The following is a 55,838-nucleotide window of genomic DNA, read 5'->3' as shown; positions in this document are numbered from 1 at the left end:
GTGGCGCTGGTGCGGGGCATTCCGGCGATGCTGCACTGAGCGCGCCTCGCGTGGAGTTCTCCGAAGCCCAGCTGATGGCCTGGATGCAGCAGTACTTCTGGGTCTTCGTGCGCGTCGGCGGCGTCATGGCGATCGCTCCGGTCCTCGGCGCGCGGATGGTGTCGCCGCGGATCCGTGTGCTGCTCAGCGTGTTGCTGACTCTGATCATCGCCCCGCTGCTACCGGGTGCTGCGGCACAGGCCACCTTCGGCGGCGCCTGGCTACTGACGATGATGCAGCAACTGCTGATCGGCGTCTCCGCCGGTTTTGTGCTGCTGCTGGTGTTTGAAGCGGTGGTGCTCGGCGCGGAACTGGTGTCCTACAGCATGGGGCTGGGCTTTGCGCAGCTGGCCGATCCGCTGCGCGGTGTGACCACGCCGGTGCTGGGAACGTTTCTGACTTTGCTGACGACCCTGCTGTTCATTTCGCTGGGCGGCCACCTGATCCTGATTGAAATGCTGGCGCGGTCGTTCACGACGTTGCCGGTCGCGGCCGGGCTCGGTCGCGCGGATGTCGCCATGCTGCTGGGCTTCGGCGGTACCGTGTTCTCCGGCGGACTGCAGCTGGCGCTGCCGGTGGTGATTGCGCTGCTGGTGGTGAATCTGGCAATGGGCGTGATCAGCCGCAGCGCGCCGACCCTGAACCTGTTTGCGGTCGGCTTTCCGGTCACGCTGGCGGCCGGCCTGATGTTGATTCGTGCCGGCATGCCGGCGATCCAGGAGGGCACGATCGCGCTGTTTGATCATGCCTGGGAAGTTCTCGCCACCTTGCTGCGGATACGCTAGGTCACGCCGATGTCCGACAGCAGCAGCCAGGACAAAACCGAACGCGCCACACCCAAACGCATTCGTGAGGCGCGCGAACGTGGTGAGGTTCCGCGGTCGCGTGAACTGGCGTCGTTCGTGGTGGTTGCCAGTGGTCTGATGACCCTGATGACGATCTCCGCATCGCTGGCCGGCGGTGCTGCCGACTGGATGCAACAGGCGCTGACGGTGGACCCGTTGCTGCTGCGCAATCCCCGAAGCATGGTGGGCGCATTCGGCACGGAAGTCGGTCGTGCCTTTTCACTGGTCATGCCGTTGCTGGCGATGGGATTTCTTGCGGGCATCGCCGCGCCGTTGATGCTCGGCGGCTGGAATCTGTCCGGCAAGGCGCTGAATCCCGATTTCAAGCGACTCAATCCGATTACCGGCGTTGGCCGGATTTTTTCCAGCAACAGCCTGGTGGAACTGGGCAAGGCGCTGGCCAAGGCCACCCTTCTCGGCGCCGTCGCCGCGATCTATGTCACCGGGCACCTGCATCAGATCATGGCGCTGGGCCGCGAGCCGCTGGGTCCGGCCATGGCGCATGGTCTGCAGCTGGGCCTGAACTGCCTCAGCTGGATGTGCGGCGGCCTGCTGCTGCTGGCGCTGATCGATGCGCCGTACCAGCTGTGGTCGTACGCCAAGAAACTGCGCATGTCCAAGCAGGACCTGAAGCAGGAATACAAGGAAGCCGAGGGCAGCCCGGAAGTGAAGGGCCGCCTGCGGCGCCTTCAGCAGGAAATCGCGCAGCGCCGGATGATGGAAGACGTGCCCACCGCCGACGTGGTGGTGGTCAACCCGACGCATTACGCCGTCGCCCTGAAATACGACCGCAACATGCGCGCGCCGCGCGTCGTCGCCAAGGGACGTGACCTGATCGCCACGACCATTCGTGAGCTGGCGAGCCGCCACAAGATACCGCTGGTGTCGGCGCCGCCGCTGGCGCGCGCGCTGTATCGCAATACCCAGATCGGCGACGAGATTCCAGCCGCGCTGTACTCGGCGGTTGCCCAGGTCCTCAGCTACGTCTACCAGTTGCGCGACCTGCAGGCGGGGCTGCGTACGGGCGCAAAGCCGACCCCGCCCCGGATCGACGATGTCCCGGGCGGCGAACCTGATCCGGAAGTGCCCCCGGATACAGACGGGTGAGTTGTTGACGCGCACCGCGCTTGCGTAAACCACCGTAGGCCCTCTTGAGCGTCAGGCGCAGTAGTTGTTCCGGTCCTGCTGACGCGGGGCGGCCGTGTATCGGGCTTCGTGTCGTCGCGGCGCTGCCGTCGGGCCTCTGCGCTCACCGAGCCACGTTGACGCGACCGTTCGTCAGCGCCAAGCGTCAATCCTCGTGGAACACGGCTTGCAAAAGTCCCCGCAGTGGCAAGCCGGCGTCGGAGTTCTGGCGCCGCGGAAATCGACGGGAACGATCACGGTGATGAGCAGGCATGGCTGACTTTCTGGCACGACTGGAAACGATAAGACGCAGCGGCCTTGCCGCGCCGCTGCTGCTGATGTCGATTCTGGCGATGATGGTGATTCCGCTGGCGCCGGCCGTGCTCGACCTGATGTTCACGATGAATATCACGCTGTCGATCGTGATTCTGCTCAGCGTCATCTACGTGATGCGGCCACTGGAGTTCAGCGCCTTCCCCACGGTCATGCTGTTCGCCACGCTGCTGCGTCTGGCTCTGAACGTGGCGTCGACCCGCGTGGTGCTGCTCAACGGGCACGAGGGCGGCGCTGCGGCTGGGCGCGTGATCGAGGCTTTCGGCGCATTCGTCATCGGTGGCAACTATGCGGTCGGTCTGGTGGTCTTCGTCATCCTGACCATCGTCAACTTCATGGTGGTCACCAAGGGTGCCGAGCGCGTGTCGGAAGTTTCCGCGCGCTTTGTTCTTGACGCACTGCCCGGACGCCAGATGGCGATTGACGCCGATCTGAATGCCGGATTATTGACACGCGAGGAGGCCAAGATCCGCCGCGAGGACGTGCGCTCGGAGGCGGACTTCTACGGTTCGATGGACGGCGCCAGCAAGTTCGTCCGCGGTGACGCGCTGGCCGGCATCCTGATTCTGGTCATCAACATCGTCGGCGGCCTGCTGATCGGCACGATGCAGCACGGCCTTGCGATCGGCGAGGCCGCGAAGGTCTACACGCTGCTGACCATCGGTGACGGTCTGGTTGCGCAGGTTCCGGCGCTGCTGGTGTCGACCGCGGTTGCGGTGCTGGTTACGCGCATGTCGCGTCAGGCCGATATGTCCACACAGGTCGTCGCGCAGTTGTTCAGTTCGCCGCGCGTACTCGCGGTGACCGCCGGCGTGCTCGGCATCGTCGGCATGATTCCGGGTATGCCCAACGTGGTGTTTCTGCTGCTCGCGGCGGTTTGCGGTGTCAGCGCCTGGGTCATGGTGCGGCGCCGTCAGGTTGCAGCAGAGGCGCCGGAACCCGAAGCGCCGCCGGCCCCACCGGCCGAGCTGTCATGGGAGGACGTGCCGAATGACGACGTGCTGGGCCTGGAAGTCGGCTATCGCCTGATTCCGATGGTCGACACGCGTCAGGGTGGCGAGCTGATGGCGCGGATCAAGGGTGTGCGCAAGAAGCTGACGCAGGAGATGGGCTTCCTGATTCCGCCGGTCCACATCCGCGACAACCTGGAACTGCAACCGTCCGGATACCGCCTGCTGGTGCATGGCGTGCCGATTGCGGAAGGCCAGGTCTATCCGGAACGCGAGATGGCGCTGAATCCGGGTCGGGTGTTCGGCAAGGTCGATGGCATTGCGACGCGGGATCCCGCATTCGGCCTCGAAGCCGTCTGGATCGACAAGGGCGCGCGCGAACATGCGCAGTCGCTGGGCTACACCGTGGTCGATTGTTCCACTGTCATCGCCACGCATCTGTCGCACGTGATCAAGAGCTACGCGCATGAGCTGATGGGGCATGACGAGGCGCAGTCGCTGCTGACGCAGCTGGCCAAGAGTGCGCCGAAGCTGGCCGAAGACCTGGTGCCCAAGGTTCTGCCACTGGCGGTGTTCGTCAAGGTGCTGCAGAACCTGCTGGCCGAGCGGGTGCCGATCCGCAATATGCGCGTGATCGCCGAAAGCCTCGCCGAGCATGGTCCCAAGAGTCAGGATCCCGTCGTTCTGTCAGGCCTGGTTCGAATCGCACTCGGCCGGCAGATCGTTCAGGAAATCAACGGCTTGGCTCCTGAAATTCCGGTCATGACCTTGTCGCCGACGCTGGAACAGGTGTTGCAGGACAGCCTCAAGAGCGGTGGCTCGGCGATTGAACCAGGACTGGCGGAACGCATGCATCGATCACTCAGCGATCAGACACGCAAACAGGAGACCACGGGTCAGCCCGCGGTACTGCTGGTTCCGCCGCCGCTGCGGCCGCTGCTGGCGCGTTTCACGCGGCAAACCATTCCGGGACTGCATGTCCTGGCGTACGACGAGGTGCCGGACGACAAGCAGATTCGCATGGTCGGTGCGGTCAGTTAATCGGGTCGGCGAGGAGCATCAAGGGACATGAAGATCAAACGGTTTGTGGCAGGCAGCATGCGGGAAGCGATTCGCATGGTGCGTGAAGAGCAGGGCGCGGATGCGGTGATCCTGTCGAACCGGCGGGTCAGCGGCGGTATCGAAGTCGTCGCCGCCACCGATTACGACGCGGCACTGATGCAGGCCGCGATGCGTCGCGAAGAAGCCCCGGCCGCGCCGGCGCCAGCAGCGCCACCGCCGGCGCCGGCTGCCGACAAGTCCGGTGCGCCGGCGTCACGCATCCGTCGTTCGGTTGCGCCGACGCTGAAGCCGGCTCCCACGCCGCCGCCCAGTGCTGCTCCGCGGCCGATCCCGTCCTCAACGACGGCCGGCACCGCCGCGCTGCCGATGCCGGCTCCGGAGGTGCAGCAGCTGCGCCGCGAACTTGGCGGCATGCGCAAGATGCTCGAACAACAGATTGCCGGCATGGTCTGGCGCGATCTCAGTGAACGTCAGCCCGAGCGCATGGCGGCATTGCGGGTGATGACCAGTATCGGTCTGCATCCGAAACTGGCGCGAGAAATTGTCGATCAGCTGCCGGCGGACACCGATGCCGAGCGCGCTCGCTTTCTGCCGCTGGGCCTGCTGGCGCGTCGCATTCCGGTGCCGCAGGGCAAGGGAATCGAAGACGGTGGCGTGATCGCCCTGGTTGGTCCGACCGGTGTCGGCAAGACCACAACGATCGCCAAGCTGGCTGCGCGGTACGCCGCCAAGCACGGCACTCGCGACCTCGCGCTGGTGACCACCGATCACTATCGCGTCGGTGCGCAGGAACAACTTTTCACCTACGGCCGTCTGCTCGGCGTTCCCGTGCAGACCGCCGCCAACGACACGGAATTGCGCACGGTGCTGGCGCGGCTGGCGGATCGCCGCCTGGTGCTGATCGACACCGCCGGCATGGCGCCGCGTGACCGCAAGCTGGTCGCGCAGTTCGCCGAGCTCAAGGCCGCGCGCCGTCCGATTCGCACCTGGCTGGTCGCCGCGGCAACCGCGCAGGCCAGCGACATGGAGGATGTGCTGCATCACTTCGGCGTGGCGCGTCCTGAATGCTGTGTGCTGACCAAGGTCGACGAGGCCACCCGCATCGGGGGCGCACTGTCCGCAATGATCCGGCACAACCTGCCGATCCAGTACCTCTGCGATGGCCAGCGCGTGCCGGAAGACCTGCACGAAGCCAAACCCGACCAACTTGTGCTGCGCGCGATGCAGCTGGCGCGTCAGGCGCCGGCGACGATCGACGACAGCACCCTTGCCCTGCAATTCGGAGTCGCACATGCCGGCCTCTGAGATGTCCAGTCATAGCGGTCAGCAGGCCTCCGGTCTGCGCCGGCTGCGCGCCAACAAGCCGGTCCAGGTGATTGCGGTCACCAGCGGCAAGGGCGGCGTCGGCAAAACCACGACGTCGGTCAATCTCGCGATCTCGATGGCGCTGGACGGCCGCAAGGTGATGCTGCTCGACGGCGACCTCGGTCTGGCCAACGTCGATGTGATGCTGGGCCTGCAACCGACCTACAACCTGTCGCACGTGCTCGATGGTGTGTGCACGCTGGAAGACACACTGCTTGAGGGGCCTGCCGGAATCATGGTGGTGCCGGCCTCGAGCGGCAAACGCAACATGGCAGAGCTGTCGCCGGCCGAGCATGTCGGTCTGGTCCGCGCATTCTCCGATCTGCATCGTCCGCTGGACACGCTGATCGTCGATACCGCAGCCGGCATCGCCGACAGTGTCATCACCTTCAGCCAGGCGTCGCAGGAAGTCATCGTCGTGGTCACCAACGACCCGCAGTCGCTCACCGACGCTTATGCGCTGATCAAGGTGCTGAACCGCGACTACGGCATCAAGCGGGTCCACGTGCTGCCAAACCAGACGCACAACGCCGCCGAAGCACGGGAGATTTTCGAGAATCTGCGCCGCGTGTCGGAGCGTTTTCTCGATGTCACCCTGAGCAACATGGGCACCGTTCCGTACGACGAATGGCTCAAGCGCTCGGTACGGCGTCAGCGCTCGGTGGTAGATGCCTACCCGAGCTCACCCAGTGCCCAGGCCTACCGCGCCCTGGCCAAGCGTGCCGCAGGCTGGGCCTTGCCCGAAGGCGCGCGCGGCAATCTCGAATTCTTTGTCGAACGCCTGGTGCGCGACAACAGTAGCGCCGGCTCCGGCGGTGCGGCGATGGAGGCAACAGCATGAGCGGATATCCGCAATTCAGCGCTGCGGCAGCAGCGGCTGCACCCATGACCGAAACCGATCTGATCAAGCGTCACGCCGATCTGGTCAAGCGCATCGCGCATCATCTGGCCGCGCGCCTGCCCTCGAGCGTCGATGTCGACGACCTGATCCAGGCGGGTGTCATCGGACTGCTCGAAGCAGCGCGGCACTACTCGGGTGATCGCGGCGCATCGTTTGAGACCTACGCCGGCATCCGCATCCGCGGTGCGATGCTCGACGAGCTGCGCCAGACCGACTGGGCGCCGCGATCGGTGCACCGGCGTCTGCGCGAGGTGTCGGAGACGATCCGCAAGATCGAGCAGGAGACCGGGCGCGAGGCCCGCGAATCCGAAGTGGCCGAGCGCATGGAGATTTCGCTCGGCGAGTACCGCGAGATCGTGCAGGACGCTGCTCGCTGCCAGGTTCTGAGTCTGGATGCCGGTGGTGACAACGGCGACGAGACGCTGGATGCGCCCGACGATGCCGCGGGGCCGGTCGAACATCTGCAGCACGACGAGTTTCAGCAGGTACTGGCTTCCGAGATCGACACCTTGCCGGAGCGTGAGCGTCTGGTGCTGTCGATGTACTACGACGACGAGCTGAACCTGCGCGAGATCGGTGCGGTACTCAATGTCAGCGAAAGCCGTGTCTGCCAGATCCACGGCCAGGCGCTGACGCGGTTGCGCGCACGCCTGCAGGGTTGGAGTGAAGTCGGCGCGGCGGCCTGACCCGCTGTGACGCAATGATGATTTTCAACTGGAACAGTGGCGCTGACGCGCCCATGGAGGGCTGATGGACACGAACATGCGCATTCTCATCGTCGACGACTTCTCGACGATGCGGCGAATCGTCAAGAATCTTCTGACGGACCTTGGCTTCACCAACATGACCGAAGCCGACGACGGCAATACGGCGTGGCCGATGCTGCAGTCGGGCAATTTCGATTTTGTCGTGACCGACTGGAACATGCCGGGAATGACCGGTATCGATCTACTGCGCAATATTCGCGGCGATGCCCGTATCGCCAAGACGCCGGTGTTGATGGTCACGGCTGAAGCGCAGCGCGATCAGATCATTCAGGCCGCTCAGGCCGGGGTCAACGGCTACATCATCAAGCCGTTTACCGCGCAGACGCTGAAGGAGAAGATGGACAAGATCTTCCAGCGTGCGGCAGAAACCGCGTGAACGCGGATCTGCGTGCGCAGCTGTCAGCCCGGCTGCGCGATCTGCTCGAAGCCATCGATCGTGATGACGATGCCGCGGTTGACGCCGGCATGGTTGCGCTTGTGCGCAGTCACGACGAGTCGCTGTTTGCCCACGTCGCGCGACTGACCCGCGGCCTGCATCAGGCCGTGGTCAATCTTCGGCTGGATGAGCAGCTGGCGACGTTTGCCGGTGATGAGATCCCCGATGCGCGCAGTCGCCTCGACTACGTGATGAAGGTCACCGAAACCGCGGCGCACCGCACGCTGGATCTGGTCGATCAGGCGCGCACCGTTACCGTCGGATTGGAAGAGGCGGTGTCTCATCTGAGCGAAGCCGAGAACGTGCTTGCGGTCGCGCCCCCGGATGTGGCGAACGTCGGCGTGCTGATCGCCGAGGTCGGAGCGACGTTGAGGACGCATGGTGCCTACCTGCGCCAGACGCTGTCCGAGCTGGCCCAGGCTCAGGAGTATCAGGACATTTCGGGCCAGATCATCCGTCGCGTGATCACGCTTGTCCGGAATGTTGAGACCGCTCTTCTGGAATTGCTGCGTGCAGCTGGCGGTGGCCTTCAGTCAGCCCCGAGTCGGCCGATAAAGGCGCTGACCGGAGAGTTGCCGGGTCCTGCGGTTCCTGGCTCCGATCCATCGGCCAGTCAGCAGGATGCCGACGAACTGCTGGCAAGCCTGGGCTTCTAGAGCACTGCAAAATTCATGAGCCACGATGTCGACGACGAGATCCGCGCAGACTTTCTCACCGAAGCCGGTGAGTTGGTGCAGCGTCTGGGTGAACAGCTGATCGAGCTGGAGAGCCGGCCGCACGACGTCGCGCTGCTGAATGACATCTTTCGCGCTTTCCACACGGTCAAGGGCGGTGCCGGCTTTCTCGATCTGCCGGAACTGGTCGAGTTGTGTCATGTCGCCGAGGATGTGTTCAATCAGCTGCGCAGCGGCAAACGAGAGGTCGATGCCGAGTTGATGGACGCAATGCTGCAGGCACTGGATGCCGTGCAGTCCATGATGCATGCGGTGTCCGCGAGACAGCAGCTGGCACCGGCGGCGCCGGCACTGCTGCAGCGGCTGCGTGCCCTCAATGCCCCGACGCCACCGGCAGCCGCAGCACCCGCTGCGCCCGTGGAGGTGACCGACAACGTCGAATCCACCGCCGCCGCTCCGAAGAAGACGCGGCGCCGGTCCAGCAAGTCGAAAGCCGTGGAGGCTGAGCCTGCACCGGCGCCAGCCCCGGCTGCCAGCGACACCATCACTGATGACGAATTCGAGGCGCTGCTCGATCAGCTGCACGGCAAGGGCAGTGCGCCTGGCGTTGCAGTGACAGCGGTCGAGGCCCCGGCGCCCGTGCCTGCAGCTGCGCCCGCTGTCGCGGCGCCTGCAATCAGCCCTGAGCCGAAGCCGGCCGCTGCGTCATCCACACCCGTGGCGGCTCCATCGGCAGTCGCGGGCCCGCCGACCGAGACCACCGTGCGCGTTGACATCGCGCGCCTCGACAAGATGATGAATCTGGTCGGCGAGCTGGTTCTCGTGCGCAACCGACTGAAGGATCTGCGCGAGCGTCATGCGACCGCAGCGGATATTGCCCGTGCGGTCGGTGAGCTGGACTTCATTACTCGCGGTCTGCAGTCCGCGGTGATGCAGGTGCGCATGCAGCCGATCCGCAAAGTGTTCTCTCGCTTCCCGAAGATCGCACGCGACGTCGCGCGCGGTCTGGGCAAGCAGGTCGAGGTCGAGTTGCAGGGCGAGGACACCGATCTCGACAAGAACCTGGTCGAGGCGCTGGCCGATCCGCTGGTGCACATGGTGCGCAACAGCGTCGATCACGGCATTGAAATGCCGGAAGAGCGCATGCGTCGCGGTAAGCCGGCGGCAGGGCACCTGACCTTGTCGGCACAGCAGGAGGGTGACCATATCCTGATCACTGTGCGTGACGATGGTGCCGGCATTGACTCCGAGCGTGTCCGCAGCAAGGCCATTGAGAAGGGCTTGCTGGGCGCCGCCGAAGCCGCACAGCTGAGTCACGACGAATGTCTGCAGCTGGTATTCCTGCCCGGCTTTTCGACCAAGGAAGAAGTATCGGATCTGTCTGGTCGCGGTGTCGGCATGGATGTGGTGATGTCGCGGATCAAGTCGCTCAATGGCAGCGTCCGCATCGAGTCGCGGATCGGGTTCGGCAGTTCCGTCCATATTCGCGTGCCGCTGACGCTGGCAATCCTGTCGGCACTGATGGTGCGTGCGGAAGGGCGCAAGTTCGCCTTGCCGCTGGCACCGGTGCAGGACGTGTTCGAACTCCGACCGGATCAGATCAGCAAGCTGGACCGCTGGGATGTGGTGCTGACGCGGCGCGACACCCTGCGCCTGATTTATCTGGATCCGTGGCTGGCGACCGAGTCCACGCAGGAACCGCGGCACGTGGTCGTCGCGCAGGTCGGTGAGGATCGCTACGGATTTGTGGTGCGCGAAGTGGTGGGGCGCGAGGAAATCGTGATCAAACCCCTGGGCAGCACGCTGCGTGGTACGCCTGGCGTGGCCGCGGCGACGGTGTTGCCGGATGGACGCGTGGCGCTGATTCTTGAGTTCCCGGGGCTGGTCGATGCCTATCGGCGTGTGCTGATCCGCACAGGAATGACGCCGGTCAGCCGGCTGGAAGCAGCAAATGGATAAGCTGTCCGTCATCGGCGTGGTGCTTGCACTGTTCGCCATCGTCGGCGGCAGCATCCTCAAGGGCGCCGGTGTCGGCGGTCTGGTGAATCCGGCTGCGTTCGTCATCGTGCTGATCGGCACCCTGGCGGCGATCATGCTGCATACGCCGGTCAGCACCTTCAAGCACGCCATGAAAATCGTGCGCTGGACGTTCAAGCCACCGCAGCATGACGCGCAGGGTCTGATCGAACGCATCGTTGAATGGAGCGGCATCGCACGCAAGCAGGGGCTGCTGGCGCTTGAAGGAACGGTCGAGGCGGAATCCGACCCTTTCATCAAGAAGGGCCTGCAGATGCTGGTCGACGGCGCCGAGCCGGACGCGATCCGCAACATCCTCGAAGTCGAACTGCAGACGCGTGAACATTTTGATCAGCAGGGTGCCAAGGTCTTCGAAGGCATGGGCATCTATGCGCCGACCCTGGGCATCATCGGCGCCGTGCTCGGACTGATGGCAGTCATGAAGAATCTGGCCGATCCCAGCAAGCTCGGACACGGTATCGCTGCGGCCTTCACGGCGACGATCTACGGCATCGCTTCGGCGAATCTGTTCTTTTTGCCGATCGCGGCCAAGCTCAAATCGACGATTGCCGAGCAGACGCGCATCCGCGAAATGACCATCGAAGGTCTGATCTCGATTTCGCAGGGCGAAAACCCGCGCAACATTGAATCCAAGCTCAAAGGCTATCTGCACTAGACCGCTCGTCATGGCCCGAAAGCACAAACACGAAGATCACACCAACCATGAAGCCTGGGCGATTCCCTACGGCGACCTGATCACGCTGCTGCTGGCGTTCTTCGTGGTGATGTACGCAGTGTCGTCGGTCAACGAAGGCAAATATCGCGTGCTAGCGGATTCGCTGTCTTCGGCGCTGGGCGGTCCGCCGCGTTCGCTCAAGCCGATCCAGATCGGCGACAAGCCGGAAAAAGGCACGCAGACCGAATCGATGTTCAACACGGTGACGCTGCGCGGATTCGAGCAGGAACGGTCCGGTCTGGCCGCCGACACTCCGGGTGCGCGCATGGGCGGCAAGGAAGTCCAACCCGGAGGAGAAGCCAGCGCCGAGGACGGCAACGCGGCGAGTCTGCAGCAGATGGCCGACGAGGTTCAGAGCGCGATGGGTGACCTGATCGATCAGCAACTGGTGATCGTGCGGCGCAACGAGCAGTGGCTGGAAATCGAAATCAATACCGACATCCTGTTCCCCAGCGGCGTCGCCCAGATTTCACCGACGGCGCGTCCGGTGCTGGCGCGGCTGGCAAGTGTGCTGAAGCCTTTTCCTCACCCGCTGCGCATCGAAGGGCATACCGACAACATGCCGATTTCGACCGTGGCCTTTCCGTCGAACTGGGAGTTGTCGGCAGCTCGCGCCGCGACGGTGGTTCATCTGTTCATGCAGGAAGGTGTCGATGCGAAGCGCATGACGGTTGCCGGCATGGGGGAATTCCACCCGGTGGCCAGCAACGAAACGGCGCAGGGTCGCGACCGTAACCGGCGTGTGGTGATCGTGGTGCTGGCACCTGAAGCGGATGGTGCCCAGGTTATGTACGGCGCGCCGCAAACCACACCGCTGGAGCTGGCTCCGGGAGCCACAGCGACAACGGCTGAACTGGCTGCGCCGATCGGCGCTACTGCAGGAGAAACACCATGAGCGCGATCCCGTTGCGCCGCCGCGACGATGCGGTGTCCCGCTGGGTCTGTTTCCGGCTGGGCGCGCAACTGTATGGCCTGCCGATCCTGCAGGTGCAGGAACTGCTGGGCAATGCCGCGATCGAGCCGGTTCCGGGGACCACGAATCAGGTCTGCGGTGTCATCAATCTGCGTGGCAATGTCGTCACTGTGCTCGATCTGCGGGTGTGCCTGGGGCTGTCGCCAGGGCCGGATTCGGCGGAATCGCGCATTGTCGTGGTCGAACACGGCACTGAAAGCGTCGGCCTGCGTGTTGATGGCGTGGCCGAAGTGCGCAAGGTCATCGACGGCGCCATTCGTCCGTCACCAAACGTCGGTTCTGCGTCATCCGGTGGGACGGTGCGCGGGGTGTACCTGCGTGACGGCGAAATGCTGACGCTGCTCGATCCGGATGCCGTGGTCAACGGCGCTCAATGCCTCAGCGAGCGCTGAGCGCCGCTAACCGTTCACCAGGACGAACGCGTCCTTCCATCCCGGGCCTGATCAGTCCCGTTCCGCCGCTGCCGATATACAGGCAAGCGTTTGCCCTTGAAACCCAGGGGCAGCGTCCTGCAGGCCAGCCGGAGCGGGAACAGAAGTTGCTCCCATCGCCTGCATCAGCCCCGCATGACGGCGGGTCGACGGTCAGAACAGTGGCGGCAGGAGCGGCGATGAATACGACAGGTAAGGCGTCGGGCAAGGCAAAGGCCACGACACGACGCGCGGCGGTCAAACTTCCGGCGGACCTAGGCATCGAGTCCGCGCGAGAACTGCAGCAGCGTCTCTCCGCAACACTCGACGATTCGGCGCCGCTGATTCTGGACGCCCACGAGGTGACGCGCGTGCATACCGCAGCACTGCAGCTGCTCGGCATGTTCTTCCGCGATCGCCGTGCTGCCGGGTATCGCACGCAATGGCGCCGTCCATCCGCGGCCCTGTGCGACTCGGCCGGACTATTGGGTATGACGAACTTGTTGGAACTTTCCCGGGAATCCGAATGAACCGCATTCTTGCTGTTGACGACTCGACGTCCATGCGTCAGATGGTCGCGTTTACGCTCAAATCCGCCGGCTTCGATGTCGCTGAAGCCGAGGATGGTGTCGCGGCGCTGGAGCTGGCCAAAAAGGAACGCTTCAAGCTGGTGTTGTGCGACGTCAACATGCCGAACATGGACGGCATCACGCTGGTCAAGCAACTGCGCCAGCTGCCGGACTACAAGTTCACGCCGCTGCTGATGCTGACCACCGAATCCGGCCCGGAAAAGAAGCAGGAGGGCAAGCAGGCCGGCGCCACCGGCTGGCTGGTCAAACCGTTCAATCCGGAGCAGCTGATCGCGACGATCAACAAGGTCATCGGATGAGCACGCCGGCGTTCAAGGGAGAGCGGGCATGACCATCGACATCACACGTTTTCATCAGACCTTCTTTGACGAAAGCTTCGAAGGCCTCGACGCGATGGAAGCCGCGCTGCTGCGCTTGAGTCCGGACACGGCCGACGCCGAAACCATCAACGTCATATTTCGCGCCGCGCATTCCATCAAGGGTGGTTCAGCCACCTTTGGCTTTATGGCTGTCGCCGAATTCACGCACCTGCTCGAAACCCTGCTGGATCAGATGCGCTCGGGACAGCGCGTGACCGGTCCGGTGGAAATCGATGTGCTGTTGCGTTCGGTCGATATTCTGCGGGGCCTGCTCAATGCGGCGCGCGATGCGACCGACGTTGACACGCAGGCCGTCGCCGACCTCAGCGCTGAACTGCAGCGTGTGCTGATAGGCCCGGTTGACGGCGCGACTGCCGAAAACGCCGCTGCCGCTGAGCCGAACCCAGAGCAGAAGACGCGCGGGTGGCGTATCCGCTTTGCGCCGTATTCCGGTCTGTTCGCCAGTGGCAATGATCCGCTGAGGATTCTCGCGGAGCTGAGCCGGCTCGGCGAGATGACGGTTCAATGCAACGCAGAACAGCTCCCGGATCTTCCGGAAGCCAATCCTGAATGCAGCTACCTCAGCTGGACTATCGAACTGCTGGGGCAGGACATCAGCCAGGGCGATATCGCCGAGGTGTTCGCCTGGGTGGAAGACGAATGTGATCTGCAGGTCGAGGCGCTGGTGTCGGATGCCGCCGCGGCGGTGACTGAGTCGGCGGTGCCGGCCGCCATCAAGGTGGAACCAGCGTCGCGACCGGAACTGCAGCTGATCGAAGGCGGGCGCCCGTCCGAGGTGACCCCGACGGCCCGTCCGCCGCAGCCGGCTGCTGGCGCAGAAATCAAAGCAGCGCCGGTACGCGCCGAAGGTGGGTCGATTCGTGTTGCGACTGAGAAGATCGATGGCCTGATCAATCTGGTCGGCGAACTGGTCATTACGCAGGCGATGCTGCAGCAGCTCGCCGCTTCGCTGGATCCGGTACAGAACGAGAAGCTGCTGAATGGGCTCGCTCTGCTGGATCGCAACACTCGCAGCTTGCAGGAAGCCGTGATGTCGACCCGCATGCTGCCGGTCGATTTCGTCTTCAGCCGCTTCCCGCGTGTGGTGCGGGATCTTGCCGGCAAGCTCGGCAAGCAGGCGCGGTTGCTGATGTCCGGCGAACACACCGAACTCGACAAGAGCGTGATCGAGCGCATCGCCGATCCGCTGACCCACCTCGTGCGCAACTCACTGGATCACGGCATTGAACCGTCGGACCAGCGCGTCGCTGCCGGCAAGGATGCTGTGGGTACGATCCGCCTTTCGGCTTCGCATCAGGGCGGCAACATCGTGATCGAAGTGGCGGACGACGGCCGAGGCCTCGATCGCATGCGAATCATGGCCAAGGCGCGTGAGCGCGGGCTCAGCATCAGCGATACCGCTAGTGACGACGAAGTCTGGCGCCTGATTTTTGCACCCGGGTTTTCCACCGCTGAAGCGGTCACTGATGTGTCCGGTCGCGGTGTCGGCATGGACGTGGTCAAGAAGAATATCGAAGCGTTGTCCGGCAGCGTCGACATCACCTCTGAAACCGGGCGTGGCAGCCGTATCACCATCCGTCTACCGCTGACGCTGGCCATTCTGGATGGCATGTCGGTTCGCGTCGGCACTGAAATCTTCATCGTGCCGCTGAATGCGGTGGTGGAATCGCTGCAGCCGCAACGGGATCAGGTTCGCACCGTGGCCCACCAGGGGCAGGTTGTGCGGGTGCGTTCCGAGTATGTACCGCTGGTCGCCCTCGGCGAACTGTTCGGTATCCGCGCGGCTGTGACCGAGCCGGAGAAAGGCATTCTGGTTCTGCTCGAAGCCGATGGTCGAAAGATCGCTGTGTTGGTCGATGAGCTGGTTGGTCAGCAGCAGGTGGTCATCAAGTCGATCGAAGCCAATTACCGCCGGGTGTCCGGTGTCTCCGGTGCGACGATTCTCGGCGATGGCCGGGTCGCACTGATTGTCGATATAGGCGACGTGATCCGTCGCTGCAGCATGGCGGTCGCCGCATGAGAGCGCGCCGCGAACCGTCAACAGAATGCTCAGGAGTGAGTGTCCGATGAATCCACAGAATCAGACTGCGTCCGAAACCAAGGCCGGGGCGCCGCCGCCGGAAGGCATCGCCAGTGAATATCTGACTTTTACGCTCGGCAGCGAGGAATACGGCGTCGATATCCTGAAAGTTCAGGAGATCCGCGGCTATGACACGGTTACCCGCATTCCCGGTGCGCCGGACTTCATCAAGGGTGTGATCAACCTGCGCGGCACCATTGTGCCGGTGGTCGACCTGCGGCTGAAGTTCCAGCTGGCCGACGTTGCCTACAACGAATTCACTGTGATGATCGTGCTCAACGTACTTGATCGCGTGGTAGGCATCGTTGTCGACGGCGTCTCCGACGTGATCCAGCTGGCTGCCGAACAGATCCGGCCGGCACCCGAGTTCGGGTCCACCGTCAACGCGCACCACATCATCGGTCTGGGCACGATCGATGAACGCATGCTGATCCTCCTCGACATCGAGAAGCTGGTGTCGGACCGGGATCTACAGCTGTTCGAGGTTCACTGATGGCACACCGCTGCCACGGTCATTCATCCATCGTCCGGGTCTGCCCCGGCCAGAGTGTGGTCCAGAAAGTGAGGACGTCATGAGCAACAAAGAAACCGCCAACATCGCAGCGCAGAAGCGTCCTGGCTTACTGCAGCGTCTGAAAATTGCATTCGGTGAGGCTGAATGCTTGGATCCGCAGGTCGTTGCAGAGCTGCGTAGTCAGATTGAATCGATCAACAACGTACAGGCGATCGTCGAATTCTCGGTTGACGGGAAGATACTGAGTGCCAACGGAAAGTTTCTATCAGTCATGGGTTACTCCCTTGACGAGATCGCAGGTCAGCATCACTCATTGCTGTTCGATGTGATTGACCGCAGTGGTGATGCATATACGGCGTTTTGGGAGCAGCTACGTCGCGGGGACGAAGTTTCAGTTCAGCAGCGCCGAGTCAATAAGCAGGGCGAGGACGTTGTCGTTCAGGTTGTGTGCAGCCCGGTTCGCGACACCAACGGAAAGGTGCAGCGATTCATTGAGCTGTCCACCGATATCAGCGCCGACGCTCGCAAGATGGACGAGATCCGCAGCGAGCTCGAAGTGCGGACGCGCATCATGAACGAGACGAGCATCGTCTCGATGGCGGACAAGAAGGGCGACATCTTGTCCTTCAATCAGAAGTATCTGGATATTTCGAAGTATTCTCCTGAAGAGCTGCTTGGTAGTCCGCACAGCATTACCCGGCATCCGGACATGCCGAAGGAGACCTTCAAGAAGCTGTGGGCGACGATCGGCCGCGGAAACGTGTTCCGTGGAGTCATCAAGAACCGTGCTAAGGATGGGACGCCGTATTACGTTGACGCAGTGATCGCGCCATTCATGGGCAAGAATGGCAAGCCCGAAAAGTATCTGGGTGTGCGTTATGACATCACTGATGCTGAGATTGAACGCCAGAACATGCAGGGCATTGTCAACGCCCTGAACAAGTCGCAAGCGGTCGTTGAGTTTGATCTGAAAGGGAGCGTCACGCACGCAAACGACCTGTTTCTCAAGGCTGTGGGCTATTCAGAGGACGAAGTGGCGGGGCAACACCACAGCATGTTCGTCGATCCGGCGTACCGGAATTCAGCCGAGTACCGACAATTCTGGGAGAAACTCGGCAAGGGAGAATACGACGCCGGGCAGTACAAGCGCATACGCAAGGATGGCTCGGAACTCTGGATTCAGGCGAGCTACAACCCGATCTGTGACGAGATGGGAAGGCCGTTCAAGGTCGTGAAGTACGCGACGGACATCACTGAAAAGGTGCGCGCAGAACAGGCGCTGCGTCTTGCCGTCGAGCAGTCCCGTGCAGTGCTCAACTCTGCCGCGCAGGGAGATCTCAGCCAACGAGTTCCCATGGACGGTAAATCGGGCGAAATTGAGGCCTTGTGCAAGGGTATCAATACGATGCTGGATGGTATCGAGGAATCCACGGCACGCGAACAGAAGATCGCTTCCGAGAATCTTCGTATTCGTAATGCATTGGACAATGTTTCAGCTAACGTGATGATTGCTGACAATGATCGGAACATCATTTATCTGAACGCTGCTGTTCTGCAGATGATGACCACTGCAGAAGCGGATATCCGCAAGGCACTGCCGAATTTCGATGTGCGCAAGCTGCACAACCAGAAAATCGACGTATTCCACAAGAATCCAGAGCATCAGGCTCGTCTGCTGTCGACTTTCCGCGAGACTTATCGCGCTCAGATCAAGATTGCAAACCGCACGTTTGCATTGATTGCAGCACCTATCATCAATGACGCCGGCGAGCGACTGGGTTCAGTGGTTGAATGGAAGGACCGCACGGCTGAAGTCGCGGTCGAGGCAGAGGTGGGATCAATCGTTGAAGCGGCAGCCGACGGTGACTTCAGTCAGCGCGTCAAGACCGAGGACAAGGAGGGCTTCTTCCTGCAGCTGGCGGAGAACATCAACCGCTTGCTGGATACCAGTGACGTTGGCCTCAACGAGGTGGCGCGCATGCTGGGCGCCCTGGCCGCCGGTGATCTCACACAGCGCATGTCGGGCGACTTCAAGGGCACCTTCGGCAAGCTGCGCGACGATGCCAATCTGACCTCCGAGCAGCTGGCAACCATCGTGGCGCAGATCAAGCAGGCCAGTGACACTATCAACACGGCATCCCGCGAGATTGCTTCGGGCAACACCGACCTGTCCGCTCGTACCGAGCAGCAGGCTGCCAGCCTGGAGGAGACCGCGTCGAGCATGGAAGAGCTTACCTCGACGGTGAAGCAGAACGCCGAGAACGCCAAGCAGGCGAATCAGCTGGCCATCGGCGCTGCCGATGTTGCGGGGCGCGGTGGTCATGTCGTTTCCGAAGTGGTCACGACGATGGACGAGATCAATCAGTCGTCGAAGAAGATTGTCGACATCATCAGCGTCATCGACGGTATCGCGTTCCAGACCAACATCCTGGCGCTGAACGCAGCGGTCGAGGCGGCGCGTGCCGGCGAGCAGGGTCGAGGCTTCGCGGTGGTGGCTTCCGAAGTGCGCTCCCTGGCGCAGCGTTCGGCAGCGGCGGCCAAGGAGATCAAGACGCTGATCGGCGATTCGGTCGACAAGGTCGAGAACGGCAGCAAGCTGGTCGAACAGGCCGGCAAGACCATGGAAGAGATCGTCACCAGCGTCAAGCGCGTGACTGACATCATGTCCGAAATCACCGCGGCCTCGCTGGAACAGAGTCAGGGTATCGAGCAGGTCAACCAGGCCATCACTTCGATGGACGAAGTGACACAGCAAAACGCTGCGCTGGTCGAAGAGGCTTCGGCAGCAGCGCGCTCGATGGAGGAGCAGGCGGTCAGTCTGAGTCAGTCGGTCAGTGTGTTCCGGCTCGACACCGAGCAGGCACAGTCGATCCGGATGCCGGTTGCATCGAGCACGCCGCCGCCGGCAGCCCGCCCGCGCGCGGCCAGCACGGCCAAGCCCGCCCTTAAGGCCAAGCCCAAGTCGGCAGGAACAGCCGCTGCGCGTGGCAGCGGTAATGGTGATGCGTCACCGGCTACGGGTGGTAGCGGCGATGACCGCTGGACGGAATTCTGAGCATGCGCATGTTCCTGATGCAGTATCTGCACAGCTTCGGTGACTTCGGCCTGAGCATTGCCGGATTCGGTGGCAATGAGTACGACATTCTTGCGAATCCGGCGATCTAGGTGATCAATGGCCGCTGGGATGGAAGCTCTTGCAGCGAAGGACGGTGACCGCGAGTTTCATTTCACGCAGCGCGACTTCAATCGGGTCCGCAGCATGATCTACGACCGCGCCGGCATTTCGTTGTCGCCGGCGAAGCAGGACCTGGTTTACAGCCGGATCGCGCGCAGGTTGCGCGCGACCGGCGAGCGGGTCTTCTCGGCCTACCTTGATGCTCTTGAGCAGGACCGTGCAAGTCCGGAGTGGGAGGCGTTCGTCAATGCGCTCACCACCAACCTGACTTCGTTCTTCCGCGAGAGCCATCATTTCGACATGCTGCGGGAACATCTGCAGCGGCAGCCTCACGGCGAGACGCTGCGCATCTGGTGCAGCGCGGCGTCTACCGGTGAGGAGCCGTATTCGATTGCAATTGCAGCTGCCGAAGCTTTCGGCACGCTGCGTCCGCCGGTGGCGATTCTGGCGACCGACATCGATACCAATGTCCTGGCGGTGGCTCAACGCGGGGTATATCCGCTCGATCGCATCGAAAAAGTCTCGCTGGAACGGCGTCGGCGTTACTTTCGCCGCGGCGCCGGTGACAACCAGGGGCAATGCAAGGTCGTTGACGAGTTGCGGAATCTGGTGAGCTTTCGTCAGTTGAATTTGCTGGATTCAGCATGGGGTCTGAAGGGGCCGTTCACCGCGATTTTCTGTCGCAACGTGATGATCTATTTCGATAAACCGACGCAGCACAAGATACTGCAGCGTTTTGCGCCATTGTTGAGTCCGGACGGTCTGCTGTTCACGGGCCATTCCGAAAGCCTGTTCAATGTCGCCAGTCTCTACGGTTCGGTCGGGCGCACCGTGTACCGCCGGCTGGCACGCACGACGGCACCCGCGAGCAGATGAATGCACCGCTCAGACACGCGTGGAACGAGCGCATCAATCAGGGTATCGCCCCGCGATATCACGATCGACAGCTCGGTTGTGACGTCATCAAGGTCATGCCGGGTGAGTACGAAGTCACGGACTCCGAGGATGCTCTGGTGACTTTGCTCGGTTCCTGTGTTGCCGCGTGCATCCGCGATCCGCTGGCCGGGGTCGGTGGCATGAATCATTTCATGCTGCCGGATACGGAAGCGCTTGGCGGCGCGCGCAACGCTCGCTACGGAGCGTATGCGATGGAAGTGCTGATCAACGAATTGATCAAGCGCGGTGGCAACCGTCGGCGTCTCGAAGCCAAGGTATTCGGAGGCGCCAATGTGATCCGCGGCCTTTCGGCAAATCCTGTTGGCGATCGCAACGCCGCCTTCGTGCTCGATTATCTGAAAAATGAAGGTATCACTGTGGCCGCGCAGGATCTGGGCGGGACTGCGGCGCGCAAGGTGGCCTACTGGGTGAGCAGCGGTCGCGTGCTGGTGCGGCATCTGCCGACAGCAGCGACTGCGGCGGATCTGGCGGTCGAGCAGGCCTACAGCCGGCAGATTTCCAGTCAGCCGGTGGATGGCGACGTGGAGCTCTTCGACTGATGGTTACTCGAGTCCTCATCATTGACGATTCGGCCCTCGTGCGCGGCGTGCTCAGCGAAATCCTGTCCGAGGATCCGCAGATCGAGGTGGTTGGTACTGCAGCCGACCCGCTGATCGCGCGTGACAAGATCAAGCAACTGCAGCCCGATGTGCTGACGCTCGATGTCGAGATGCCGCGCATGGACGGACTGACCTTCCTCGAAAACCTGATGCGGCTGCGACCGATGCCGGTCTTGATGGTGTCGTCGCTGACGGCACAGGGTGCGGAAGTCACGTTGCAGGCACTCGAACTGGGCGCGGTGGATTTTGTCACCAAGCCGGCGCTGGACGTCAAAGCAGGCCTGGAAGAATACGCCGAGACCTTGCGCGAGAAGGTCAAGGCCGCGGCAATGGCGCGGCCCCGCGGATTGTCGGCGCTGAAGTCGCGACCCGCCGTTGAAGCACCGCCGCGGTCGCGTCCGCGCCGGTTCAGTACAACTGAAAAAATCATTGCCATTGGTGCGTCGACCGGCGGCACCGAGGCGATCAAGGACGTGTTGATGGGCATGCCGCCGGATGCGCCGGCGATCGTGATCACGCAACACATTCCGGCCATGTTCAGCGCGCCATTTGCCGCACGCATGAATCGTGTCAGCGCCATGTCGGTGTGCGAAGCCAGCGATCGCCTGCCGATCCTGCCGGGGCACGTCTACATCGCACCTGGCAGTCATCATCTGCTGATCGAACGCAGCGGCGCACGTTACCTGTGTCGGCTCTCCGACGCGCCGCCAGAGAACCGGCACCGACCCAGCGTCGACACCATGTTCCGCTCGATCGTCGAATACGTCGGTACCAATGCGGTGGGCGCGATTCTGACCGGCATGGGGGAGGACGGCGCACGCCAGCTGCTGGAACTGCGGCGGATCGGTGCCCACACCGTAGCGCAGGACGAATCGACCAGCGTGGTCTGGGGCATGCCAGGCGCGGCAGTCCGATGCGGTGCCGCGGAACAGGTCTTGCCTTTACAGAATATTGCCGGGCAATTGCTCGAGTGGGTGCGCTGATTGCGCTCAAGCATTGCAATCAGCGGCCGATAACCCGTACCAGGAGTCATCCAGTTCAAATGGAGCGCAGCATGCAAGCCGCACAATGGAAACCACTGATCGTTCCAGTCGTCATTACGCTGGCACACGTCCTGGTGTTGATCGCCGGGCTTGGCAGCGGCGTCGCCTGGCTCAGCGGCCTGCTGACGGCCGGCGCCTGGGCCTGGGTCGCATGGCAGCAACACCGGCTGCTGGGCGCAGCGCGCGCATTGCTCGAGCGGCATGAGGAGCAATCGCGCAACCGGCGCAAGTCGTTGTCGGAACTGCGCGAAGGGCTCAGCAACGAAGTCAATGGAGTCGATCGCGAGATCATGCGGGTGCGTGGGCTGATCCATGACGCCGTGCACGAGCTGGGCGAGGCCTTCGCCGAAATGTCGCGGCATGCCAAGTTGCAGCAGAGCGCTGTGACCCGGATTCTCAACCAGACCGGCGGTGATGGCGACGGACTCGATGTTCGCAAATTCACTGAGACTGCAGCGGGCCTGATGAATGGTCTGGTGCAGTCGCTGACCCAGGTCAGCAAACAGAGCTCAGAGACGGTTCGTCAGATCGACGAGATGGTCAAGCAGCTCGATGCGATCTTCGAGCTTCTGGGTGATGTGAAGTCGATCGCCGACCAGACCAATCTGCTGGCACTGAATGCCGCGATCGAAGCGGCGCGTGCAGGAGAAGCCGGGCGTGGGTTCGCCGTGGTTGCCGAAGAGGTGCGCAACCTGTCCGAGCGTTCCACCACGTTCAACGAACAGATCCGCAAGCTGGTATCGAATTCAAAGGAAGCGGTGGCTGCGGTGCGCGAAACCGTGGGCGAGATGGCGTCGCGCGATGTCAGCCTCAGCGAAGGCGCACGCGATGAAGCCAGTCGTCTGCTGTCCCAGGTCGAGCGTATCAACAGCGGTCTGGCCGAAGGCATTCAGGAAGTGTCGGCGTCACGCGATCACATCAGCGAATCGGTGGGCCGCGCGGTGCGCTGCCTGCAGTTCGAGGATATCTCGACGCAGGCGCTCAGTACTGCGCAGAAGCATGCCCAGCGCATTGAGTCGATCAATGTTGAAGTGGTCGAGGTCAGCGGCGGTGAAGCGCCGAGTGCCTTGTCGTCCAAGCCGCGCGAGGACTGGCGCCAGCCGACGCACAAGCCGGTCGAACAGGTGTCGATGGATTCAGGTGCGGTTGAGCTGTTCTGATTCGTCGGGGCGAGGCGGTGCGGCGGGCTTCAGCGCGCCGCGCCGCCGAGCAGACGCGAGCCGAGGCGGATCAGCCGCGGTTGCGGGGTCTGCGTCGGGATGCCCTGCAGGAACAGCTGGGTCACAAACTGCGCCGTCTTCTCCAGATCGCGCTTGGGCTGTTCGGTGACCAGACGCACGAGCTCATAGCCCGCGCCGAATGAGATCGCCGTCAGCGCATCGACGTCCAGCTCCGACACCAGACCGCGCACGATCGCTTCCTGAAGATCGGACCTCAATGACTGCATGATCAGGCCGAAGACATTGTGGTTGTACAGCGACCGCAGCACCGGCTCGTTACGGAACATCATTTCGAAGAATTCGGGTTCCGCGCGGGCCTCGCGAAGTGCCGCCAGGAACGCTCCGTAGAAAAACGACTCGGGGTCGCGGGCATGCTGGCGGGCCAGATGGATGTTCGTCTGCAGCTTGGCCAGGCGCGAATCGACCAGCGCACGAAACAGCGATTCCTTGTCCGGGAAGTAGTTGTAGAACGTGCCTGCAGCAAGCCCGGAGCGACGGATGACGTCGCGAATCGTGACCGCCTCGTAACCGAATTCCAGAAAGCAGCGCCGTGCCGCTTCGAGGATGGCGCCGCGGTTGGCCTCCTTGTTCAGTTCACGTTTTCCCTTGGGTTTCTGCATGGCTCTAGTCACTGTCTGCCGACGGGGTGGGCCCCGTTTATGGCGCGATAATAACCAGTTTGGGTGCCGCGGTAGTCCCTGCGGTAGTCCGCGTCAGCGCAGCCAGCGGTCCTGCAGACGTCGGCGCTGAGCATGGTCAAGGCCACCATGGCGGCGCAGGTACTCGCCGATCGAGCCGTACCGCGCATCGAGTTCATCGAATGCTGCTGTCAGATAGCTGGTGCGCACGTCCAGCAGCGGACGCAGCGTTGCCGCGTCGATGGCGAAGCCGAACAGCTGCTCGAATTCCCGCATCATTTCGGCGGCACGGGGATGGGGGTCCGGCGGTGTCGAGCGCAGGTAATCCTCGACAATCACTGCTTCCGGTACGCCCAGCGCATGCAGCAGCAGCGCGACGACGAAGCCGGTGCGGTCCTTGCCGGCAGCGCAGTGGATCAGCACCGGCACGCGCTCCTCGTGCAGCAGCGCAAACAGCTGCGGCAGCTGCGTCGTGAACGCGGCCGGAAAGCTGCGATAGATCTGCTGCATCACGCGTTCGGCGCCGGCCGGCGTTGGGTCTTCGGCGAACATGCGCAGGTACATCGGGTTGCCGCGCAGGTCGTTCTTGACCTCCAGCCACAGCTCGTCGACGCCGCCGTCGTCCGGATACCGATTGGGGTGGCGCTCGCGCTCATCGGCGCCGCGCAGGTCGCAGACCGTGCGCAGGCCGAGCGCGCGAAGTTGCGTCCAATCGGCGTCGGTCAACCGGTTCAGGCGGTCCGATCGCAGGATCACATGACCGTCGATGCGCCGGCCGTCGGCGCCGGGCAGGCCGGCGAGACTGCGGAAATTGCTCAGCCCCTCGATCCGGATGTCTGACATGGGATCAATCGAAGCTGCTGAAGTCCGGTTTGCGCTTCTGCAGGAAGGCGCCCAGCGCCTCCTTGGCCTCGGCATCCTGCAGCATCGACATGAAGTGCACCGCTTCGGCCGGGATGATCTCGTCGACCAGGTCGCCGCGCCAGCGCTTCAGCAGTGCCTTCGTCGTGCGCAGCGCCGCCGGCGGCTGCTGGGCCAGACGCTGCGCTTTGGCCAGCGCGTGCTCGAAGACCTCGGCGTCGGGCAACACTGCGTTGATCAGCCGGTAGTCCAGTGCCTCGGCGGCCGTGAACGGCTCGCCCAGCATCGTCAGCTCGGCCGCTTTGACGTGACCGATCATGCGCGGCAGGAAGTAGGTCGAGGCGTATTCAGGGCAGATGCCGATGTTGACGAACGGCAGCTGGAAGCGGGTCTTCTCGCCGGCGTAGGCGAGGTCGACATGCAGCAGGATCGTGGTGCCGACGCCGATCGCCGGACCGTTGATCGCCGCTACAACCGGTTTGGCGACGTGTGCCAGCGTCTTCATGAATCGCAGCACCGGCACGTCGTCCGACGGCGTGATCGTCTTCATCTGCAGGAAGTCGGCGATGTCGTTGCCGCTGCAGAAGCAGTCATCGGTGCCGGTGAGCAGGATGCAGCGCACCGTCGGATTCTCGTTGGCCTGCTTCAGTTCATCGGCCAGCGCGGTGTACATCGCCTGAGTCAGCGCGTTTTTCTTGTCGGGACGGTTCAGGCGCAGGATCAGGACGCGGTCGCGCAGCTCGGTGGTGACGTGTTCGGTGCTCATGGCGGCAGGTTTTCGGTCGGAAACGGTTGGAATTTTTCGAGCGGGATTCTAGCCCGTTGTTCCGGTTGCCGCGGCTCGACGCCGGGTGTCCGGCGTCGAGTCCAACGGATGTCGCGTGTGGGAGCGCAATGCTTTCGACGGTTCAGTCGCCCCCGTGCACCCCGTTTGAGGGGCTCAGCCGGAACGTGTGCGGTTGCGCGGTCGCGGTGACAGGTACATCGCGATATCCGCCTCCATGACAACCTCTCCGGCAGTATTGCGGACCTTCACCGGCACCATGGCATCGCCCTGGAAATCCGCCGCGACCGGCGCCTCCAGCGTGGCGCGCGCCCGCAGATCGGTATCGGCCTTCTTCAGATATCGCACGGTCATGCCACGCGGGATCCAGCGCAGTTCGCGCGGCAACGAGGACTCCAGCATCGTGCCGGCCGCCAGTTCGCACATCGCGCACATGGCGATCGCGTTCACGGTGCCAAGGTGATTGTGCACGGCGCGTCGGTTGCGGATCGTCACCTCGCACAGTCCCGGTTCGAGTTCGATGAAGCGCGGCGCGATCGACGCGAAGTAGGGTGCGCGCGCGGTCACGGCTCTGGAGAACAGGCGATCGCCCATCGGATAGCGACGCATGCGTGCAAAAAGTTCTGCGGGGGTTGCCATGTTCAGGCGGCCTTGTGCTGGGAATGGGGTATGGCATTGCGCAGCCAGTCGGCGCTGTCCTGCCAGGCCGGCGCCATACCGTTGCGGAAATAACCGAAGTGGCCGATCGCCTCGACGCCGAGCATGGCGGGCGTCAGCTGACTGAGCTCGACCTGCGCATTGCGATACTTGCGGGCGAGCGCCTGCCCCGCCTGTGGCGGCGCGTAGAACGCGTCGTCACTGATCGTGATGAAGCGCATGCGTCCCCGATAGCGCTCGAAGCCGGCGTGCAGCGAGCGACCTTGCGCGTCGACGATGAACTCCGGATGCCGGCACCAGCGCGCCCATTCGCGGGCGATGCCGCGCGGCAACTCGGCGCCGAGCAGACGTTGCGGCAGCGGATCGGACAACGTTGCCGCCACCGGCACCAGCAGATGCCAGATGGCCGCCATCACCGGCTGCAGACGCTGCGGCCAGTGGCGCCAGTAGCCGGACTGGGCGGCAACGCACAGCACCGCATCCAGCTGCTCATTGTTGGCGGCCAGGCCGATCAGTTGGCCGCCGACCGAATGGGCGATCGCCAGCAGCGATCGACGGGGGTAACGCGTGCCGAGGTAGTCGATGGCGGCGGCGGCATCGAGTTCTCCCCAGTTGCGCATCGTCAGCTGCTCGTTGCGTGCGCCATGAAAACGCGAGTTGCCGATGCCGCGATAGTCGTAGCACAGCACCGCGAAGCCGCGGTGGGCGAGGAACTGCGCATAGGCGCGGTAGTAGCCGCGCGGCACGCCGGTGGCTGAGTTGATCAGCACCGCCGCCTGTGGCGGGCGACTGGGCTCGAACAAGGTCGCCGCAAGCGGATGTGCGTCCGCCGCGCTCAGCGTCAGATGGATTTCGCGCATGCTGCGCTCCCGAAGAGGTGGATTCGGCATCCAGCCTAGGTGCGCGCGGGGACGGCGACAAACGAATTCGACGGCGGCTTCGGATGAGTCAAATTCATCCGAAAATGCCCCTCAGGTGAGCAGGGCGTCGCGCTTGAGGACGGATTTCAGCCAGCGCCGGAATGCGACGACCTCCGGACGTTCGAGATCGTCCGGGCGATACAACAGATAGTAGGCCTGCGGCACGCTCACCAGCATGTCCGGCCAGGGGGCCACCAGCTTGCGCCGTTTGAGCCAGGGATTGACCATCGGAACAAGCCCCAGCGCGAGCCCCAGACCCTGCTCGGCGGCGCGCAGGATCGCCAGGTAGCTGTCCAGCCAGATGTCGCGTTTGGGCGTGCCCAGCACCGTGGCGGTGGCATCGGCCCACATCTTCCAGCCCTCGGGCATCGGTGACGAGTGAATCAGCGCAACGTCCTGTAGCTGGCTTGGGCCGCCACGGCGAATCTTCCGGGCGATGGCCGGCGTGCAGACCGGGACCGCCGAAACCCGCATCAGCCGGTCCGCGGCCAGATGTTTCCAGTGGCCGTTGCCGAAGCGCAGCGCAAGGTCGGTGTCCTCATGCAGCAGATCGACCGTACGCAGATCGGTGTCGATGCGTACGTCGATGTCCGGGTGCGCCTCCTGAAACGAGGGCAGCGCCGGCACGATGATTTCGCTGGCGATGAACGGACCGGCACTGATCTTCAGCGAAGCGCGGGCGTACTGCTGCGCGACCCTGGCGCTGCCGCTGCGCAGCCGGGACAGGGTGTCGCGCACGACGCCGAGATACGCCTTGCCTCCATCGGTGAGTTCCAACGAGCGGTTGCCGCGGCGGAACAGCTCGAATTCGAGGTGGGCTTCCAGCGCCTTGATCTGATGACTGATCGCCGACGGTGTCAGGTGCAACTGCTGTGCGGCGTCCTTGAACGCGCCGGTGCGCGCTGCGGCCTCGAACGCTTCCAGAGTGTGCAGTGGCGGCAGTCGGCGGAACTTCATGCGTGCAGCGTGCTCAGCTGACGCCCGGCAGCCTGGCCAGCAGCACGCTGCGGGGTTCAAAGCTGGCGACGACCTTGCGTCCGGCGCGCAGGCTGACGCCGGCGGCGTCGCTGACCACCGCGGTGATCGTGCGCCCTCCCGGCAGGTCGATGCTGACTTCGCTGCGGCCGCCTTCCTGACTGCAACGCGCGATTGTGCCGACCAGCCGGTTCGGCGGCGTGTTGCGCGCGGTGTCGGTATCGATCTGCACCGCTACGGCCTTGACCAGCGCGGCGATGTCGACGCCCGGCTGGATGCCAAGCCGGCGTGCGCTGTCGGTGGTGACGTGGGCGACGATGCTGAGCCTGGCGTCGAGCGCGATCTCGACTTCGGTGCGCACGCGGTCGGCGCGGATCGCAGTGATGGTGCCGACCCAGTGGTTGCGCGCGCTGGTCTGCAGCGAGAAGCGCTGCAGCAGGCGCTGGTATTCGGCGAAGTCGCGGCCATGCTTCTCGACGCGCTCATTGAGCAGGCTCAGGGCCTGCTGGTATTCCTGTTCGATGGCGCGCACCAGCGCCACCACGCGCTTGCCGTAGGCGGTCAGATGCGTGCCGCCGCCGCGGCGCCCGCCGGGGGTACGCGCAACCAGGGCTTCGTCGGCCTGGTTGTTCATCGTGTCGATGGCATCCCAGGCGCCCTTGTAACTCATGCCGACGGCCTTGGCCGCCTGACTGATCGACCCGTGATGATCGACCGCCTCGAGCAGGTCGATGCGGCCGGCGACCAGGAAGGGCGCGCCGTTCTTCTCGACCATCAAGCTGCCGCGATAGGTTGACGGCCCCGCCGACGCCGTCCGGGCAGGGGTCTTGGTGACGGCTTTGGCTGCCGGTTTTGACGTCGGTTTGCGAGGCATCCGGCATTGTTGCCGAATTACAGCGACGCGAGAAACTCCAGCAGGGTTTGTCGTTGCGGCTGCGGCAGTGCGGCGTAGCGATCGCGCGCAGTCTGTGCCTCGCCGCCATGCCACAGAATCGCCTCCTCGAAACTGCGCGCGCGGCCGTCGTGCAGCAGCTGCGTGTGCTCGTTGATCTCGGCGAAGCGGCCGAGGCCCCACAGCGGCGGCGTGCGCCAGTCGCGACCGCCGGCGCTGTAATCCGGTCGGCCGTCGGCCAGGCCGTCTCCCATGTCGTGCAGCAGCAGATCGGAGTACGGCGCGAAGCGGCGGTTTGCCAGTTGCGGATAGCGCGTCTGTGCCGCGGTCTGCAGCTGCGGACGGTGGCACAGCGCACAGCCGATGGCGGCGAACTGCTGCTCGCCCTGGCGCACGCCGGGATCGTCCACATGGCGTCGCGCCGGTACCGCAACCAGCGCCAGATAGGTTTCCAGCTGGTCCAGCTGTGCGTCGGTCAGCTCGGGGCTGCCGCCGCTGCCGGCCTGCCGGCAGGCCGCCTGTTGTGCAGTGCAGTTCTCTTGCGGATGCAGGGAGGAGGTGATGCCCAGATCGCCGATCATCGCGCCGGTGATCTGTGCGCGCAGGCTGGGCGTGTTGGCCTTCAGGCCGAAGCGCCCGAAGCTGCGGCTGCCGTCGTCCCCTATGAGGACATTGACGCGTCCGCGCACGCCGTCCGGCTTGGCCTCGTCCGCCAGCGCCTGCAAGCTGTCGTCGGCGACAGCGTCGATCAGCCCCAGACCGAATACCGGTGGGCCGACGCGCGGCGAAGTCAGCGCGTCGTCCAGCGGGCCGTAGGCCAGGTCGCGGAACTGCAGCTGCGGCGCGCGCAGCTCGACCACGCTGCCGTCGGCGAGGGGGATGTGCGAGTACTGCCAGACAATGCCGGCCAGACCTTCGCCGGCGACACCGGGAACGCCGTCTTCGTTGAGCTGGTCGCCGTAACGCGGATGCGGTTGCGGCGCGCGCCCGGCAGGTCCGGGTACCGACAGCCGCACCAGCATCGACTGCATGCGTTCCAGCGGCGTATCGGGTGCGCGCCCGCGGCCGTTCTTCGGATGGCAGGAGATGCAGGCCAGGCGGTTGTACAGCGGGCCGAGGCCGTCGTGGGCCTGATCCTGCGCCGGCGCAATGATCCAGCTCTGATGGAACAGCGTGCGTCCGCGCAGGAAGGTCTGCAGCGTGTCGGTGTCCAGATCCGGCCACGGCTGACTGAAGGCATCGCGTCCCGAACGTTCGATCGTCGGGGCGTCGGTTTGCACGGATACTGTCGCGTGCGCGTGCGCCGGCGCCGTCAGCGCGATCAGGCCGGCAATCACCGCGGTGGCGATGTGCAGAGGCAATGTCTTCATGCGGCACCTTGTGTGTCGAGGATGCGTGCGGCGATCGAGCGTTGTTGCGCCGCGAAGCGCGCCCAGCGCCGCTCCAGCGTCGAGCGTTCTGTGTCCACGCTGCCCTCCAGGCGTCGCTTGAACATCGGGGCCAGCGCATCGGCCTGGGTTTCGGACAAGGGGACGGCACTCAGGGCCGCGCGCGCATCGCCGACCGCAATCCCTGCAGCTTCGGCCGCATGCACGCGCTGCCATAAGGCACGCTGTTCCTTGTGCGGTTCCACCCACATCTGCTGGAACAGCGCCGCGCTCAGGGCCAGACGCGGCTGTCCGCGCGCAGCGTTGTAGTCGAGACCGCCGGCCCTGGCGGCCGCGTAGGGGTTGTAATAGCCGGCCGGCGCGTCGGCATAGACGCCCGGGCGCGCTGGCAGCTTGCGAATGTCCGGATGCAGCAGCACACGCTGGCCTGCTTCCGACAGCACGAACGCGGTGAACGCTTCGGCGCCCTCGGGGTTGGGGGCGTCCGTGGTGATCGCGACCTGTCCGGGGTTGATGCCATTGTGGCGCGGGTAGGCGAAGCGCAGCGGCTGGCCGTTGGCGATCGCGGAGGCGACGAAGAAGTCGATGCTGAGGCCGACCGCGCAGTCGCCGCGACCGACTTTGTCGGTGACAAAGCTTGCGCCGCGGTCCACCAGCTGGGCGTTGCCGGCAATCTCGCTCCACAGCGCCCAGCCGGCATCCCAGCCGTAGGCCTGCAGCACGATGTCGACCATCACCGGGGCAAAGCCGACCGTGGCCGGAATCGGCAACGCCACGCGGCCGGCGTAGCGCGGATCGCGCAGGGCGTCCCAGTCCGCCGGCACCGGCAGGTGCAGCGCGTCGAGTTGTGCGAGGTCGTAGGCGAAGCCGTAGCCGGCGACTTCTGTCGCCACGAAGTGGCCCTCGACGTCCGCGATCTGTGCGCCGCCGATGCGTCCCGGCAGCGTGCGCAGCGTTTGCGGCAGCTGTCGCAGCGCGCCGGCCTGCTTCAGTGCGGCGTAGGTGCGTGGCGAGGCGGACCAGTAGACATCGGCGCCGGCCTGGTGATCCTGCAGCAGATACGGCAGCGCGTCGTTGGGCATGCGCCAGACGAACTGCAGCCGGTACTGCGGGTACGTGGTGTGAAATGCCGCCTCGATGCGCGACATCACTTCGTCCGGGTAGGCGGTGACGACGACGACCGGTGTCTGGGCGTGTGCATCGTTTGACGCGAGGCAGCGGGCCAGCGGCGCCAAGGTCAGTGCGCCGCCGAGTCCGGCGAGCAGACGGCGTCGGCGCGGCGAGATCGGCCGGACCCCGCTCACAGCGCAGCCTCGACGCGGACGAAGTAGCTGCGGCCGGGTTCGGGATAGCCCTCGCTGTATTCGTACAGGCGATCGGCGAGATTGTGCACGCCCAGGCCCAGCGCGATTTCCGGGGTCAGGTGATAGCGCGTCGACAGCCCGAACACGGCGAAGCCGGCGGCGCGCTGGCGGCCATCGCTGCTGGAATAGCGTCCGGACAGGGCGTCCGCATTGGCGCTGAGCGACCACAGCGGGGTGGCATCCCAGCTTAGCGAAGCGAAGCCCTGATGATGTGGTGCGTCGGTCAGCTCGACGCCGGGATCGGAACGGTTGCTGCGATCCAGATAGCTGTAGTTCAGTACATAGCGCAGGCTGTGCCAGCCGCCGTGCAGTGCCATGTCGACGCCCTGTGCGCGCACCTTGCCGACGTTCTGTTGCTGCGAGCACGGCGGGCTGTTGCAGGCGCTGTCGTCGATGCTGACCTGCTGGATCAGATCGCTGATGCCGCTGGTGTAGAGCGCGATGTCCGCGTGCAGCGCATTGAGCAGCTGGGCTACGTATCCGAGTTCGAAGTGATCGGCGGTCTCGGTGCTGAGCGACTCGTTCGGGATCGCGGTGCCGAGACGGTAGGAATAGCGATCCTTGATCGTCGGGAAGCGGTTGCGATGCGCATAGGTCGCACGCAGCTGTGTGGCGCTGGAGGCCGCAAAGAACACGCCGATCTGGCCGCTGAGCGCGGTGTTGTCGTCGCGGGCGAAGTCGCTGACGGTGTCGGTCCCGCTGTTGTAGTCCTGCGCCTGCAGGCTCTGCCGCGCCTCGTGCGCCAGGCCGGTGACCAGCGACCAGCGCGGTGCCAGCGCCTGCGTGTCCTCCGCGGCGATGGTCCAGCTGCGGTCCTTGAAGTGGCGCACCGGCTCACCTTCGTTGTGTTCGCGATGGATGTCGTCCTTCCAGGTTGCGGCCAGGCGCAGGCGATTGCTGTCGGCCGCCTGGATGCCGCCCTCGACGGCGGCGCCGTTGGTGTAGTCGTCGTACCGGCTGCGGAATGCGTAGGGCTTGGTGATTGTGGTGTAGGTGGCGTCGTCGTACGAGAACAGCGAGTTCTTGAAGGTGTCGTGGTAAAGGCGCAGCTTCAGCTCATGCGCGCCGAGCGCCGTACGCGTCATCAGGTAGGCGCTCTGCTTGTCCCACGCCGGCCATCGCCAGTAGCGCGCACGCACGCCGTCGACCGTGCCGGCGTAAGGCGGTGTGCCCTTCTCGCCGTCCTGGCGGTTGTAGCCGATCACGTACTCGCCACCATCGCGCGGCGTCCAGCCGAGCTTCATCGATAGCCGGCGGTCATTCGAATCACTGTTGTCGCGTTCGCCGCCGTCCTCAACCATCGTCGGCGTGTAGTCGTCCGGCAGCTCATCGTGATCCCGATCGCGATAAGCGACGCCGAGCTGGCCGTACCACGCACCCTGACGACTGCCGAGATTCGCGTAGACATTGCTGCGGATTGCATCGCCGTCGTCGCTGAAATCCTGCTGCGCACCGGCGTCCAGCTCGAAGGCTTCGGTCGGCCGACGACTGACCAGATTGATCGCGCCGCCCAGCGTATTGGCGCCGTAGATCAGCGAGCCGAAGCCGCGGGCGATGTCGATGCGGGCAAGGTCAGAGGTGGTGAAGCGGCCAAGGTCGACATAGCCGTCATAAGGCACGTAGACCGGAATGCCGTCGATGAACAGCGGCACCTGGCGCAGGTCGAAGCCGCGAATGTGGGCGACCTCCTCGTTACGCGCGCCGACGCGGCCCATGTAAACGCCGGGCGCCAGACTGATGGCGGCGCCGACGGTCTGGCGGTCTTCGGCACGGATCTGGTCGATGCCGAGTTCGACCTGGCTGTCGGTGTCGAGCTCCGGGCGACTCGCCTCGACTTCGATGCTGCCGAGTGTGAATGCCGCAGGAATTTCGGCACTGGCCAGGAGTTCGGGTGGGTCCATCGCCAGGTCATCGGCGGCATGGGTGCCGATCGCGAACGTCGCCAGGATCAGGGTGATGGTTCGATGCAGGGAGAAGGGCGGTACGGCGCGCATGGCGGGATCCTGTGTAGAGCGGCGGCGGGAGGTCATTGCGATTTAATCATATAGTCGACTATATAAATAAACGTCAAAGCAACCATGATGCCAAGCGGGTCCGAATCGCCGTTGCCTTATGCGGGGACGGGTTCGGGTCGGCGCTAAGTTCCCGCCGCTGTTGAAATTCGATCCTGACGATACGCCGGGAAGATGCCGTGGAGTTCAACGTCCAAGCTTGGTGAAAAGACGACATCCCGTGTCGCAAAACCGACAAATCCACCGCCGTTGACGCGCCGTGCTATGGCGTCTCCGGTGGCGCCATGCTGCTGTCGCAGCCCGGAGTGCCGTGCCGGGCAGTGGCATCGTCCTTGCTAAATCCGGTTCTGCAATCTCGTTATGTAGTTGACATACTATCGGTGGATACGTTGGCCACGCAGTAGAGGCGATCCGATGCACGCAATGTTCAATCCAATGCGAACCCGAAGCGTCTGTTCGCCTCCAGGCGGGCGGCTGCGCCTGCAGGGTGTTCTGTGCAAGCAGCTGCGGATCGTCGCGCTGATGCTGGGTCTGATGCCGGTACTGTCGTACAGCGGGCTCGCTGCGGCGGAACCTGCGCCGGTGCGGGTATTTGCCGCGGCGAGCCTGAAGGATGCGCTGGATGAGGCGACTGCGGCGTGGACTGCCGACAGCGGCATTCAGACGCTGAATACCTATGCCGCGAGCAGCACGCTGGCACGCCAGATCGAGCAGGGGGCGCCGGCGGATGTCTTCTTTTCTGCCAACCAGCAATGGATGGACTACGTGGGCGAGCGCGGGCTGATCGGCCCGGACAGCCGGCGCGATCTGCTGCGCAACCAGCTGGTACTGGTGGCCCCGTCAGTCTCCGCGCTGCAGCTGCGTATTGCGCCGGGCTTCGATCTGAGGGGCGCACTGGGCGGCGGACGTCTGGTGCTGTGCAATCCGGCGGTGCCGGCGGGCAGCTACGGTCGTCAGGCCCTGCAGTCGCTGGCGGTCTGGGATGCGGTGCAGACGCACACTGTTCTGGCGGAAAACGTCCGCGCCGCGCTGAGGCTGGTATCCCGTGGCGAGATGCCGCTGGGCATCGTCTACGCTTCCGATGCGGTGGCTGATCCGCAGGTGCGGGTGCTGGACGTCTTTCCGCAGGACAGTCATGAACCGATCGTTTACCCTGCCGCCGTGATCGCGAAATCGGACAACGCACAGGCCGCCGCGCTGCTGCGGTTCCTCGAGGCAGATGCAGCGCAGAAGATCTTCATGCGCTGGGGCTTCGTCGCGACGGAGGCGCCGCGGCCGGCGCTGTCGGAGCCCTGACACCTTGCTGAGTCCGGACGAATGGACGGCGCTGTCGCTGTCCCTGCGCGTGGCCGCTGTCGCGGTGCTGGCCAGCCTGCCGTTCGCGGTGCTGGCGGCCTATCTGCTGGCGCGCTGGCGCTTCCCCGGCATCGTCGTCATCGACGGCCTGATCCATCTGCCGTTGACCTTGCCCCCGGTGGTGACGGGCTATCTGCTGTTGCTCAGCTTCGGCACGCAGGGCTTCGCCGGCCGCTTCCTGGCCGAGCATCTGGGCATCGTCTTCGCGTTTCGCTGGACCGGCGCCGCGCTGGCGGCCGCGGTGATGGGCTTTCCGTTGATGGTGCGCGCGATCCGGCTGTCGCTGGAAGCGGTTGATCCGCGCCTGGAGGAGGCGGCATCGACGCTGGGCGCGCGCCCGCTGTGGGTGTTCGCCACCGTGACCTTGCCGCTGATCGGGCCGGGCATTGTTTCCGGCATGATCCTGGCGTTCGCGCGCGCGATGGGCGAGTTCGGCGCCACCATCACCTTCGTGTCCAATATTCCCGGCGAGACGCAGACGCTGGCGAGCGCGATCTACACCTATACGCAGATGCCCGGCGCCGATGCGCAGGCGCTGCGACTGACCGCGGTGGCCGTTGCGGTATCGATGCTCGCCCTGATGGCGTCCGAGTGGCTGGCGCGGCGCGGGCGCAAGCGGGCCTCCGGCGCATGAGCCTGCACGTCGACATCCGGCACCGTCAGGGCGACTTTGAACTGCAGGTCGCGTTCGACAGTCCACAGGGTCTGACCGCGCTGTTCGGCCAGTCCGGCTCGGGCAAGACCACGCTGGTGCGGGCGATTGCCGGCCTGCTGCGACCGCAGCAGGCGCGCATCACGGTCGGCGGGACGGTCCTGGTCGACACCGCGGTGGGGGTCTTCGTGCCGACCCATCGGCGCCGCATCGGCTACGTGTTCCAGGAACCGCGGCTATTCCCCCATCTGACAGTGCGCCAGAACCTTGGCTATGGTCGCTGGTTTGCAGCGGACCGGCGCGCGGCGGCTGACGATGCACGGCTTGTGGAGATGCTGGACATCGAGCCGCTGCTGACGCGGCATCCGGGCAGCCTGTCTGGTGGCGAACGCCAGCGCGTCGCGATCGGGCGCGCATTGTTGTGCGCGCCGCAGCTGCTGTTGATGGACGAACCGCTGAGCCAGATCGATGCGGCGCGCAAGGCTGAGATCCTGCCGTACGTTGAACGCCTGCGTGACGAACTGAAGATTCCGATCGTCTACGTCAGCCATGCACTGGATGAGGTCGTACGCCTTGCCGGGCATCTGGTCTGCATCGGCAATGGCCGCCTGCTGGCGACCGGTCCGACCGCCGCGGTGCTGACGCGCACCGACCTGCCGATGTTCGCGCGCCGGCCCGACGCCGGCGCCGTGGTCGCGGCAGAGGTGCTGGGCCACGATGCGCACTACCGGCTGACCCGGCTGCACTGTGCTGCCGGGGACCTGTGGGTGCCGCAGCTGGACCACGCCGTTGGTTCCCAGGTCAATGTCTGGGTGCGTGCCCAGGACGTCACGCTGGCATTGCAGGCACCGCAGGAGATCAGCGCGCTGAACGTGCTCACCGGCACGATCACCTCGATCGGTCGCGCCGACGACAGCACGGCGATGGTGGCCCTGGACTGCAACGGTCTGAGTCTGCTCGCCCGCGTCACCCGCCTGTCGGCAGAGCGTCTGCAACTGCGTTCGGGCCTGTCGGTGCACGCCTTGGTGAAGTCCGTCAGCTTTCCGCTGGCGGCCGGCAACGCGGCGGCCTGATCGCGTGTCCCGTCAGTACCGCATCAGGGTGCGGAGCTACGTATCGGAGTGATCAGTCGGCTTCCGGCGGTGCGTGGCGGATCAGCGCGGCGATCCAGGTGCCGGCTGCGGTGGAAAACGGGGTCAGTTCGATCTGCACGCAGAACTCGGTGCCGTCGGCATGCTGAGCCCACAGATGCGAATAGCGGCTCATGGGGCGTTTGTTCGGCATCGATGCATACACCGAGCGATAGACGCGGTGGGCGTCGCGCAAGGCCGTCGGCATCAGTTCTTCGACCATGCGGCCTTCAAGGCGCGGGATGCCGAACATCGTGCGCGCGGCGGGATTGGCACAGGTGATCTGGCCGCTGGCATCGACGATCAGCGCGCCGCCGTCCATGTCGTGGATCAGCGACTGCAACCCGGACAAGCTGATTTCGGGTGGTGTTTGACGCTCGTTTTCCAGCGTCGCATTCGCGGCAACGATGCGGTCGCCGACGACGAAAATCGGTAGATGTCTATTGTTCACGAAGAATGGGTTGCGCCCCCGCGCATCAACCGAGTCTTATGACAGCTGTCGAGTCAAGGCGCGGAATCTGAGGGTTGCCGGGTGCGTTCGCATTGATCTGGATCAATGCCGATATTGGAGGCTTCGGACGGGAATCTGAGGTGGCAACGCGCTAGGCTGAGCAAAGTTAATCCTGGATGGGCCTTTGTCGTGCGTCTGCAGATTCCAATTTTTCCGCTGGGAACGGTGCTGTACCCCGGGGGACGCCTGCCGCTGAGAATTTTCGAGCCGCGCTACGTGGCGATGACGCGACGCTGTCTGGCGGAGGATGCGGTGTTTGGCGTCAGCCTGATCCTGGACGGGCAGGAAGTCGGCGCACCAGCGGTGCCGCATGCGGTTGGCTGCAGTGCGCGCATCGTTGATTCCACGGTGCTGGAAGCCGACATGTTTGCGCTGCTGGCAATCGGCGAGTCGGCATTCCGGATTCAACGCCGTGAGACGCAGGCGGACGGCCTGATTCTCGCCGAGGTCGAGTGGCTGGCGGGACCGGCGCCGATGCCAGTGCCGTCTGAATATGCGCCCCTGGTTCAGCTGCTGCGCCAGGCGGTCGAGCAGATGGGCGAGGGGGAGCTGGTGCCGCCGCTGCGCTATAACGACTCAGCCTGGGTCGCGCGGCGTCTGGCGGAACGGCTGCCGATGCCGGTCGCAGCGCGTCAGCGCATTCTGGAATGCGCTGATCCGCTGCAGCAGTTGTCGGTGGTCGCGGGTGCGCTGGCGGCGCTGGGTGCCGGCAGCGGCCGTGCGGGCTAGAACATCTGCGTCGATTTCGGATCGATTTTTTCGCGCGTTGCGGCGTTGCGCGACGGGATCCAGTCGCCGGTGATCATCTGCTCGTAGGACATCCCTGGGCCGACCATCGGGTAGACCGAAGCGACCGGGTCGATGATCACTTCCAGGAACGCCGGGCCCTTGAATTCGACGAACTCGCGAATCACCGCGTCGAGCTCTTCCTTCTTGCTGACGCGCTTTGCGAATTCGTAGCCATCGGCTTCGGCGGCCTTGATGAAGTCCTTGCGGTGCAGCGATTTGTCCGAGCCGGAGAAGCGCGATTCGAAGAACAGACGCTGCCACTGCTTGACCATGCCGTCGCCGTAATTGTTCAGCACCACGACCTTGACCGGGAGGTTGTAGGTGGTGACGGTTTCCAGCTCGCCGAGATTCATCCGGATTGACGCGTCGCCGTCGATGTCGATGACGATGCGATCCGGCTTGGCGAACTGCGCGCCGATCGCCGCCGGCAGGCCGAAGCCCATCGTGCCCATCGAACCCGAGGTCAGCCAGGTGCGCGGCTGTTTGAAGTCGAAATACTGCGCGGCCCACATCTGATGCTGGCCGACGCCGGTGGCAACAATGGCTTCGCCGCCGGTGATCTTGTTGATTGCTTCAATCACGGCGTGCGGCTGGATGTACTCGCCGCCACGCTCGTAGTTCATCGCGTAGGTCTTCTTCAGCTCGGCAATATGCGCGTGCCATTCGCTGTAGTCGGGCTTGAAGCCCTGTGCCTCGGCGTGGCTCTGCAGTGCCGCGAGGGCGGGATTGAGTTCGCCAACGTGGTGCCAATGCACGCGTTTGACCTTGTTGATCTCCGACGCGTCGACGTCCAGATGCGCGATCCATTTGGCGCCGCGCGCGAAACTGCCCGGCACGCCGGCCACGCGATCGTCGAAGCGCGCGCCAACCGCAATGAGGAAGTCGCAGTCGTCGACTGCGTAATTGGCGAATGCGGTGCCGTGCATGCCCAGCATCTGCAGGCACAGCGGGTCGGTGGTGTCGACGCAGCCAATGCCCATCAGGGTCGTTGTGACCGGGATGCCGTAGGCCTGCGAGAACTTGCGCAATGCGGCGGACGCCTCGCCATGAATCACGCCGCCGCCGGCATAGATCAGCGGACGCTTGGCCTGGCTCAACATCTCATGGAAGCGCGCTGCGGCATCCGGTGAGATCAGGTTGTCCTTCACGCTTTTGAGGCGCGCGCGGTAGCCCGGAATCGGCAGCGTACCTTCGCCCAGAAACGGGCCGGTCCAGTTCTGCACATCCTTGGGAATGTCGATCACGACCGGGCCGGGGCGGCCGCTGCGTGCGATTTCGAAGGCCGTACGGACGGTGGCTTCCAGCTTTTTGGGTTCGGTGACCAGAAAGACGTGTTTGGCGGCCGAGCCCATGATCGAGCTGACAGGGGCTTCCTGGAAGGCGTCCGTGCCGACTGCGGCGGTGGGAACCTGGCCGCAAATGACCACCATCGGGATGGAATCGGCCATGCAGTCGCGCACCGGGGTCACGGTGTTGGTTGCGCCGGGACCGGACGTCACCAGGCAAACGCCGACCTTGCCGGAGGCGCGCGAATAGCCGGCGGCCATGAATCCCGCGGCCTGCTCGTTGGCCGGAACGATCAATGGAATCGGGTCAACGCCGCCAACGGCATGCGCCTGATTGTGGCGAAACACCGCGTCGTAGGTCGGCAGGATCGCGCCGCCGGAGTAGCCGAAGACGACATCGACGCCTTCATCGGCCAGTACCTGGACGACGATCTCAGCACCGGACAGGGATTTGCCAGCCAGGGGGTGAGCAGCGGGGCGGGATGCGTCATTCATTGCGGGCTGTGATCCTAGAGGCCAAAAAAGCAGGTGATGTTAGCTTGATTTCGCAGTGCAGCAAAGCTATGTTGCGCGCCCTATGCGCCACATCATCTCTATTTTGCTGCAGAACGAGGCCGGAGCTCTGGCCCGGGTTGCGGGGGCGTTTTCGTCTCGCGGCTACAACATCGACTCGCTGTCGGTTGCACCGACGCACGACCCTTCGGTATCGCGCCTGACTTTGGTCACCAGTGGTTCGGATGCGGTGATCGACCAGATCATCAAGCAGAGCCGCAAGCTGGTGGACGTGGTCGAGATCATGGATCTGTCGAGCACGGACCATATCGAATGCGAGCTGCTGATGGTGAAGATTGCGGTCGACGCCAGCACTGCGCGTAGTGTGGTCGAATGCGTGCGCGCGCACCGCGCGTTCGTCCTCGACGAAACCGAAAGCACGCGCATGATTCAGCTGGCCGGCGCGGGCCCTGAGATTGATGCCTTTGTCGAAGAGCTTTCCAGGTTGACCAAGGTGCTGGAGCTTGTCCGTTCAGGCGTTGCCGCAATGGAGCGCGGGCACAACGTTATTGAAGTGCCAGCCTGATCCCCAGAATTTTTTGTGCGGGGCATTCAATGCCTCGTTTGACAGCAATTTCGCGGAGCGAAGATATGTCCATCAACGTCTACTATGACAAAGACGCCGACCTTTCCATCATTCAGTCCAAGAAGGTCGCGATCGTCGGCTACGGCTCGCAGGGCCATGCCCACGCGCTGAACCTCAAGGACAGCGGTGTCGATGTCGTTGTAGCGCTGCGTCCGGGTTCGGCTACCGCCGCCAAGGTCGAGGCCGGCGGTCTCAAGGTCATGAACGTGGCCGACGCCTGCGCCTGGGCTGACCTGGTGATGATCCTGACGCCGGACGAGTTCCAGTCCGAGCTGTACAAGAACGAGATCGAGCCGAACATCAAGAAGGGTGCGGCGCTGGCGTTCGCGCACGGCTTCGCGATCCATTTCAACCAGGTTGTGCCGCGTGCCGATCTCGACGTGATCATGGTTGCGCCGAAGGCCCCGGGCCACACGGTCCGCAACGAGTACACCAAGGGTGGCGGCATTCCCGACCTCATCGCGGTCTACCAGGACGCGAGCGGTTCGGCCAAGCAGCTGGCGCTGTCCTACGCCTCGGCGATCGGCGGCGGTCGCTCGGGCATCATCGAGACCACGTTCAAGGACGAGTGCGAAACCGACCTGTTCGGTGAGCAGGCCGTGCTCTGCGGCGGCGCCGTCGAGCTGGTCAAGGCGGGTTTCGAGACGCTGGTCGAAGCGGGCTACGCGCCGGAAATGGCGTACTTCGAGTGCCTGCACGAGCTCAAGCTGATCGTCGACCTGATGTACGAGGGCGGCATCGCGACGATGAACTACTCGATCTCGAACAACGCCGAGTACGGCGAGTACGTGACCGGGCCGAAGGTCATCAACGACGAGTCGCGTTGGGCGATGAAGCAGTGCCTGGAGGACATCCAGACCGGCAAGTACGCCAAGGCCTTCGTGCTGGAAGGCAAGACCGGCTATCCGGAAATGACCGCGATGCGCCGCCTCAACGCCGAGCACCCGATCGAGCAGACCGGTGCCAAGCTGCGTGCGATGATGCCCTGGATCGGCAAGAACAAGCTGGTCGACAAGGCCAAGAACTGATCAGGCGATTCGCCGAGGATCAGATAAGGGCGCCTGCGGGCGCCCTTATGTTTTTCCAGTCCGGACAGTAAGCTAGCCGCAAAAGCCGAGAAGCCACCGATGGATTCAAGTACACCCGTCAAGCAGCGCCGCAAAGGCATCTATCTGCTGCCCAATCTGTTCACCACCGGGACCTTGTTTGGCGGGTTCTACGCCATCGTGCAGGCGATGCAGGGCAATTTCGACGCCGCGGCCGCCGGCATTCTGGCGGCGATGATTGCCGACGGACTTGATGGCCGTATCGCCCGGCTGACCAATACGCAGAGCGATTTCGGCAAGGAATATGACTCGTTGTGCGACATGGTCGCGTTCGGCGTTGCCGCCGGAATCGTCATGTATGCGTACAGCCTGCATTACCTGTCCGACTATCGCTGGCTGGGTGGCAAGCTCGGCTGGGTGCTGGCGTTCCTTTACACCGCCTGTGCGGCATTGCGCCTGGCCCGGTTCAACGTGCTGACCGCGATTGCCGGCAGCGACAAGGACTTCTTCGGCCTGCCGAGTCCATCGGCGGCGGCGACCGTGGCGTTCTTCGTCTGGGCGGCCCACACTTGGGGATTCGATGGCGCAAACCTGATTGTGCCCAGCGCCGTGATCACCGTTGCGTGCGCCCTGCTGATGGTCAGCAACATCCGCTACAGCAGCTTCAAGCAGGTCAAGCTGTCGCGGCGCGGACCGTTTCTGTATATGGTTTTGTTCATCGGTCTGTTGACGCTGGTGCTGGTGGATCCGCCGCGGGTGTTGTTCCTGTGCTTCTTCGGATACACGCTGTCCGGTCCCGCAGTTGCCTTGTGGCGTTGGCGCAAACGGTCAGCTGCCGCGGCCTGAACGGTCGTGGGACGCTTGGCTTCATCGCGCCGGATGGTCTATCATCCCAAGTCATGCGATCTGCATACGGCCAAGTTTCTTCGATTGCTGCGGCGTCCTGCCGCTGCCGGCCGTGCGCGCGCCGACTTCTCGCGCTACTTCTGCCGTAAGGCAGACCATACGCGCACGGCCGCACGGGGCCCATACCGTGCACAAGAACCGATTTCCCTTCTTCGCAACCGCCGAGGATGTCTCGCTTTGCCGAGCCTCGCGGACTGACTGGCCAGGATAACGACCATGACTATGTTGAAAGACCCATCGACCAAATACCGTGCGTTTGCGCCGGTGCGCTTGAGCGATCGCACTTGGCCGGACGCGGTGATCACCCAGGCGCCGATCTGGTGCAGTGTCGATCTCCGCGACGGCAATCAGGCGCTGATCGAGCCGATGAATCTCGAGCGCAAGATCCGTCTGTTCCAGCAGCTGGTCGCGATTGGCTTCAAGGAGATCGAAGTCGGTTTCCCCAGCGCGTCGCAGACTGAATATGATTTCATCCGCCACCTGATCGACAACAATCTGATTCCGGACGATGTCACGGTCCAGGTGCTGTCGCAGTCGCGCGAACATCTGATCAAACGCACCTTTGAGGCGTTGAAGGGTGTCAGGAGCGCGATCGTGCATATCTACAACGCGACCGCGCCGGTGATGCGCCGTGTCGTCTTCAACATGAACGAAGACGAAGTGCTGCAGCTGGCAGTGACGCATGCGCAGATGGTCAAGGACATTGCAGCCGAGGCGCCGGAGACCCGGTGGACGTTCGAATACTCGCCGGAAATGTTTTCAGGCTCAGAACTGCCATTTGCCAAGCGCATCGTCGATGCGGTGACCGCAGTCTGGGAGCCGACCCCGGAACACAAGTGCATCATCAATCTGCCGGCGACGGTCGAGCATTCGACTCCGAACATCTTTGCGGACATGGTCGAATGGATGCACCGCAATCTGGCGCGGCGTGATTCGATCCTGATCTCGATCCATCCCCATAATGATCGCGGGACCGGAACTGCTGCCGGCGAATTCGCCCTGATGGCGGGTGCTGATCGTATTGAGGGCTGCCTGTTCGGCAATGGTGAGCGCACCGGCAATGTCGATGTCGTCAACATGGCCTTGAACATGTACACCCAGGGTGTGCATCCGGGGCTGGATTTCTCGGATATCGACGAAGTGCGGCGCACCTTCGAGTACTGCAACCAGCTGCCGGTGCATCCGCGCCATCCCTATGTGGGCGACCTGGTGTTCACTTCGTTCTCGGGATCACACCAGGATGCGATCAAGAAGGCATTCAATGCGCGCGGGCCAAACGACATCTGGGACGTGCCGTATCTGCCGATCGACCCTCTGGATCTGGGGCGCTCGTACGAGGCCGTCATCCGGGTCAACTCGCAGTCGGGCAAGGGCGGTATCACCTACCTGCTCGAGCATGAGTTTGGTCTGGTGCTGCCGCGTCGGTTGCAGATCGAGTTCAGCCGCGTGGTACAGGGTGTGACCGATGCTACTGGCAAGGAGCTGAGTGCGCGCGACATCTACTCGATTTTCCGCGAACATTATCTGGAGGCGCAGAAGCCCTACGGTTACGTGGCGCATCATCTGGTCGAGGACTCCACGAAGGATGAAGTGGAGATGAGCACCGAGATCAGTGTCGATGGTCGTGCGCAGCGTCTCTCCGGTCGTGGCAACGGGCCGATCGATGCATTCACGCATGCGCTGTCAGACGTGATCGGTATGCCGGTCAAGGTCCACGATTATCACGAGCACTCGATTGGCAGCGGCGCGGACGCACAGGCAGTGACCTACATCGAGTTGAGTGTGGGCGAAGGTCGCACGCTGTTTGGTGCCGGGAGCGATGCCAATATCGTTACGGCATCGATGAAGGCGATTCTGTCCGGCGTCAATCGCGCTCTGGCGGAACAGAGCGGAACCTCCGATCAGAGACGCGTCGCCTGAGATCTGCTGCGCCGAGGCGCAGCACACTGACCCAAAAAAGAAGCGGGGGCCGATGGCCCCCGCTTTTGTTTGCCTGAGAACTAGCTTGTTGCGCTAGGGGATGACGGTAATCACCAGCGCTCCAGTGGCCGTGGCGCCGACCGAGTCCTGGATCGTATAGGTCACGTTCACAGTGCCAACGTAGAGCAATGTCGGAGTGAACTGCACCTGATTGCCGACCACGGCCACACTGCCGCCACCGGCAGGCAGCGACAGCGAGATCGTTGCCGAGGTGACGGTCAGGCCGCCACCCGCGCCGTCGATGTCGTTGGCCAGCACATCAATCGAGGTGGCACCACCCAGAGCCGAGACGATCGCCGTGTCGACCAGGGCAACCGGCGGCAGGGTGAACACGGCGGGAGAAACCGTCACGGCAACAGTGCCGTCAGCGGTCTGGCTGCCGTCCGAGATGGTGTAGCTCAAGGTCACGATGCCCGAGAAGCCTGCTTCCGGGGTGAACTCGATCTGCGTGCCGTTGATCACCGCAACATGCGTCCCGGCCGGCAGTGAATTGCTGACGCTGACTGCAGTGATGCTCAGCGGTGAGCCCGAGCCACTGACGTCATTTGCCAGAACATTCAGCAGATTCGCTGCCGAGTCCTGATTCACTGACAGCAGATCCGGCAGGGCCAGCGGCGGCGGTTGCAGAACATTGGGGCCGACCACCACCGAGATGACTCCGGTCGAAGTCGCACCATTGCCGTCGGTGACGTCGTAGCTCAGGGTTTCGATGCCGGCGTAGCCCGCAGGCGGCTGATAGCTGACCGTTGCGCCGTCCGTCCCGATCGTCGACGGCGTGCCCGGGGGCAGCTGCGTCAGCGAGGCTACCGCGGTGATCGTCAGGCCGGTGCCGCTGGCGTCGAGATCATTCGCGAGTACGTCGATCGAAGTCGCACCACTGTCCTGGGCCACGTTGGCGATATCGGCCACGGTGATCGGCGGCAGCGGCAGCGAGCTGACCGAGACCAGAATCGGAGCGCTGGATGTCACGCCATTGATGTCGGTGACGGTGTAGACCAAGGTGACCACGCCGCTGTATCCCGGCTCCGGCGTATACAGAACCTGCGTGCCGTCAGTACTGACCGAGTCTCCGCTGGTTGCAGGCACTGCGGCAGTGCGGCTGACGGAGGTGACGGTGAGGCCGCCGCCGGCGGGATCAATGTCGTTCAGCAGCGCTGAGATCAGGTTGCCGACCGAGTTGGCTGCCACCAGCTGCGTATCGGCCAGCGCCAGGGGCTGCTGCAGCTGCGCCGGGGCGACCAGCATCGCAATGGCGCCAGTGGCGGTCTGCCCGCTGCCGGAGGTCAACGTATAGGTCGCCGTTTCGACGCCGATGAACCCAGGCGGCGGTGTATAGGCGATCTTGCCGTCCTGCAGCAGGAACGTGCCTGAAGTGCCGGCATCCGGAACTGTCGTCAGCGGCGTCACGTTGGTGATGCTGAGGCCGGTGCCGCTCAGGTCGATGTCGTTGGCGACAACATCCAGCAGCGTGGCCACTGAATCCGGCAACAGTTCAAAGACGTCCGGCGTTGCAATCGGCGGCGTCGAGATCGGCAGCACGCTGACCACAGCGGTGGTGGTTGAAAGCGCGCTGTTCGCATCGCGGATGGTGTATTCGATGGTTTCCGCGCCAACAAAACCACTCGGTGGCGTGTAACTCAAGGTACTGCCCGAGATCGCAACGGTGCCCGTACTGCCGCTGGGGACCGACGCGATGATGGACGCGCTTGTCAGCGTCAAGCCGCCGCCGGCGCCGTCGATATCGTTGGCCAGCACCGTCAGTATGTTGTTGCTGCTTTCCGACGGGACCGAGATCAGATCGGGCACTGCGGCCGAGGGCAGCGGCAGTGCCGTGACGGTCACCAGCGCCAGCGCTGACGCGAGTCCGCCGTTGCCGTCGCTGATGGTGTAGTTGATCGACTGCAGTCCCACGAAGTCCGCTGGTGGCGTGTAGCGCAGCGACTGCCCGTTACTCGAGATAGTGACAATGCCGGTGTAGCCGGCCGGAACCGAGCCGGTGATGACGGCGTTGACGATCGTCAGCGGATCGCCGTCAGCATCGGTGTCGTTACCCAGGACGCTCAGTAGCGAATACGCGCTTCCGGCGGTCAGCGTCGGCGAATCGCTCCGCGCGACCGGTGCAGTGTTGACCGTAGGTGTCGTATTGCCGGGCGACGACGATCCACAGGCTGTCAGGCCGGCGACGGCCAGCGCAGCAAGCAGGGTGCGAATTGGGTGAGTCAACATGGATATCCCCTCCAGGACATGTCAAAACCTGCAGTGCAGGCGTTGTGAAATTGGTTGCGACTGAAGGCCATCTAATGCCGCTTGCCGTGGGGCGGGGACGTCTTGGCGACATAAGGGCGTCGCGGCGTTACCGGCGGTTGCCAGCCATTGGAGCTGATGGCTCCGGTATCGGGCAGTGGGATGAATTGCCTACAATTCGCGCATGGATCCGTCCCGTCGCGAGCGCTACCTCACTGCCCTGGGCATCCAGTCATGGCGGCAGCGCGGCGCTGGGGGCGTCACCGCAACCCCGGAACCTGTCGTTCAGTCCGCAGCTGCTCCGACGCCGGTGCCGCCCGCAATGCGGGGCCCGGGTGCCGAGCGCGCGCGCGCAGAGCCACTGCCGTCGCGCGCTCCGCAGGTTTCGATGCCGCCACCGGCTGAACCCGCCGCCATCATCCCGGCAGTGGCAGCGTCACCGTTGGTGGTGCCGCAGGATTGGAGCGGCTTGCGCGCGGCGGTACGTGACTGCTCGCACTGCAAGCTGTGCATGACCCGCACTCAGACCGTGTTCGGGGTGGGCCTGGAAAGCGCACCGCTGATGGTCGTCGGCGAGGGCCCTGGAGCCGACGAGGACGCGCAGGGCGAGCCGTTCGTGGGCCGCGCTGGCAAGCTGCTGGACGAAATGCTGGCCGCCATCGGTCGGCGGCGTGCTGCGGCAGAGCCCTCTCAGTCGGTGTTCATTGCCAACGTCGTCAAGTGCCGTCCGCCAGGCAACCGTGATCCCCAGGCCGACGAAGTTGAAGCCTGCCGCCCGTATCTGGACCGTCAGATCGAGCTGGTCAAGCCGCGCTTGATCGTCGCGCTGGGCCGGATTGCGGCGCAGCGTCTGCTGAATACCGATGCGCCGCTGTCGCGTCTGCGCGGTCCGCTGCATCACTATGGTCCGACGCAGACCCCGCTGCTGATTACCTATCACCCGGCTTACCTGCTGCGGAGTCCGCGGGAAAAAGCCAAGAGTTGGGACGATCTGAAGCAGATCCACCGGCTGCTGCAGCAGGGGGCGCCATGAGCGCACAACCGCAGACGATGTGGCGCCTGCATCCGATGACGCCGATGTATCTGCCGCAGGTACTGGAAATCGAGGCTGCGTCCTACGACTTTCCGTGGACCGATCTGATCTTCCGTGACTGCCTCAACGTCGGGTACAACGCCTGGGTGGTCACCAATACCGTCGGCGAAGTGCTGGCGTACGCCTTGATGAGCATGGCGGTTGGTGAAGCGCATATCCTGAATATCTGCGTCGCTCCGGAACACCGTCGCGAGGGGCTTGCACGGTTTCTGCTGCAGCACCTGGAGATGACCGCGCGTGCCGGGGGCGTGAATCTGATGCTGCTGGAAGTGCGGGTGTCCAACGGCGCCGCTCGCCGTTTGTACGAACAACTCGGATACAAGCCGCTGGGTCAGCGCCGCGGTTACTACCCGGCGATCGGCGGACGCGAAGACGCACTGGTCCTCGGTCTGGATCTGTGAAACCTGCAGTGAACGGCCGCAGTCGATGCAGATGAGTCCTGAGCGTCGCGCGCAATGGTCGTGGGCGCTGTACGACTGGGGTAATTCCGCCTTTGCCACCACGGTTCTGGCCGGGTTCTTTCCGATCTTCTTCAATCAGTACTGGGCGGCCGGTGTCGCTCCGCAGACGCAGACCCTGTATCAGGGGCTGACGTCGACCATAGCGAGCCTGACGGTGATGCTTCTGGCGCCATGGCTGGGTGCGATTGCCGATCGCCGCGGGACCAAGAAGCACTTTCTGGCCGGCTTTACCGCCATCGGTGTGATCACCACGGCGGCGCTGTATCTGGTCGGGCAGGGCCAGTGGCCCTGGGCGCTGGCGCTCTCGGTGCTGGGGCGCATCGGATTCTTCGGTGGGTTGTCGTTTTACGACTCGCTGCTGGTCAGCGTGGCCGCGCCGAAGCAGATGGATCGGGTGTCGGCGCTGGGCTACGGACTGGGCTATCTCGGTGGCGGCTTGCTGTTTGCCGTCAATGTCGCGATGGCGCTGAAGCCCGCGCTGTTCGGTCTGCCGGATGCGGCATTGGCGACGCGGGTGTCGTTTCTGATGGTCGCCCTGTGGTGGGCGCTTTTTGCGCTGCCACTGTTTCGCAATGTCAGCGAAGCGCCGCCGCGCGACGGAGCCACCGGTTGGGCCGAATTGTGGCAGACGCTGCGTCACATCCGCAGTCTGCGCCCGGTGTGGATGTTCTTGCTGGCGTACTGGCTGTACATCGACGGTGTCGACACCATCATCGTGATGGCGATCGATTTCGGGATGAAGCTGGGTTTCGCCTCGGACAATTTGATCGTCGCGCTGCTGATGGTGCAGTTCATCGGCTTTCCGGCGGCGATCGCGTTCGGCTGGCTCGGTGAACGACTGGGTACGCGGCGTGCGATCTTCATCGCGCTCGCGGTCTACGCCGGCGTCACAGTCTGGGCGTACTTCCTGCAGACGGTGATGCAGTTCTATCTGATGGCCGCCGCGATCGGATGCGTCCAAGGGGGTATCCAGTCGCTCTCGCGCTCTTATTTCGCACGGCTGATTCCCGCGGCACAGGCCGGAGAATTCTTTGGCTTCTACAACATGATGGGCAAGTTTGCTGCAGTGCTGGGACCAGCGCTGGTCGGCGTCACTGCACAGCTGACGGGGAATCCGCGTCTGGCGATTCTGTCGCTGCTGGTGTTCTTTGTGGTGGGCGCCCTGCTGTTGTTGCGCGTGCGCGATCCGCTGCGTGGCTGAAATCCGGCGGTCGCCGAGTCCGCGCCTGCGACTACAATACCCACCCATTTGTTGAACTGACGCTGCCGTGCTCGACATCAAGACCCTGCGTACCGACCCTGAAACCGTTGCCGCCCAGCTGGCGCGTCGTGGATTTGTGTTCGACGTTGCAGCGTTCCAGGAGCTGGAATCCCGCCGCAAGACGCTGCAGATGCGCAGCGAACAGCTTCAGGCTGAGCGCAACAGCCGCTCCAAGGCCATTGGCATGGCCAAGGCCAAGGGTGAGGATATTGCGCCACTGAAGGCCGAGGTCGATCAGCTCGGCGTCGAGCAGGAGCAGGTTAAAGGTGAGCTGGATTCGGTTCAGAACGCACTCAACGCGCTGGTGCAGGGCCTGCCGAATCTGCCGCATGCGTCGGTGCCGGACGGTCGCGATGAGAATGACAATGTCGAAGTTCGGCGCTGGGGCTCACCGCGCAGCGCAGAAGGCGCCAAGGATCACGCCGATCTCGGCGAAGCCATGGGTCTGATGGATTTCGCGCTGGCGGCCAAACTCACCGGTGCGCGCTTTACCGTTCTGCGCGGACAGCTCGCGCGGATGCATCGCGCGCTTGCGCAGTTCATGCTGGATGTACACACCAGCGAGCATGGCTACGAAGAGGTGTACGTTCCGTACATCGTCAATGCCAACAGCCTGTTCGGTACCGGGCAGCTGCCGAAATTCGGCGACGATCTGTTCTCGTTGAAGACTGAGCATGACTGGCGTCTGATTCCGACCGCCGAAGTGCCGGTGACCAATTTCCTGCGTGACGAGATTCTGGATTTCGAACAATTGCCGAAGCGCTGGGTTGCGCACACTCCGTGCTTCCGCGCCGAAGCTGGAGCCGCCGGTCGGGACACCCGCGGCATGATCCGCCAGCACCAGTTCGACAAGGTCGAGCTGGTCCATGCGTGCCTGCCGGAAAATTCATACGAGACGCTGGAGCTGCTGGTCTCGCACGCCGAGGCCATTCTGAAGAAGCTCGAATTGCCGTATCGCGTCGTCAGCCTGTGCGCCGGCGACATGGGCGCTGGCGCGGCCAAGACCTACGATCTGGAAGTATGGCTGCCGAGCCAGGATCGCTATCGCGAGATTTCATCCTGCTCGAACTGCGAGGCCTATCAGGCGCGTCGCATGCTCGGCCGCTACCGTCATCCTGAAACCAAAAAGCCGGAGCTGCTGCACACCCTCAACGGGTCCGGTCTTGCGGTGGGGCGCACCCTGGTCGCGGTGCTGGAAAACTATCAGCGGCCAGATGGCAGCATCGACGTGCCGTCAGTGCTGCAACCGTATATGGGTGGTCTGACGACCATCGGCGGCTAGCGCCACGAAGGTGGGCGCCGCCTGACGACCTCAGTTTCCGCTTTCGCGCAGTCGGGTTTCGACCTTGTAGTCCAGCGTGATGCTGCACGGCGTGCGGCTCTTGCTGCCACGGCATTTCAACGTGCCGGAAATTTCTTCCTTGCCGGCGCGTACCGCGGCACTGATGGCAGGGGTCATGTCGAATCCAGCACCGGAGCAGTCGCGATCCGGGCACTGGAATTCGAAGTAGGCCTGCATGTCCGGCACAAAGATTTGGCGGTACGGTGACATGAACGGTTGGCCGGTCTCGTACATGAAACGCAGCTCAACGGCGATTTCCGAGATACTCGGCATTTGTCGCGCCAGCGTCGGGACTGACAGGTAGGCGCGTTGTCGCGATTCGCGGACCCGAGGGTCGATCGCGCGAGGATGATTGGCCATTGCTTTGCTCCTGAGCCTATCTAATCAAATGAATCGGCGCCGACGCAGGTCGGTCGCAACACCAGTCAGCCGGGCTGCGCGGTGCTTCATGCGGCAGCGCCTGCGCGGCCTCAAGCTCAGCGTTTCTTCTGCTTCTCGGCCTTGGCTGCGCGCTTTTCCGCAAGATTCTGCGCAGGCTTCTTCTTGGTTTCCTTCTTGCGATCCATGCCCTTACTCACCGCCAGTCTCCTTGATGACTTCAGCAGTCGAAGCAGGTGCTGCCTCGGTGACGCCGTCTTCGGGCTGTCCCTCACGCGCAGCCAGCTTCTTCAGGCGCTTTTCTTCCTGCTTCTGATTCTTCTTGATTTCCCGCTGGCGTTTATCGAAGCCGTAATTGGGTCTGGCCATGTTTTCTTCCGCTGGTAAATGGACCGGGGTGTGCGTTGCCGACTCTGGCGTGGCTTGGTGTGCCTGCCATGCGGCGCGTCCGGAGGTCTGTGTGGTGCTGAATCAGCCGTGGGGCGCAGCGCGCCAGGCGACGTTGTTGTCTATGCCGCAGTCGCGCGGCTAGATATCAGAGGCCAGATCCGGCAGCTCCAGCTCGACGCGGGAGACCTGAACCGCTGGCAGATCAATCTCTTCAAGTACCGTCCGGTCGACGAAGCCCTCGGCCATTTCCTTCAGGGCGAGTACCGTCGACTTGTGCGTGCCCCAGGGCAGGTGGGCTTCGGCGCCGCGAGCCAACTGGCGTGCGCGCTTGGAGGCCACCAGACAGAGGTCAAAATGATTGGGAATACGCACCAAACAGTCTTCAGCTGTTACTCGTGCCATGGGTCATTCCGGGGGATCACCGCAAGAGCACGGTGACCCAGTATACAGGTCCCTGCTTTATCGGGGATTTGCGCCGGGACCCGATTTGCGGCGCAGGGCCCGCGTCGCGTCACGGAAAAGTGCGGGCAATTGAGTGAATGGCTTCTACCACGGCGTGATTCTAGGTCTTGCCGCTATAAGCAATATGCTGGCCAATGCTTCGAACAAACGCATCCAGCGCTTCGCGTGCCGAGCTGAAACGAAGGTCTTCTGCGCCGATTTCGCGCAACCAGAATGCTTCGTTCATGTCGAGTTTCGCGGCATCCGGATGCCCGCGGCTCAGAATCAGGTACGCAAACCCCCCGTTTTTACGCATGTCACGGACTTTCGCAGACACTTCCCGATGATCATTGGAAATGTCGAGCGCGGCAATTCGTGAGTCCGCCTTCAGGTGTTCGCGCAGTTTGGTCACGGCGACAAGCAGCTGGGACCATTCGTGATCGACCTTGCGAGTGCGCTCTTCCTCGATCAGCTGGTGCGCGTGCTGGGTATGCAGAACGCCGGACTCGATGGTCGTCAGCAGCTCGACCGGCGAGGGCCAGGTCAGATTGCGGTCATGCGGTTCAATCGGCGTGGTGATCGGCTCGTGATCCGGCGCTACGGTGATGTGGGTCGGGCCGCCGTATTCCGGGTCGGGTTCCACCGTGAGCAGATAATCCGCAATCTCGATGACCGAACCGATCTGCAAAGGCACCGGTGCATCGACCTTCTTGCGCTGGATGAAGCTGCCATTGGTGCTGCCGAGGTCGCGGTAGACAAGGCGATTGTCGCTGACATCGATGCGGCCGTGATGACGGGACACGCGGTCATTCGGCAGCTGCAATTCGTTATCCGCGGTACGCCCGATGCGCACGCTGTCTCGGTAGATATTCCGTTGATGCTGAAATGTTCCCGCGCGATTGCGTACGCTAATCACCCACATGAAGGCGCTCCCTGACGCTGTGGCCGAAGTCCCGGCTGATGCTGACTATATTCACATTAAAAATGGGCCGCTGGAGCGCTCCCACAGATTTCGATGCCGAATCACCGTTCTTGCCGCTTTCGTTACTCTGGGAGCTGCCGTCCACTTTGCTCATTCTTCACCGCCATTGCTTCCAACTATGGGCGAAATGGGCTCTGCGCTCCGTGGCGGGGAAAGTTCGGACCTTCCGCGATGTGTCTGCCAGATCGGGAGATTTTCTTCGCGTCGTGAGGCTGCGACCTCAAGTGTGATCGCATGCAGCAGGCCGGAAATCGGCGGCCTCGATATGGATCAGTACGGCAGCGAACAGACCTCGAGCGGCCCTGATCGCAAACTGCGGGACGCAATGTCGATTGCACCTCTCAGCGAGAAACGAACATGAACACAAAATTGTTGCTGGCCGCGCTCGTCATTGCGAGCAGCCCCGTACTGGTCACTGCCTGCGCGCATGAAGGATACGAACGCTCCAGTGGCGAAGTCATCGACGACTCGGTCATCACGACCAAGGTCAAGTCGGCACTGCTCGGCGAGAAGGACATCAACTCAATGGACATCAAGGTCGAGACCTTCAACGGTACCGTGCAGCTCTCCGGCTTCGTCGATTCGCAGTGGCAGATCGACAAGGCAGTGCAGGTCGCCAGCTCGGTCGGCGGCGTCCAGCACGTCAAAAACGACCTGATCCACAAGCCGAACTGAGGCATCTGAACACGTCAGTCCCGCGAAAGCAGGGATGACTCAACGGGGTTTGATCAGTGCTTAAAAAAGCCGCTGATCATAGACGGCAACAGCCGGGGCGCATCAGCGCAGCGCCTGCGGCGGTCGCATAGCAGTGGTGGTAGATCACCTTGCGCGCATTTCGCCGCACCGCATCTGACGGCTAAGCCGCCCGGAGATTGTTATGACCCATACAACCGCTATGACCGACGTCAAGACCCTGCGCGCTCAGGCCCGCAAACATGTCGACGAAGGCGCCGTCACCGCCACCTACACCGTCGATCGCGCGATCTTGCTCAAGCTGCTCAACGACGCACTCGCCACCGAGCTGGTGTGCGTGCTGCGCTATCGGAGGCATCACTTCATGGCACGCGGCGTGCACGCGAAGAGCATCGTTGACGAGTTTCTGGTTCATTCCAACGAAGAGCAGGGCCACGCTGATCAGCTCGCGGCGCGCATCGTGCAATTACGAGGCGAGCCCGAGTTCAATCCGGACGGACTCAGCGCTCGTAGCCACGCCGAATATGTCGCCGGCGAATCGCTCGCCGACATGGTCAAGGAGGATCTGGTGGCCGAGCGCATCGCCATCGACAGCTATCGCGAGCTGATCCAGTACCTCGGCGACCGTGATCCCACCACCAACCAAATGCTCAGAGGCATTCTCGCAGTCGAAGAGAAGCACGCCGACGAACTCGCCGATTTTCTGGAAGGCTTGCCGCGCTGAATCGGTAGCGCCTTAGCGCCCGCGCAGCAGCTTCAGTAGTTCGCCGAACAGACGTGTTGCGACACGCGGATGGCGGAGCAGCAGGCGCATTGTCACGCTGCGCGGAAATCCACCATTTCCGTTCGAGCCCGGCCGCAGTTGCGCGGCGATCAGCCTGCGCTGCACGAACAGTCGCTGCTGCAGGTCGTGCGATTGCGTCTGCAGTGCAGAGTCAGCATCGGCACTCACAGGCAGCTCCTGATCACGGCGAGGTCGGCGGCCAGCGCCTCGCGGCTCGCGGCAAAGCTCCGTTCTCCGAGCACTGACTGCATCCGCAGTCGACGCCAGGCCATACTGAACCCAAGGACATGGACGGCGATCAATGCAAGCAAGGTCGGGATTCGATACGAGGTATTCCAGCTCAGCGTCATTGCTAGCGCTCCGCCAAATATAAGCATGCACAGCAGACATGCGAAACCGATCAGCGTCAGCCACAGCATCTTCAGCAGGCGCCGTTTTTCCTGCGCCCACTCGATCTGCATGAGCTGCTCGTGCAGCGCCAGGTGTGCGTACACCGCGCCAGCGGCCGGTTGCAGTCGGCGCATCAGGTCCAATGCCTGCAGCGTGGAAGGATCCATTTGCGGAAGCGGAGCGTGCACAGTTCGCTGTGTACGCTCCGATCGTGGCTCGAAGTTTACGAGCTGCGGCGTGCGATCAGGAAGCCGATCAGCATGCCAACTGAGGCGCCGATGCCGATCGCCTGCCAGGGCTGCTGATGCACATAACCATTGGTGGCAGTTGCCGAGCGCTGCGCGCGATCGCTGATCGTCGCGCCGACCTTTTCGAGATTCGCCTTGGCGTCCGCGACGCGCTGCACAAGCTTGGCGCGTGCATGCTCAAGGTCTTCTCCACTCATTGAGGTCGTGGCTTTGACCAGATCTTCGACGTCGGCGACGAAGCTGTGAAATTCCTTGGTGATACCGCTTGCGGGAGGCACGACGATGGTGGATGACGAGATCAACTGGCCGTCGGTGAGGCCGTTCTTGGTTTGCATAGCGAACTCCTGTTGTGAGTGCGGCGAAAACTGGCGTGGCTTCTGCGTACGGAAGCTGGCCGCGGTAGAGCGGTAGAGCGGTAGAGCGGTAGAGCAGCTTGCAAGCCTGCGTCGCGCGTGTCTGCGCGCCAGCGAACATAGGCGCTTACACACATGCGGGTTCGATCCCGTTTCCACGGACGGTGTGTCCATAAAGTTTGGACTTCCCCTGCGGCAGTAGGCATCGCCGGCCTATGATTTGAGCATAGGAGGAAGTGCATGAGTACCCAGAGATTTACACCAGAGTTCAAGGAGGAGGCTGTCCGCCAAGTTCTCGAACGC

General features: G+C 63.5%; 56 protein-coding genes (1 of these 56 running past the window's edge). 36 read left to right on the top strand and 20 right to left on the bottom strand.

Annotated features, from left to right (window positions below; genetic code table 11):
• From fliQ to E4T66_RS03645, 22 genes are all read left to right on the top strand, one after another.
• A protein-coding gene (gene fliQ, locus E4T66_RS03750; protein ID WP_136847578.1) for a flagellar biosynthesis protein FliQ crosses the window boundary here: on the top strand, window positions 1–39 show its 3' portion. Its footprint begins 231 nt before the window's first position; only the last 39 of its 270 coding nucleotides appear in the window; its start codon lies off the left edge, out of view; the stop codon is at window positions 37–39.
• An 11-nt stretch (window positions 40–50) separates the two neighbouring features.
• Window positions 51–824 (top strand): flagellar biosynthetic protein FliR, encoded by a 774-nt coding sequence (gene fliR, locus E4T66_RS03745; RefSeq protein ID WP_136847577.1) that lies wholly within the window; start codon window positions 51–53, stop codon window positions 822–824.
• Window positions 825–833: 9 nt separating this feature from the next.
• Complete coding sequence (flhB, locus tag E4T66_RS03740; RefSeq protein WP_136847576.1) at window positions 834–1,991, top strand: flagellar biosynthesis protein FlhB; 1,158 nt, start codon at window positions 834–836, stop codon at window positions 1,989–1,991.
• Between the two features lie 290 nt (window positions 1,992–2,281).
• The gene (flhA, locus tag E4T66_RS03735; protein ID WP_136847575.1) at window positions 2,282–4,333 is read left to right on the top strand and encodes a flagellar biosynthesis protein FlhA; all 2,052 of its coding nucleotides are present in this window, start codon (window positions 2,282–2,284) and stop codon (window positions 4,331–4,333) included.
• A gap of 27 nt (window positions 4,334–4,360) precedes the next feature.
• Window positions 4,361–5,659 (top strand): flagellar biosynthesis protein FlhF, encoded by a 1,299-nt coding sequence (gene flhF, locus E4T66_RS03730; RefSeq protein WP_136847574.1) that lies wholly within the window; start codon window positions 4,361–4,363, stop codon window positions 5,657–5,659.
• On the top strand, window positions 5,646–6,560 hold the full coding sequence (locus E4T66_RS03725; RefSeq protein ID WP_136847573.1) for a MinD/ParA family protein: 915 nt from the start codon (window positions 5,646–5,648) through the stop codon (window positions 6,558–6,560). Before flhF ends, E4T66_RS03725 begins: the two co-directional genes overlap by 14 nt.
• Window positions 6,557–7,306 (top strand): RNA polymerase sigma factor FliA, encoded by a 750-nt coding sequence (locus tag E4T66_RS03720; protein WP_136847572.1) that lies wholly within the window; start codon window positions 6,557–6,559, stop codon window positions 7,304–7,306. Before E4T66_RS03725 ends, E4T66_RS03720 begins: the two co-directional genes overlap by 4 nt.
• Before the next feature lie 64 nt (window positions 7,307–7,370).
• A complete protein-coding gene (locus tag E4T66_RS03715; RefSeq protein WP_136847571.1) occupies window positions 7,371–7,763 on the top strand; it encodes a chemotaxis response regulator CheY in 393 nt (130 codons plus the stop codon).
• Window positions 7,760–8,479 carry a protein phosphatase CheZ gene (locus E4T66_RS03710; protein WP_136847570.1) on the top strand — a complete coding sequence of 240 codons (720 nt, stop codon included), beginning with the start codon at window positions 7,760–7,762 and terminating at the stop codon, window positions 8,477–8,479. Before E4T66_RS03715 ends, E4T66_RS03710 begins: the two co-directional genes overlap by 4 nt.
• A gap of 15 nt (window positions 8,480–8,494) precedes the next feature.
• The gene (locus tag E4T66_RS03705) at window positions 8,495–10,456 is read left to right on the top strand and encodes a chemotaxis protein CheA (RefSeq protein ID WP_136847569.1); all 1,962 of its coding nucleotides are present in this window, start codon (window positions 8,495–8,497) and stop codon (window positions 10,454–10,456) included.
• A complete protein-coding gene (locus tag E4T66_RS03700) occupies window positions 10,449–11,189 on the top strand; it encodes a flagellar motor protein (protein ID WP_136847568.1) in 741 nt (246 codons plus the stop codon). Before E4T66_RS03705 ends, E4T66_RS03700 begins: the two co-directional genes overlap by 8 nt.
• Before the next feature lie 10 nt (window positions 11,190–11,199).
• Window positions 11,200–12,144: a flagellar motor protein MotD gene (gene motD / locus E4T66_RS03695; protein ID WP_136847567.1), complete on the top strand. Its 945-nt coding sequence runs from the start codon at window positions 11,200–11,202 to the stop codon at window positions 12,142–12,144.
• The gene (locus E4T66_RS03690) at window positions 12,141–12,614 is read left to right on the top strand and encodes a chemotaxis protein CheW (RefSeq protein ID WP_136847566.1); all 474 of its coding nucleotides are present in this window, start codon (window positions 12,141–12,143) and stop codon (window positions 12,612–12,614) included. Before motD ends, E4T66_RS03690 begins: the two co-directional genes overlap by 4 nt.
• A 218-nt stretch (window positions 12,615–12,832) precedes the next feature.
• Window positions 12,833–13,162 (top strand): STAS domain-containing protein, encoded by a 330-nt coding sequence (locus E4T66_RS03685; RefSeq protein WP_136847565.1) that lies wholly within the window; start codon window positions 12,833–12,835, stop codon window positions 13,160–13,162.
• Window positions 13,159–13,521, top strand: coding sequence for a response regulator (locus E4T66_RS03680; protein WP_136847564.1), 363 nt, complete (start codon window positions 13,159–13,161; stop codon window positions 13,519–13,521). Before E4T66_RS03685 ends, E4T66_RS03680 begins: the two co-directional genes overlap by 4 nt.
• 28 nt (window positions 13,522–13,549) lie before the next feature.
• A complete protein-coding gene (locus E4T66_RS03675) occupies window positions 13,550–15,622 on the top strand; it encodes a chemotaxis protein CheW (protein ID WP_136847563.1) in 2,073 nt (690 codons plus the stop codon).
• A gap of 46 nt (window positions 15,623–15,668) precedes the next feature.
• Complete coding sequence (locus E4T66_RS03670; protein WP_136847562.1) at window positions 15,669–16,175, top strand: chemotaxis protein CheW; 507 nt, start codon at window positions 15,669–15,671, stop codon at window positions 16,173–16,175.
• 79 nt (window positions 16,176–16,254) lie between these two features.
• Complete coding sequence (locus E4T66_RS21770; RefSeq protein WP_136847561.1) at window positions 16,255–19,251, top strand: methyl-accepting chemotaxis protein; 2,997 nt, start codon at window positions 16,255–16,257, stop codon at window positions 19,249–19,251.
• Window positions 19,252–19,368: 117 nt separating this feature from the next.
• A complete protein-coding gene (locus tag E4T66_RS03660; protein WP_136847560.1) occupies window positions 19,369–20,247 on the top strand; it encodes a CheR family methyltransferase in 879 nt (292 codons plus the stop codon).
• The gene (cheD, locus tag E4T66_RS03655; protein WP_136847559.1) at window positions 20,244–20,867 is read left to right on the top strand and encodes a chemoreceptor glutamine deamidase CheD; all 624 of its coding nucleotides are present in this window, start codon (window positions 20,244–20,246) and stop codon (window positions 20,865–20,867) included. The genes E4T66_RS03660 and cheD overlap by 4 nt, the downstream gene beginning before the upstream one ends.
• Window positions 20,867–21,910 carry a protein-glutamate methylesterase/protein-glutamine glutaminase gene (locus tag E4T66_RS03650; protein WP_136847558.1) on the top strand — a complete coding sequence of 348 codons (1,044 nt, stop codon included), beginning with the start codon at window positions 20,867–20,869 and terminating at the stop codon, window positions 21,908–21,910. Before cheD ends, E4T66_RS03650 begins: the two co-directional genes overlap by 1 nt.
• Before the next feature lie 71 nt (window positions 21,911–21,981).
• On the top strand, window positions 21,982–23,130 hold the full coding sequence (locus E4T66_RS03645) for a methyl-accepting chemotaxis protein (protein ID WP_211242749.1): 1,149 nt from the start codon (window positions 21,982–21,984) through the stop codon (window positions 23,128–23,130).
• 29 nt (window positions 23,131–23,159) lie between these two features.
• Here the strand turns inward: E4T66_RS03645 and E4T66_RS03640 are convergent, their stop codons facing one another.
• The 10 genes from E4T66_RS03640 to E4T66_RS03595 form a co-directional block, all read right to left on the bottom strand.
• Complete coding sequence (locus E4T66_RS03640; RefSeq protein ID WP_136847556.1) at window positions 23,160–23,810, bottom strand: TetR/AcrR family transcriptional regulator; 651 nt, start codon at window positions 23,808–23,810, stop codon at window positions 23,160–23,162.
• Window positions 23,811–23,903: 93 nt separating this feature from the next.
• Complete coding sequence (locus tag E4T66_RS03635) at window positions 23,904–24,671, bottom strand: tyrosine-protein phosphatase (protein ID WP_169577461.1); 768 nt, start codon at window positions 24,669–24,671, stop codon at window positions 23,904–23,906.
• A gap of 4 nt (window positions 24,672–24,675) precedes the next feature.
• Complete coding sequence (locus E4T66_RS03630) at window positions 24,676–25,455, bottom strand: enoyl-CoA hydratase (protein ID WP_136847554.1); 780 nt, start codon at window positions 25,453–25,455, stop codon at window positions 24,676–24,678.
• A gap of 174 nt (window positions 25,456–25,629) precedes the next feature.
• On the bottom strand, window positions 25,630–26,112 hold the full coding sequence (locus E4T66_RS03625; protein ID WP_136847553.1) for a hotdog fold domain-containing protein: 483 nt from the start codon (window positions 26,110–26,112) through the stop codon (window positions 25,630–25,632).
• Between the two features lie 2 nt (window positions 26,113–26,114).
• Window positions 26,115–26,990, bottom strand: coding sequence for an alpha/beta hydrolase family protein (locus tag E4T66_RS03620; RefSeq protein WP_169577460.1), 876 nt, complete (start codon window positions 26,988–26,990; stop codon window positions 26,115–26,117).
• Between the two features lie 111 nt (window positions 26,991–27,101).
• Window positions 27,102–28,007, bottom strand: coding sequence for a LysR substrate-binding domain-containing protein (locus E4T66_RS03615; protein WP_136847551.1), 906 nt, complete (start codon window positions 28,005–28,007; stop codon window positions 27,102–27,104).
• Window positions 28,008–28,020: 13 nt separating this feature from the next.
• Window positions 28,021–28,899 (bottom strand): TOBE domain-containing protein, encoded by an 879-nt coding sequence (locus tag E4T66_RS03610; protein WP_211242748.1) that lies wholly within the window; start codon window positions 28,897–28,899, stop codon window positions 28,021–28,023.
• A gap of 17 nt (window positions 28,900–28,916) precedes the next feature.
• A complete protein-coding gene (locus E4T66_RS03605; protein ID WP_136847550.1) occupies window positions 28,917–30,287 on the bottom strand; it encodes a di-heme oxidoreductase family protein in 1,371 nt (456 codons plus the stop codon).
• On the bottom strand, window positions 30,284–31,609 hold the full coding sequence (locus E4T66_RS03600; RefSeq protein WP_136847549.1) for an ABC transporter substrate-binding protein: 1,326 nt from the start codon (window positions 31,607–31,609) through the stop codon (window positions 30,284–30,286). The genes E4T66_RS03605 and E4T66_RS03600 overlap by 4 nt, the downstream gene beginning before the upstream one ends.
• Window positions 31,606–33,663, bottom strand: a complete 2,058-nt coding sequence (locus tag E4T66_RS03595) for a TonB-dependent receptor plug domain-containing protein (RefSeq protein WP_169577459.1) — start codon at window positions 33,661–33,663, stop codon at window positions 31,606–31,608. Before E4T66_RS03595 ends, E4T66_RS03600 begins: the two co-directional genes overlap by 4 nt.
• Window positions 33,664–34,203: 540 nt before the next feature.
• On the opposite strand from E4T66_RS03595, the gene modA reads away from it, so the two are divergent.
• From modA to modC, 3 genes are read left to right on the top strand one after another with little or no spacing between them, the layout of a single operon-like run.
• Complete coding sequence (modA, locus tag E4T66_RS03590; RefSeq protein WP_136848045.1) at window positions 34,204–34,977, top strand: molybdate ABC transporter substrate-binding protein; 774 nt, start codon at window positions 34,204–34,206, stop codon at window positions 34,975–34,977.
• Window positions 34,978–34,981: 4 nt separating this feature from the next.
• The gene (modB, locus tag E4T66_RS03585; protein ID WP_248679413.1) at window positions 34,982–35,671 is read left to right on the top strand and encodes a molybdate ABC transporter permease subunit; all 690 of its coding nucleotides are present in this window, start codon (window positions 34,982–34,984) and stop codon (window positions 35,669–35,671) included.
• A complete protein-coding gene (gene modC, locus E4T66_RS03580) occupies window positions 35,668–36,762 on the top strand; it encodes a molybdenum ABC transporter ATP-binding protein (protein ID WP_136847546.1) in 1,095 nt (364 codons plus the stop codon). Before modB ends, modC begins: the two co-directional genes overlap by 4 nt.
• A gap of 52 nt (window positions 36,763–36,814) precedes the next feature.
• On the opposite strand, the gene E4T66_RS03575 is transcribed toward modC, so the two are convergent.
• Window positions 36,815–37,270 carry a PAS domain-containing protein gene (locus E4T66_RS03575; protein WP_136847545.1) on the bottom strand — a complete coding sequence of 152 codons (456 nt, stop codon included), beginning with the start codon at window positions 37,268–37,270 and terminating at the stop codon, window positions 36,815–36,817.
• A gap of 189 nt (window positions 37,271–37,459) precedes the next feature.
• Here E4T66_RS03575 and E4T66_RS03570 point away from each other — a divergent pair, with 189 nt between their 5' ends.
• Window positions 37,460–38,059: an LON peptidase substrate-binding domain-containing protein gene (locus E4T66_RS03570; protein WP_211242746.1), complete on the top strand. Its 600-nt coding sequence runs from the start codon at window positions 37,460–37,462 to the stop codon at window positions 38,057–38,059.
• Here the strand turns inward: E4T66_RS03570 and ilvB are convergent.
• Entirely contained in the window at window positions 38,056–39,900 is a 1,845-nt protein-coding gene (gene ilvB, locus E4T66_RS03565) for a biosynthetic-type acetolactate synthase large subunit (protein WP_136847543.1), read from the bottom strand. The two genes, E4T66_RS03570 and ilvB, sit on opposite strands and share 4 nt — an antisense overlap.
• 82 nt (window positions 39,901–39,982) lie before the next feature.
• Between ilvB and ilvN the strand changes: the two genes are divergently transcribed.
• The 4 genes from ilvN to leuA all read left to right on the top strand — a co-directional run bounded on the left by ilvN (window position 39,983) and on the right by leuA (window position 44,415).
• On the top strand, window positions 39,983–40,483 hold the full coding sequence (ilvN, locus tag E4T66_RS03560) for an acetolactate synthase small subunit (RefSeq protein ID WP_136847542.1): 501 nt from the start codon (window positions 39,983–39,985) through the stop codon (window positions 40,481–40,483).
• Window positions 40,484–40,554: 71 nt separating this feature from the next.
• Window positions 40,555–41,571 carry a ketol-acid reductoisomerase gene (ilvC, locus tag E4T66_RS03555; RefSeq protein WP_136848044.1) on the top strand — a complete coding sequence of 339 codons (1,017 nt, stop codon included), beginning with the start codon at window positions 40,555–40,557 and terminating at the stop codon, window positions 41,569–41,571.
• Between the two features lie 99 nt (window positions 41,572–41,670).
• Window positions 41,671–42,435 carry a CDP-diacylglycerol--serine O-phosphatidyltransferase gene (gene pssA, locus E4T66_RS03550; RefSeq protein ID WP_136847541.1) on the top strand — a complete coding sequence of 255 codons (765 nt, stop codon included), beginning with the start codon at window positions 41,671–41,673 and terminating at the stop codon, window positions 42,433–42,435.
• Window positions 42,436–42,717: 282 nt separating this feature from the next.
• On the top strand, window positions 42,718–44,415 hold the full coding sequence (leuA, locus tag E4T66_RS03545; RefSeq protein ID WP_136848043.1) for a 2-isopropylmalate synthase: 1,698 nt from the start codon (window positions 42,718–42,720) through the stop codon (window positions 44,413–44,415).
• A 93-nt stretch (window positions 44,416–44,508) separates the two neighbouring features.
• Here the strand turns inward: leuA and E4T66_RS03540 are convergent, their stop codons facing one another.
• On the bottom strand, window positions 44,509–46,701 hold the full coding sequence (locus tag E4T66_RS03540) for an Ig-like domain-containing protein (protein WP_136847540.1): 2,193 nt from the start codon (window positions 46,699–46,701) through the stop codon (window positions 44,509–44,511).
• A gap of 202 nt (window positions 46,702–46,903) precedes the next feature.
• Here E4T66_RS03540 and E4T66_RS03535 point away from each other — a divergent pair, with 202 nt between their 5' ends.
• From E4T66_RS03535 to serS, 4 genes are all read left to right on the top strand, one after another.
• The gene (locus E4T66_RS03535; RefSeq protein WP_136847539.1) at window positions 46,904–47,752 is read left to right on the top strand and encodes a uracil-DNA glycosylase; all 849 of its coding nucleotides are present in this window, start codon (window positions 46,904–46,906) and stop codon (window positions 47,750–47,752) included.
• Entirely contained in the window at window positions 47,749–48,213 is a 465-nt protein-coding gene (gene rimI / locus E4T66_RS03530; RefSeq protein WP_136847538.1) for a ribosomal protein S18-alanine N-acetyltransferase, read from the top strand. The genes E4T66_RS03535 and rimI overlap by 4 nt, the downstream gene beginning before the upstream one ends.
• Window positions 48,214–48,238: 25 nt before the next feature.
• Entirely contained in the window at window positions 48,239–49,474 is a 1,236-nt protein-coding gene (locus tag E4T66_RS03525; RefSeq protein ID WP_248679411.1) for an MFS transporter, read from the top strand.
• 67 nt (window positions 49,475–49,541) lie between these two features.
• The gene (gene serS / locus E4T66_RS03520; RefSeq protein ID WP_136847536.1) at window positions 49,542–50,816 is read left to right on the top strand and encodes a serine--tRNA ligase; all 1,275 of its coding nucleotides are present in this window, start codon (window positions 49,542–49,544) and stop codon (window positions 50,814–50,816) included.
• 30 nt (window positions 50,817–50,846) lie between these two features.
• Here the strand turns inward: serS and E4T66_RS03515 are convergent, their stop codons facing one another.
• The 4 genes from E4T66_RS03515 to E4T66_RS03505 all read right to left on the bottom strand — a co-directional run bounded on the left by E4T66_RS03515 (window position 50,847) and on the right by E4T66_RS03505 (window position 53,007).
• Window positions 50,847–51,236 (bottom strand): hypothetical protein, encoded by a 390-nt coding sequence (locus E4T66_RS03515; protein ID WP_136847535.1) that lies wholly within the window; start codon window positions 51,234–51,236, stop codon window positions 50,847–50,849.
• A 210-nt stretch (window positions 51,237–51,446) separates the two neighbouring features.
• Window positions 51,447–51,623, bottom strand: coding sequence for a hypothetical protein (locus E4T66_RS21270; RefSeq protein WP_169577458.1), 177 nt, complete (start codon window positions 51,621–51,623; stop codon window positions 51,447–51,449).
• 159 nt (window positions 51,624–51,782) lie between these two features.
• On the bottom strand, window positions 51,783–52,046 hold the full coding sequence (rpoZ, locus tag E4T66_RS03510) for a DNA-directed RNA polymerase subunit omega (protein WP_136847534.1): 264 nt from the start codon (window positions 52,044–52,046) through the stop codon (window positions 51,783–51,785).
• A gap of 160 nt (window positions 52,047–52,206) precedes the next feature.
• The gene (locus E4T66_RS03505; protein WP_136847533.1) at window positions 52,207–53,007 is read right to left on the bottom strand and encodes an FHA domain-containing protein; all 801 of its coding nucleotides are present in this window, start codon (window positions 53,005–53,007) and stop codon (window positions 52,207–52,209) included.
• A 417-nt stretch (window positions 53,008–53,424) separates the two neighbouring features.
• On the opposite strand from E4T66_RS03505, the gene E4T66_RS03500 reads away from it, so the two are divergent.
• Together E4T66_RS03500 and E4T66_RS03495 are read left to right on the top strand one after the other, a co-directional pair.
• Window positions 53,425–53,742 carry a BON domain-containing protein gene (locus E4T66_RS03500; RefSeq protein WP_136847532.1) on the top strand — a complete coding sequence of 106 codons (318 nt, stop codon included), beginning with the start codon at window positions 53,425–53,427 and terminating at the stop codon, window positions 53,740–53,742.
• Window positions 53,743–53,944: 202 nt separating this feature from the next.
• A complete protein-coding gene (locus E4T66_RS03495) occupies window positions 53,945–54,484 on the top strand; it encodes a ferritin-like domain-containing protein (RefSeq protein ID WP_136847531.1) in 540 nt (179 codons plus the stop codon).
• 12 nt (window positions 54,485–54,496) lie between these two features.
• On the opposite strand, the gene E4T66_RS03490 is transcribed toward E4T66_RS03495, so the two are convergent.
• Genes E4T66_RS03490 through E4T66_RS03480 form a run of 3 tightly spaced genes read right to left on the bottom strand, consistent with a single transcriptional unit; the run spans window position 54,497 to window position 55,517 of the window.
• Window positions 54,497–54,712: a hypothetical protein gene (locus tag E4T66_RS03490; protein WP_136847530.1), complete on the bottom strand. Its 216-nt coding sequence runs from the start codon at window positions 54,710–54,712 to the stop codon at window positions 54,497–54,499.
• Window positions 54,709–55,101 carry a phage holin family protein gene (locus E4T66_RS03485; RefSeq protein WP_136847529.1) on the bottom strand — a complete coding sequence of 131 codons (393 nt, stop codon included), beginning with the start codon at window positions 55,099–55,101 and terminating at the stop codon, window positions 54,709–54,711. The genes E4T66_RS03490 and E4T66_RS03485 overlap by 4 nt, the downstream gene beginning before the upstream one ends.
• A gap of 56 nt (window positions 55,102–55,157) precedes the next feature.
• Entirely contained in the window at window positions 55,158–55,517 is a 360-nt protein-coding gene (locus E4T66_RS03480; protein ID WP_169577457.1) for an ElaB/YgaM/YqjD family protein, read from the bottom strand.
• Window positions 55,518–55,838: the final 321 nt, after the last annotated feature.

It is taken from the genome of Sinimarinibacterium arenosum (assembly GCF_005047655.1).
In the GTDB taxonomy this organism is placed as follows: Bacteria; Pseudomonadota; Gammaproteobacteria; order Nevskiales; family Nevskiaceae; genus Solimonas.
Note: the sequence above shows the minus strand (reverse complement) of the source record. Positions and strands in the feature narration are given on the sequence as shown.

What these genes read in the sequence shown, in the direction of transcription:
- E4T66_RS03595 (WP_169577459.1), bottom strand. Translation starts at nt 33,663, where the DNA reads ATGCGCGCCGTACCGCCCTTCTCCCTGCATCGAACCATCACCCTGATC.
- E4T66_RS03685 (WP_136847565.1), top strand. Translation starts at nt 12,833, where the DNA reads ATGAATACGACAGGTAAGGCGTCGGGCAAGGCAAAGGCCACGACACGA.
- E4T66_RS03715 (WP_136847571.1), top strand. Translation starts at nt 7,371, where the DNA reads ATGGACACGAACATGCGCATTCTCATCGTCGACGACTTCTCGACGATG.
- E4T66_RS03525 (WP_248679411.1), top strand. Translation starts at nt 48,239, where the DNA reads ATGCAGATGAGTCCTGAGCGTCGCGCGCAATGGTCGTGGGCGCTGTAC.
- E4T66_RS03540 (WP_136847540.1), bottom strand. Translation starts at nt 46,701, where the DNA reads ATGTTGACTCACCCAATTCGCACCCTGCTTGCTGCGCTGGCCGTCGCC.
- E4T66_RS03700 (WP_136847568.1), top strand. Translation starts at nt 10,449, where the DNA reads ATGGATAAGCTGTCCGTCATCGGCGTGGTGCTTGCACTGTTCGCCATC.
- E4T66_RS03625 (WP_136847553.1), bottom strand. Translation starts at nt 26,112, where the DNA reads ATGGCAACCCCCGCAGAACTTTTTGCACGCATGCGTCGCTATCCGATG.
- E4T66_RS03690 (WP_136847566.1), top strand. Translation starts at nt 12,141, where the DNA reads ATGAGCGCGATCCCGTTGCGCCGCCGCGACGATGCGGTGTCCCGCTGG.
- flhA (WP_136847575.1), top strand. Translation starts at nt 2,282, where the DNA reads ATGGCTGACTTTCTGGCACGACTGGAAACGATAAGACGCAGCGGCCTT.
- E4T66_RS03720 (WP_136847572.1), top strand. Translation starts at nt 6,557, where the DNA reads ATGAGCGGATATCCGCAATTCAGCGCTGCGGCAGCAGCGGCTGCACCC.
- motD (WP_136847567.1), top strand. Translation starts at nt 11,200, where the DNA reads ATGGCCCGAAAGCACAAACACGAAGATCACACCAACCATGAAGCCTGG.
- E4T66_RS21770 (WP_136847561.1), top strand. Translation starts at nt 16,255, where the DNA reads ATGAGCAACAAAGAAACCGCCAACATCGCAGCGCAGAAGCGTCCTGGC.
- E4T66_RS21270 (WP_169577458.1), bottom strand. Translation starts at nt 51,623, where the DNA reads ATGGCCAGACCCAATTACGGCTTCGATAAACGCCAGCGGGAAATCAAG.
- E4T66_RS03635 (WP_169577461.1), bottom strand. Translation starts at nt 24,671, where the DNA reads ATGTCAGACATCCGGATCGAGGGGCTGAGCAATTTCCGCAGTCTCGCC.
- rimI (WP_136847538.1), top strand. Translation starts at nt 47,749, where the DNA reads ATGAGCGCACAACCGCAGACGATGTGGCGCCTGCATCCGATGACGCCG.
- E4T66_RS03485 (WP_136847529.1), bottom strand. Translation starts at nt 55,101, where the DNA reads ATGGATCCTTCCACGCTGCAGGCATTGGACCTGATGCGCCGACTGCAA.
- rpoZ (WP_136847534.1), bottom strand. Translation starts at nt 52,046, where the DNA reads ATGGCACGAGTAACAGCTGAAGACTGTTTGGTGCGTATTCCCAATCAT.
- pssA (WP_136847541.1), top strand. Translation starts at nt 41,671, where the DNA reads ATGGATTCAAGTACACCCGTCAAGCAGCGCCGCAAAGGCATCTATCTG.
- E4T66_RS03670 (WP_136847562.1), top strand. Translation starts at nt 15,669, where the DNA reads ATGAATCCACAGAATCAGACTGCGTCCGAAACCAAGGCCGGGGCGCCG.
- E4T66_RS03480 (WP_169577457.1), bottom strand. Translation starts at nt 55,517, where the DNA reads ATGCAAACCAAGAACGGCCTCACCGACGGCCAGTTGATCTCGTCATCC.
- E4T66_RS03605 (WP_136847550.1), bottom strand. Translation starts at nt 30,287, where the DNA reads ATGAAGACATTGCCTCTGCACATCGCCACCGCGGTGATTGCCGGCCTG.
- E4T66_RS03500 (WP_136847532.1), top strand. Translation starts at nt 53,425, where the DNA reads ATGAACACAAAATTGTTGCTGGCCGCGCTCGTCATTGCGAGCAGCCCC.
- flhF (WP_136847574.1), top strand. Translation starts at nt 4,361, where the DNA reads ATGAAGATCAAACGGTTTGTGGCAGGCAGCATGCGGGAAGCGATTCGC.
- cheD (WP_136847559.1), top strand. Translation starts at nt 20,244, where the DNA reads ATGAATGCACCGCTCAGACACGCGTGGAACGAGCGCATCAATCAGGGT.
- E4T66_RS03505 (WP_136847533.1), bottom strand. Translation starts at nt 53,007, where the DNA reads ATGTGGGTGATTAGCGTACGCAATCGCGCGGGAACATTTCAGCATCAA.
- modA (WP_136848045.1), top strand. Translation starts at nt 34,204, where the DNA reads ATGCTGGGTCTGATGCCGGTACTGTCGTACAGCGGGCTCGCTGCGGCG.
- E4T66_RS03645 (WP_211242749.1), top strand. Translation starts at nt 21,982, where the DNA reads ATGCAAGCCGCACAATGGAAACCACTGATCGTTCCAGTCGTCATTACG.
- ilvN (WP_136847542.1), top strand. Translation starts at nt 39,983, where the DNA reads ATGCGCCACATCATCTCTATTTTGCTGCAGAACGAGGCCGGAGCTCTG.
- E4T66_RS03680 (WP_136847564.1), top strand. Translation starts at nt 13,159, where the DNA reads ATGAACCGCATTCTTGCTGTTGACGACTCGACGTCCATGCGTCAGATG.
- E4T66_RS03660 (WP_136847560.1), top strand. Translation starts at nt 19,369, where the DNA reads ATGGCCGCTGGGATGGAAGCTCTTGCAGCGAAGGACGGTGACCGCGAG.
- ilvB (WP_136847543.1), bottom strand. Translation starts at nt 39,900, where the DNA reads ATGAATGACGCATCCCGCCCCGCTGCTCACCCCCTGGCTGGCAAATCC.
- E4T66_RS03620 (WP_169577460.1), bottom strand. Translation starts at nt 26,990, where the DNA reads ATGCGCGAAATCCATCTGACGCTGAGCGCGGCGGACGCACATCCGCTT.
- E4T66_RS03515 (WP_136847535.1), bottom strand. Translation starts at nt 51,236, where the DNA reads ATGGCCAATCATCCTCGCGCGATCGACCCTCGGGTCCGCGAATCGCGA.
- E4T66_RS03535 (WP_136847539.1), top strand. Translation starts at nt 46,904, where the DNA reads ATGGATCCGTCCCGTCGCGAGCGCTACCTCACTGCCCTGGGCATCCAG.
- E4T66_RS03630 (WP_136847554.1), bottom strand. Translation starts at nt 25,455, where the DNA reads ATGAGCACCGAACACGTCACCACCGAGCTGCGCGACCGCGTCCTGATC.
- E4T66_RS03640 (WP_136847556.1), bottom strand. Translation starts at nt 23,810, where the DNA reads ATGCAGAAACCCAAGGGAAAACGTGAACTGAACAAGGAGGCCAACCGC.
- E4T66_RS03495 (WP_136847531.1), top strand. Translation starts at nt 53,945, where the DNA reads ATGACCCATACAACCGCTATGACCGACGTCAAGACCCTGCGCGCTCAG.
- E4T66_RS03650 (WP_136847558.1), top strand. Translation starts at nt 20,867, where the DNA reads ATGGTTACTCGAGTCCTCATCATTGACGATTCGGCCCTCGTGCGCGGC.
- E4T66_RS03705 (WP_136847569.1), top strand. Translation starts at nt 8,495, where the DNA reads ATGAGCCACGATGTCGACGACGAGATCCGCGCAGACTTTCTCACCGAA.
- leuA (WP_136848043.1), top strand. Translation starts at nt 42,718, where the DNA reads ATGTTGAAAGACCCATCGACCAAATACCGTGCGTTTGCGCCGGTGCGC.
- E4T66_RS03610 (WP_211242748.1), bottom strand. Translation starts at nt 28,899, where the DNA reads ATGCCTCGCAAACCGACGTCAAAACCGGCAGCCAAAGCCGTCACCAAG.
- modC (WP_136847546.1), top strand. Translation starts at nt 35,668, where the DNA reads ATGAGCCTGCACGTCGACATCCGGCACCGTCAGGGCGACTTTGAACTG.
- flhB (WP_136847576.1), top strand. Translation starts at nt 834, where the DNA reads ATGTCCGACAGCAGCAGCCAGGACAAAACCGAACGCGCCACACCCAAA.
- E4T66_RS03725 (WP_136847573.1), top strand. Translation starts at nt 5,646, where the DNA reads ATGCCGGCCTCTGAGATGTCCAGTCATAGCGGTCAGCAGGCCTCCGGT.
- E4T66_RS03675 (WP_136847563.1), top strand. Translation starts at nt 13,550, where the DNA reads ATGACCATCGACATCACACGTTTTCATCAGACCTTCTTTGACGAAAGC.
- E4T66_RS03615 (WP_136847551.1), bottom strand. Translation starts at nt 28,007, where the DNA reads ATGAAGTTCCGCCGACTGCCGCCACTGCACACTCTGGAAGCGTTCGAG.